Source organism: Vibrio cincinnatiensis DSM 19608, assembly GCF_900167345.1.
GTDB lineage: Bacteria > Pseudomonadota > Gammaproteobacteria > Enterobacterales > Vibrionaceae > Vibrio > Vibrio cincinnatiensis.
Map to the genome: position 1 here is coordinate 57672 of NZ_FUXB01000007.1, position 57671 is coordinate 115342.

Consider the following 57671-nt stretch of genomic DNA (forward strand, 5'->3'; position numbering starts at 1 on the left):
AACGCTTCCATCGATTCCGTACTACGGCTGGCAGAGAAGCGTTTTGTGTCAAGAATATGGAGATTAGCATAGTCTTGCCCAGTGATTTCACGTAAAGATTCATAGCTATTGATCAGCGTATTTTCAGCCAGAACTTCATCGGCTAATACACTATCATATTGTGCTTGGGCATCATGTACGTCGGTAATCGCCGATAGTCCAACTTCAAAACGTTGTTTGGTTTGTTCGAGCTGACGAGCCACGGCCGCTTTTTCAGCTCGGACAAATTCTAGGTTATCTTGTGCACTTAAGACTTCAAAGTAAGCTTGGGAGACCCGAAGAATCAAATTCTGTTGAATAACCGCATATTCTGCATCGGCTTGACGAGCTTGTTTCTCTGCGGTATCTAAAGTGACCCAACTGGAACGGTTATACAGTTCTTGTGAAAAGCTAATGCCAGCACTTAGGCGATCACTTTCTCGAGAGTCTTCGTCACTGCGGGTTAGGTTATAGCCAGCCGTTAAATTAATTTGTGGTAAAAGAGAGCTTCGGCTGGAAGTAATCGCTTCAAAGGCGGCATCACGACGAGCGGCAGCACTGAGCAGTTGAGGATCATTCTCTTTTGCTTGGTCATAAATTTGTGCAAGATCATCGGCCCATGCGCTCACGCTACCAAGGGTTGCACTTACTAATAAAGGAAGCAGTTTTTTCATCGGTCCTATTCCTGCCTATATATGAAAGGAGTTACTTTGACAGAGTGTAACTCAAATTGCTGGTATTTCATGCGAAAGTTTGCACTTTTTTACACTTAATTATCCATCTGTGCAATATAATTATTTGCTCTGGTTGGGCTTGAAATTCGGGAAAATAGTCAGATAGCGGATTCAGCCAATCTATCTCGTTCCTTGTTTTTATTCTCCCAAGCCTATAATTTAAAAATAAATACAATTTTTGTATAAAAAGTTGAGCAATGTCGTTGGCAGAGGGAAAACTTCCTGAGTAAACTATAAGATTCACCAACAAGGAGCGCTCATGCAACCGTTAGATCCATTGAAAAGTCCGTTTACGACGGATGATATTGATATCGTCTCAAAACAGACACTGTTTCAAGGTTTTTTCCGCATGGTGAAATACCGCTTTAAACACCGTCTGTTTCAAGGTGGATGGAGCGAACCGATTGAGCGAGAAATGTTTGAACGTGGACATGCTGCTGCGATGTTACCTTATGATCCTCTACGTGATGAGGTGGTGATCATCGAACAAATTCGAGTTGGGGCATTAGAGCATGCTCAACCTTGGCAGTTAGAGATTGTGGCTGGCATTATCGAACTTGGCGAATCTGCACCAGATGTCGTTCGTCGAGAAGCGCAAGAAGAGGCCGGATTAGCGGTAGGGCGTTTAGAGAAAATTACCACTTATTATCCTTCGGCTGGAGGATGCTCTGAAAAATTGGATGTTTATGTCGGAGAAGTGGATGCGACACTCGCGGGGGGCGTGCATGGTTTGGCTGTGGAAGGGGAAGACATCAAAGTTCATGTTATGAATCGTTCTGATGCTTATCAGTTGGTGAAAGAGGGCAGGATTGAAAATGGAGCCTCTATTATTGCTTTGCAGTGGTTAGAGCTAAATTATCAGCAGTTAGCCTCGCAATGGCAGAGTGGCGTTTAGTATGTCGGTGTTAATGGCGTCTAAGCCGTATCATGTTGATCTTGCTGAATTGATGCGCACTTATGAAACCAACTATGCAAAGTTGAATGCTCTGATCCCTCGCCAACCGAATATCGGTGATGTACGTTGTTATCAAGCGGCTCACTTAACCTATCAACTTCAGGTGCTAGAGGTCACAAAGTACACAACTTTGGTGGAGATTTGTCAAAGCGATGATATTTCGATATTTCCATTACCGACAATGTCTGTCAGGCTATATCACGATGCTCGGGTCGCTGAAGTTTGTGCCAGTGAACAACTTGGTCGAGTGGATGCTCGCTATGACTATCCCAACGACAAAATGGTACAAAAAGATGAGAAAGCTCAAGTGAATCGCTTTTTAGGTGATTGGCTCACCTTTTGTTTAAAAAGAGGGATAAGTCGAACTCCCATGAATATTAATCATCAACAGCATTAGGTTTATCGCTTTGAACGTGTCGCCCAGTTTAGACCCATCAGAGAATATCAAGCTTGTCCAAATTACGGATACGCATCTGTTTGCGCCTGATGATGGTTGTTTACTCAGTGTTAATACCGCAGACAGCTTTCGTGCTATTGTCCAAGCGATTAATGAACAGCAAATGCCATTTGATGCCATTCTTGCGACGGGAGATATTTCACAAGATCACAGTGCAGAATCCTATCAGCGCTTCGCTTCAGGGATCCGTGAATTGCAAAAGCCGTGCTTCTGGTTACCGGGCAACCACGATTATAAACCCAATATGGGCAGTGTAATGCCATCGGAGCAAATTCATGCGCTAGAGCATGTTTTGTTAGGGGAACACTGGCAGATGGTTTTACTCGATTCTCAGGTCGTTGGCGTTCCTCATGGCCGTTTAAGTGATTACCAACTCACCTTATTGGATGAAAAACTCACTCAATACCCTGATCGCTTTACACTGGTATTACTGCATCACCATCCTTTATTGGTTGGTAGTGCTTGGCTTGATCAGCACACCTTAAAAGATAGTGATGCGTTTTGGAATGTCGTCAGCCAACACCAAAATGTCCGAGCGGTGCTGTGCGGTCATGTGCACCAGAATATGGATCGAGAGCATCAAGGCGTAAGAGTGATGGCAACGCCATCGACTTGTGTTCAATTTAAGCCCAATTCAGATGATTTTGCGCTTGATCTCTGCTCTCCGGGGTGGCGTGAATTAGAGCTCCATCATAATGGTCAAGTGACGACGCAAGTCAAACGGCTAATGAAAGGGGCGTTTGTGCCGGATTTTACCTCTACTGGATATTAAGGCTATGTCATCACTACCTTCACTACTGCTCTACATTCATGGATTTAACAGTTCCCCACAATCACATAAAGCGCAAGTGATGCAACAATATTGTGCTGAGTATCGACCTGATATCAAAGTTGTGGTGCCTAAATTACCTCATTTTCCTAAACAAGCGGCTGATTTGTTATCGAGTATAGTCACAAGCTACCAAGATCAATATCGTATCGGGCTGGTCGGTAGTTCATTAGGTGGCTACTTAGCAACGTGGTTGAATGCTCAGTTCTCTTTTCCCGCAGTATTGGTCAACCCAGCCGTGAAACCTTATGAGCTGCTTGCTGATTTTCTTGGTGAACAACAAAATCCTTATACTGGTGAACACTATGTGCTAGATCATTCGCACATTGAAGAGTTAATGGCACTGGATATCCCTGAGATTCAAAACCCTGATCACTTTTGGTTACTACAACAAATGGGGGATGAAGTGTTAGACTATCGCCAAGCGGTAGAAAAGTATCACTACGCCCGACAAACGGTGGAACCCAATGGTGATCATAGTTTTGTCGATTTTGAGCGTTATCCTCAGCAAATTATCCAATTCTTAAATCTTTGAGGATGTCTTGAGGGAAGAGTCATAAATTTATCCCTTGCTAACGGATGTCACTTGACATCTCAAGGGCTCTTCCTGAGTATGTTTCTCTTGTTCTTTCTTCGCTTATAGCTCTATATCACGGGGTGTTGTGCATTTTTAGTGACAATTTTCTTGTAGATAGAGCATAAACGCGTAGTAAAGTAACCCCATTATTTTTCGATAAAAGCATTCCGTATTATGACAGAACAATATAATGCTGGAGCCATTGAAGTTTTAAATGGCTTAGAACCAGTACGTCGCCGACCTGGGATGTATACGGATACCACGCGCCCTAACCACTTAGGGCAAGAAGTTATCGACAACAGTGTCGATGAAGCGTTGGCCGGATATGCCACTAAGGTTCAGGTGATTCTTCATGCCGATCAATCATTAGAAGTTATTGATGATGGGCGTGGTATGCCCGTTGATATTCATCCAGAAGAGAAAGTCTCTGGTGTGGAGTTGATCTTATGTAAATTGCATGCTGGTGGTAAGTTTTCTAATAAGAACTACCAATTTTCCGGTGGCCTACATGGGGTGGGTATTTCGGTTGTTAACGCCTTATCCAAACGTATTGAAGTCACCGTTCGCCGTGATGGGCAGGTCTATGACATTGCCTTTGAACACGGTGACAAAGTTTCCGATCTTACGGTGACCGGAACTTGTGGTCGGCGTAATCGAGGAACTTCTGTACATTTTTGGCCTGAAGCGCGTTACTTTGACTCCGCCAACTTCTCCGTTTCTCGCTTAATCAATAATTTACGCGCTAAAGCGGTTTTATGCCCAGGGTTAGAAGTCACCTTTACCGATAAGGTGAACGATAAAGAGTACCGCTGGCTCTATGAAGATGGTTTAAAAGACTATTTGGCGGAGGGCGTTAAAGGCTATACCTTATTGCCCGAAGAGCCGTTTACTGGTGAATTAAAAACAGACATTGAAGCGGCCAACTGGGCCGTTATTTGGCTTCCTGAAGGGGGCGATTTAATTACCGAAAGTTATGTTAACTTGATTCCAACGCCTCAGGGGGGGACGCATGTTAACGGATTACGCCAAGGCTTGCTGGATGCGATGCGGGAATTTTGTGAGTTTCGTAATCTACTGCCGCGTGGTGTTAAATTAACCGGTGAAGATGTGTTTGATCGCTGTGCTTATGTTTTATCGATCAAAATGCAAGACCCTCAATTTGCTGGGCAAACTAAAGAGCGGCTCTCTTCTCGTCAAACAGCTTCCTTTGTTTCTAGCGTGGTAAAAGACGCGTTTAGCTTGTGGCTCAATGAAAAACCTCAACTGGCTGAATTATTGGCTGAAACTTGCATTGCGAATGCTCATCGCCGTATGCGAGCCAGTAAAAAAGTCGTGCGGAAAAAAGTCGCTTCAGGCCCAGCGTTACCGGGAAAATTAACCGACTGTTCGCAGCAAGATCTTAGCCGAACTGAACTTTTCTTAGTGGAAGGGGATTCCGCCGGCGGCAGTGCGAAACAGGCGCGTAACCGTGAGTTTCAGGCCATTATGCCCCTACGCGGTAAGATCTTAAACACGTGGGAAGTGTCCGCAGATCAAGTGTTAGCTTCACAAGAAGTACATGACATCTCGGTTGCTTTGGGCATTGATCCCGACAGTGATGATCTTGAGGCGTTGCGCTATGGCAAAGTCTGTATCTTAGCGGATGCAGACTCCGATGGATTGCATATTGCCACACTGCTGTGTGCCTTGTTTACTCGCCATTTCCGCGCCTTAGTTCGTGCAGGTCATGTCTATGTAGCCATGCCTCCACTTTATCGTATCGACTGTGGTAAAGAAGTGCATTATGCCTTGGATGACAGTGAAAAAGACGCCATTCTTGAGCGTTTAAGTCAGAAAAAAGCTAAGATCAACGTCCAGCGCTTTAAAGGTCTAGGGGAAATGAACCCGCTCCAATTACGGGAAACTACCATGGATCCAAACACACGTCGTTTGGTGCAATTAACCATTGATGATGATAAAGAAACTGACGAAATGATGGATATGTTGCTGGGTAAAAAACGCGCCGATGATCGTCGCAGTTGGCTACAACGCAACGGTGATATGGCCGATATGGCAGAGGTACAATAAATGTCGACAGAAATTAATTTTGACGGCGTCGAACAACTGCCACTGCGTAAGTTTACTGAAGACGCTTATCTGAATTACTCCATGTATGTCATCATGGACCGAGCCCTGCCTTACATTGGTGATGGGCTAAAACCGGTTCAACGACGTATTATTTATGCGATGTCTGAGCTGGGGCTTTCAGCCGCAGCGAAATACAAGAAATCGGCTCGTACGGTTGGTGATGTATTGGGTAAATACCACCCACATGGTGATTCCGCCTGTTATGAAGCCATGGTATTGATGGCCCAGCCTTTCTCCTATCGTTACCCTCTGGTTGATGGACAAGGTAACTGGGGGGCTCCGGATGATCCTAAATCTTTCGCCGCTATGCGTTATACCGAAGCAAAGTTATCGAAATTTGCTGAGATCTTACTGGGTGAATTAGGGCAAGGAACCGTTGAGTGGCAGCCTAACTTCGATGGCACGATGAAAGAGCCCAAAATGCTACCAGCACGTCTGCCACACATCCTACTCAATGGGGTAACAGGGATTGCGGTGGGAATGGCTACCGATATACCGCCACATAACGTGCGGGAAGTGGTTGATGCAACGATTCATTTAATCGAGCATCCTGATGCATCTTTACCTGACTTGATGCAATACATCAAGGGGCCTGATTTTCCAACGGAAGCGGAGATCATCACGCCTCAGGTTGAGTTAGAGAAAATGTACAAAACCGGGCGTGGTAGCGTAAAAATGCGTGCGGTATGGCATAAAGAAGGGGCTGATATCGTCATTTCCGCTTTGCCTCATCAAGTGTCAGGCGCAAAATTATTGGAACAGATTGCCAACCAGATGCGGGCGAAAAAGCTGCCGATGGTGGAAGATTTGCGCGACGAATCGGATCATGAAAACCCCACGCGTATCGTGATCGTACCTCGTTCCAATCGGGTAGATTGCGATACCTTGATGAACCACTTATTTGCTTCGACGGATCTTGAGAAAAGTTATCGAGTTAACCTGAATATGATCGGCCTTGATAACCGACCTCAAGTAAAAGGATTAACACAAATTCTTTCTGAGTGGGTTGAGTATCGTCGTGCGACCGTGCGTTCTCGCTTGCAATTCCGTCTGGATAAGGTACTGGCACGCTTACATATTTTACAAGGTTTATTAATCGCTTATCTCAACATTGATGAAGTGATTGAAATTATCCGCCGTGAAGATGAACCCAAACCGGTGTTAATGCAACGTTTTGGAATTAGCGACATTCAAGCTGATGCTATTCTTGATACCAAGTTGCGTCACTTAGCTAAACTAGAAGAAGTGAAAATCCGTGCGGAACAAGAGGAACTAGAGAAAGAGCGCAAAAAGTTAGAAGAACTGCTTGGCTCCGAGCGTCGCTTAAATACCTTACTGAAAAAAGAGCTCAAAGCGGATGCCGAGAAATATGGCGATGATCGCCGTTCTCCTATCGTGGAGCGAGCAGAGGCTAAAGCATTAACCGAACGTGACTTGATGCCAAGTGAAGCCATCACCGTTGTCTTATCTGAAAAAGGTTGGATCCGCCATGCGAAAGGTCATGACGTTGATTGTCAGAGCTTGAGTTATAAGGCGGGAGATAACTACTTAGCCCATGCTTGTGGTAAAAGTAACCTGCCTGTAGTGCTACTGGGTAGCGATGGACGTAGTTACTCCCTTGAGTCCCATAGCTTGCCATCTGCCCGAGGGCAAGGCGAACCCATCACGGGACGGTTAAACATTACCGAAGGCAGTTCCATTCGCCAAGTGATCATGGGGGAAGAAGAACAGCTATGGCTGGTTGGTTCTGATGCCGGATACGGTTTTGTCTGTAAAGGGGCAGATTTGCTTTCGAAAAACCGCAGTGGTAAAGCCTTAGTGAATTTACCTGAAAATTCAGAGATTTTAGCACCGCAAGCGGTGAACGATTTGGATCATGACGAGATCTTAGCGATCACCAACCAAGGGCGTATGCTGCTCTTCCCGATTAAAGATCTACCACAATTGAGTAAAGGCAAAGGGAATAAGATCATCAATATTCCAAGTGCCAAAGCGAAGGCTCGGGAAGAGGTGGTTTCTCACTTAATGGCGTTACCTGCGGGCGTGTCCATTACTCTCTATGCAGGAAAACGTAAGTTGGGCTTAAAACCGACAGATTTAGATAACTTCCGTGGTGAACGTGGTCGTCGGGGAAGTTTACTTCCACGAGGGCTACAAAGAGTCACGAGTATCGATATTGAAGCTGACCCAAGCCAAGAATCGAGTAAAGAATAAATCTGTATTAACGAACAATAATAAAGCCCCATTTCGGGGCTTTATTATTGTAAACAGGAATAAACTAGAGATGTTCTTCTGACCAGCCATCGCTGTCAGACATATCAGGGGCTCCGGGAATCGCATTTTCTTCATCAGCCCAAGTACCAAAATCAATCATTTGACACTGCTTGCTGCAAAACGGGCGGTAAGGGCTTTGCTCTCCCCATTCTACCGACACACCGCATTGTGGGCATTTTACCACTGTCAGCTTCTTAGACATGGGATTCTCCTCTGGGTAAAAACCGACATTTTGCAAGATTAACGGTATTTTGCAAGGTTAACTACATATCGCCAGATCGAAAGGAACCGTTTGGTTACTGGCTTGACCGGAGTGAAAATCGATAAATTTAATGGCAAAGCGGTTTTTATGCCCAGAAATCATTGGGTAGACCCCATATTCCAGAGGTATTGATAAACGAAGAATATTCGCCCCTTCAGCATCACTTTGATAAAAACCAGATTGAGCTATATGAGGTCTAAACTGACCTGTTTCTCGGGTCAGTTTGAGCCACAATTTCAGTGCATCCGCCAGTGGTTGGAGAATGGACATCCACTGTTTGGCATCTTGGATTTTCTGTTCGATGGAGAGGTGGAGCCAGTAGTGTAGGGCTGGGAGGTCAAAGCAGCAAGATCCGCCGGGTAAGTTAAATCGCTGTCGGATGGTACTCAGAAAGCGGTCTTCTTTCAGTGATTGCCCAAACCGTTCCCCCGCCAGTAAATTACGGTGCACTTCGTCAATCTCAGCTAATAAAGTCATGAGCATTTCTTGATCGACACCTTCAATGCCTTGCCATTGGCGGTAAGCTAGGCGTTGTTTTTCAATATCTTTGGCCAATTCACTTTTGAGCTGCATTTGATCGAAAATATCAAGTAGGTCAAAAAGGGCGCGAAACAGCAATTGATGCTGGAGTTTGTCCGCTAATTGGCATGCTTGCTCCATTTGATTGAGCAACGCTTCTACCCGCAAATAAATGCGAGTTTTTTCATTGAGCGGATGTTCAAACTTATGTGTAATCATGAAACTAGCCTTGGTGTATTTGAGGCTATTCTGACCGATTTGTACTACTTATGGCTAGATACTTTTTATGCAATTTCGTGATTTGTGGCAAAAGTCTCTGGTTTTGTGAACTATTTTCAATGACATCATCAGCAAAAGCGAGCCGCTCTGCTCGGCTTGCCTGAGCAGATAAGATAGCGAGTACTTGTTCTTTACTCACCTTATCTCTGGCCTGAGTTCGTTCAATCTGAGTTTGCTCATCCACATCAATCACCAAAATACGATCAACCATCGACTGTAATTGGTTTTCAATCAGTAGAGGCACGACTAATAGCGCATAAGGAGACGTTACCTTGTGTAATTCTTCACTCATTTTTTGATTAATGAGAGGGTGTAAAAGCTGGTTTAGCCAGTTTTTCTCCGTCGCATCGGTAAAAATACGCTCTCGTAACGCGGTGCGATTTAAGCTGCCATCACGATGTAAGATGTCTGGGCCGAAATGCTCCACAATCGCGGTAAGCCCTTTGGTTCCTTGGGCAACCACGTCTCGGGCGATGATGTCGGCATCGACGATATCAATCGAAAAGTGTTGTTGAAACAAGTTTGCGACAGTGGTTTTTCCGCTTGCAATGCCTCCCGTAAGGCCGACGATCAAAGGCATAAAGGTTATCCTACTAATGAGTGTAAATACCAAGTAATGAGCTTATCACCCCATAGCATGGCTAACCATCCCGCCATGGCGAGGTAAGGCCCAAAAGGAAAGGCTTTATCTATGCCTCGTTTTTGTAGGCGTAATTGAACGATACCAAAGATAAGGCCAACAAAAGAGGAGAGCAGGATAATCAGCGGGAGCAATTGCCAGCCGAACCATGCACCTAGCGCCGCCAAGAGTTTAAAATCCCCATACCCCATGCCTTCTTTGCCGGTTAAGCCTTTAAATAGCCAGTAGATAGACCAAAGACAGAGATAACCCGTGATGGCACCGATCACCGAATCTGTCAGTGATAGGGGGCTGATACCAAGTAATGCCAAGCTGATTCCCACCCACATTAAAGGTAATGTCAATTGATCGGGTAATAACATGCAATCAAAATCAATAAAGGTCGCGGCGATTAATACATAGGTAAAAAACAGTAAGGCGAGGCTATAGTCGCTAAGGCCAAAGTGAGAAGCGACCACCCAACTGCTAAGTGCGGTGAGCAGTTCTACTAAAGGGTAGCGAGCGCTGATTGGAGCTTGGCAGTGTGCGCATTGCCCTTTTAGCCATAGCCAACTGAGTAGCGGGACATTATCTCGGATCCTGAGCGGAGTTTGGCAGTGAGGACAGGTCGAGCGAGGTGTACTTAGCGTTAACTTTCCTTTGGGGGGGGAGATACCATATTCAGGAAAAGAGTCGGCACACTCTTTACGCCATTCTCGCTCCATGATTTTAGGTAAACGATAGATGACCACATTGAGAAAACTGCCAATCATTAAACCAAACAGGGTCGCTAAGGCCGGAAATAACCAAGGGTAATAATAGAAAATATCCATTTAGGCGCTCGAAATCGCAGGATCAGGGAAAGGTCGTATATTAACCTAATACACTCATTAAGTTAAAGATGGGAAGATACATCGCCACCACTAATCCTCCTACCACCACTCCTAGGAAGACGATAATCAACGGCTCTAGGATTTTTCCTAAATTATCCACGGTATTATCCACTTCAAATTCGTAAATGGTCGCAATTTTATTCAACATATCATCCAGTTTTCCCGACTCTTCTCCAATCATGACCATTTGTAGCACCATTTCGGGAAAGGCTTCTGTATTGCGCATGGCAATGTACATTGGCATTCCCGATGCGGTATCTCGGTGTACTTGATCAATCGCGGTTTCAAAATGCACATTACCCGCAGTTTTGGCGGTGGTTTTTAAACTGGCAAGAATAGGGATACCCGCCGCAAAGCTGGTCGCAAGGGTACGGCTAAACTTGGCAATGGCAGCTTTTGCTAAGACACCGCCAATAATCGGAGATTTTAAGCCTAAGCGGCTGGTTTTAAGGCGGACTTGAAAGGATTTTTTACGAGCAGTTTTCAGGGCCAGAAACAAGCTGCTGATCAGCAATATAGCCCCTAAACTATAAGCTTGCGCAGCATGGGAGAGTTTAAGAACTTGTTGGGTAAACCAAGGTAGCTCTGCGCCAAAACCTTGGAACATACTTTCAAATTCAGGAATCACCATGGTTAGCATCAAGTAGGAAACGCCCAACGCAACTAAAATAACCATACTCGGATAGATAAGCGCTTTGACGACTTTAGCGCGCAACTGTTCACTTTTTTCTCGGTAGGTAGCAAGGCGTTCAAAGACCTCGGCTAAATTTCCAGATTGCTCCCCTGTTTGAATCAAGTCGACATAAAGGGGATCAAAGTGACTACTGGCGGTACGCATTGCTTTTGATATCGGAGTGCCGGCTTCGACACTTTTAGTAATTTGAGCCAAAATCGATTTCATTTCTGCTTTACGGTGATTATCTCCGACCAATTTGAGTGCTTGAACAATGGGAACCCCCGTGGTTAACATGGTCGATAATTGGCGGGTAAGTAGGGTGATATCTTTCGCTTTGACTCGGTGAGTTAAGCGGGTGAGGAGTGAAACACCCCCTTTTTTTATTTTCTTGATCTGAATATGCTGCTCTTTGAGTTTATCGCGTACTTCCAGTTCACTGAGTGCGAGTAACTGCCCAGCCACTTTTTTCCCAGAACTATTGATGCCTTTCCAACGGTAATTTTTCAGTTCATAAACTTTAGATGAATGCATAACAGATTAATTCCAATCAGTTAGAAATAGAGTACACGCTGTAATTCTTGAATACTGGTGATGCCGATTTTGAGTTTTTCTATGCCAGATTGCTGCAAAGTTTGCATGCCATTGGTTTGAGCGATGGCTTCAATTTGAGTAATGGAAGCTTTTTGCATAATGGCTTCAGCCAGTTGAGGCTCAAAGGCCATCACTTCATAAATACCGACTCGTCCACTGTAACCATTGGTGCATTCGTTACAGCCATTCGAATGGGCTTGGTAAATGGTTTGATCGGCGTCTAACGCAAACTGTTGTTGCTCGGTTAAGCTTGGAAAATAGGCTTCTTTGCAGTGTGGACATAACCGTCTGGCTAAGCGCTGAGCAATGATTAAACTGAGTGAAGAGGCGAGGTTAAAGGGTTCTATGCCCATATTGGCTAAGCGAATGACGGTTTCTGCGGCTGAGTTGGTGTGTAACGTTGACAGAACCAAGTGTCCTGTTTGAGCGGCTTTGACTGCGATTTCTGCGGTTTCTAAATCGCGGATTTCACCAACCATGACAATATCAGGGTCTTGACGCAAAAATGAGCGTAGCGCTTGGGCAAAGCCAAAGCCAATTTTGGGTTGAACTTGGACTTGATTAATGCCAGGAAGGTTGATCTCCACCGGATCTTCTGCGGTAGAGATATTAACATCTTCAGTATTAAGAATGCTTAAGCCTGTATAAAGTGAAACCGTTTTGCCACTTCCTGTTGGCCCCGTCATCAGGATCATCCCTTGCGGCTGTTTCAACGCGTTTAGGTAAAGCTGTTTTTGTGTATCGTTATAACCTAACTTATCAATGTCTAAACTTGCGCTACTGCTATCGAGTAAGCGCAGGACAATTTTCTCTCCCCATAATGTAGGAAGGGTTGAAACTCGCATATCGATGGCGGTATCTGCATTTAAGCGCAGTTTTATTCGCCCGTCTTGTGGGAGCCGGCGTTCAGCAATATCCAGTTTAGAGAGAATTTTTATCCGTGCAGCGAGCCGTCGTCCTAAGTGGCTTGCGGGCTGCTGGATCTGCACCAGAATTCCGTCACAGCGTAGGCGAATGCGGTATTGCTGTTCGTAAGGCTCAAAGTGTATGTCGGAGGCCCCTTTACGGACGGCATCCAATAATATTTGGTTGATAAAGCGACTCACTGGAGAGTCATCTTGGCTGAGATCTTCAACGGATTGCTTTTCATCATCCGAGATCTGTACCAAATCAGCCAGTTCATCTTGACTGATCTCTTTACCTTGCGCCGTAGCATGGTTGATTGTTCGACCATACAATCTACGAATGGCCGCTTGTAAGGCTTTATAGTCCGCCAGTACTAGTTCAATTTGTAGCCCGGTGGCAAAGCGAAATTCATCTTCAATTTGTAGATGTGTGGGGTCGGATACGGCTAAGGTCAGTACCTGTCCGTTCCGCTGTAATGGTAAGGCTTGGTATTGTGTTATTAGTTCTCGCAAACCCAGCTGTTGACACAATGAAGCGTAGTCAAAGCGAGTTACATCGGTTTCGGGCAGACCAAATATTTGGCTTAGGTGTTCGGTTAAATCATGGTGGTGAAAAATATCCAGAGCCAATAAAGCTTCCGGTACACTGGCACCGGAAGTTTGGATATGGTCGACCACGGCTTGCTCTTGCGCCAAACTCATAAGTTGAGCTTGTCGCAAGATAGCAATAAGGTTGGTAAGCATGGTTATGATTTGGTGGCTGGACAACCTTTGGGTGCATTCTTGTCATCAGTTAATCCTGAAAGAGCACATGTCCAACCATTAGTTTCTTCTCTTGTATAGGTAAATTTAGCCCCTTTAGCCGCGCCATCTTTATGTTCAAAGATAATACTATTATCTGTTCCGAAACTGAGTTCACCTAATGGATTAGCTTTTTCTGCAATTCCAAGAATGTTCACTCCACCAGATAATGGACCTGTTTCTTGTATATAAAGCTCAGCGGGAGTGATAACGGATTTTATGGTAGCAAACCCAGAAGCCAACTCACTTTTCGTTACGTAGTCCTTATAGGCGGGAACAGCAATGGCGGATAAAACGCCAATGATTGCGACCACAATCATCAGTTCAATTAAGGTAAAACCTTGTTGTTTATGGTTTGGATTCTTTTTCATTACACTGTCATCCTCGTTGTGTAGTTAAGACAGACAGAGAATAAGCACAGCGTAGAGTTGAGAGAATGGCTTCAAGAATGGGTTTCGAGTCAGGCGACGTTTTTGGTCGAGGTGTAAAAAACGTTACATAAAGTTTGCGAGTCAGCTAAAAGGTTAGGCTTAGGAATGGCCCCTAAGCCTTTAAATTCTAGGTTATTTATTGTTGGAAACGCATTGATAAATCTAATGCTTTAATGTGTTTGGTGAGCGCGCCGACCGAGATGTAGTCAATGCCTGTTTCTGCATAATCACGAATCGTCTCTAGGGTGATGTTACCGGAGTTTTCTAATGCGATGCGTCCGGCATTAATTTTGACGGCTTCACGCATCATCTCAAATGAGAAGTTATCGAGCATAACAATATCCGCGCCAGCGTGAATAGCTTCAGACAATTCGGCTAAATTTTCGGTTTCTACTTCAATCGGTTTACCGGGGTTGAGCTGTTTTGCGGTATGAATCGCTTGGGTGATGCCACCGCAGGCAATGATGTGGTTTTCTTTGATTAAATACGCATCAAAAACACCAATTCGATGGTTAAAACCGCCACCACAGGCCACGGCATATTTTAAGGCACTACGTAATCCCGGAATGGTTTTACGAGTATCGAGTAGCCGACACTGTGTGCCTTGTAACGCCTTGACATACTGCGCGGTGGTGGTAGCACAACCAGACAGCGTTTGAATAAAGTTCATCGCGTTACGTTCACCCGTGAGCAAAATACGAGCTGGCCCAGTTAACGTGCAGAGTGTTTGATTGGCGGTCAGAACATCACCATCTTCAACTTGCCATTCAATGGTGACTTGACCACCTAGCTGTTTAAACACCTCTTCTGCCCACATTTTTCCGCAAAAAACACCCGCTTCTCGGGTAATGAGGGTGGCACAGCTATGGACATCAGCAGGGATCAAACTGGCGGTGATATCTGCAGTAGCATCGAGGGTTCCGCCTAAATCTTCTTTTAAGCTATCGGTCACGGAGCGCGTGATTTCTAACGGCAGTTGTTGCTTGAGATAATCTAAGCGCTGTTGACTATTGTGGGGGTGTTTCATCGCAAATCATCTTTGGTTGTGGAGGAAAGGGGGCATGATACGATGAGTCGCTTAGAAATTCAGCTGTTAATCTCCCATTCTGGCTTTATGAGGCGGTAGGAAAAAGATTATCTGATGATAAATAACCGGGAATGGGCAGTGATAAGCCTTTTTTCTCGAGTATACTGACGGGAAATAACAAGAGCAGAAGTCAGGTTATGATTGATCAACATGGTTGGTATCAAGAGGCTCGGCGTGTTAAATCGCCGTTTTACGATCAACGGCCAGATGAGCGTGATATTTCACTACTGGTGGTGCACAACATCAGTTTACCTCCTGGTCAATTTGGTGGGCCTTATATTGAACAGTTTTTTAGTGGCACGTTAGCGAGCCAAGCTCATCCTTTTTTTAAAGTGATTGAGAAGATGCAAGTCTCGGCGCACTGTTTGATCCGTCGAGATGGAGAAGTGGTGCAATTTGTTCCTTTTTCAGCCCGAGCTTGGCATGCAGGGCAATCTTCTTTTGCTGGGCGTGAGCGATGTAATGATTACTCAATCGGCATTGAACTTGAAGGCTGTGATTTTATTGCCTATACCCAAGCTCAGTATCAAGCATTGGTGAGTTTAACGGAGCAATTGATGGTGCACTATCCTGCCTTGACCCGAGAGCGCATTACTGGCCATCAATATATCGCGCCAATGCGAAAAACAGACCCAGGGTTAGTCTTTGATTGGCGCTACTTTCTTAGCCAAATTCAGCCTTAATAGAGGTTATGAAAATTGCTGATATTCGGTGAGGATCTGTTCAATCCAAGTGGCAATCCGTTCATCACTCAGCTCATATTGTGAGTCTTCATCAAGCGCTAGCCCAACAAAATGCTGACCATCTTCGGTGAGCGCTTTGGAGGCTTCAAACTGATACCCCTGAGTTGGCCAGTAGCCGATGAGTTTAGCTCCGTTCTTCTTGACTGCATCGTGCAGCATTCCCATCGCATCCAGATACCATTCGCCATAGCCTTCTTGATCGCCTAAGCCGTACAATGCGACGAACTTGTCGTTTAGCGGTACGCCATCGATGTGATCCCATATCGCGCTCCAATCTTCTTGGATTTCACCAAAATCCCAAGTGGAAATGCCCAGAATCAACAAGTCATAGTCGCGCATTCGAGAAAGTGGCGTGTCTTTGACATTGTGGATATCAAGTAATTCTTCACCAATAATAGCGCGCATTTTTTCTGCGGCCATTTCGGTGTAGCAAGTCGTTGAGCCGTAAAACAGACCGATTTTCATAGGGTTTCTATTCTTTATTTCTTTTGATGAGGGAATTCTATACCTAACTCAACAGGAGATGCCAGAGCCGACGACCTAGGAGTGGTGAAGAATTTGTGGTATTAAGTTGGGGTTATCCTAACAATATATAATGAGAATCAACGGTGTCAGAGCAATTGTCGGCCGATCAAGGGCTGATCGAGCAGTTTTTAGATGCGATGTGGATGGAGCGAGGGCTAGCAGAAAATACGTTAAGCTCGTATCGTAATGATCTTAATAAATTACTGAACTGGATGCAGCAACACCACTATCGCTTAGATTTCATAAGCTTAGCGGGCCTATTGGAATATCAAAGTTGGCTGACTGATCAAAATTATAAGCAAACCTCGCGGGCGAGAATGATCTCAGCGATGCGCCGTTTGTTCCAATATTTACATCGTGAAAAGATTCGCAGTGACGATCCCAGTGCTTTGTTGGTCAGCCCCAAACTGCCGCAACGGTTACCGAAAGATCTCAGTGAAGCGCAAGTGGAATCCCTATTAAATGCCCCCAATCCTAGTGATCCTCTAGAGCTACGTGATAAAGCCATGCTTGAGTTGTTATACGCAACAGGGTTGCGGGTGACGGAGCTGGTCTCCCTTACGATGGAAAATATGAGCTTAAGGCAGGGGGTGGTCCGGGTGATCGGTAAAGGAGGCAAAGAACGTTTAGTCCCGATGGGAGAAAATGCCATTGAATGGATTGAAACTTTTCTTGCTCAAGGGCGGTCTTACCTGCTGGGCGAGCAGACGTCTGATGTGGTTTTTCCCAGTAAACGCGCTCAACAAATGACCCGGCAAACCTTTTGGCATCGTATTAAACATTATGCGGTGATCGCTGGTATTGATGTGGAAAAACTTTCCCCTCACGTGCTGCGTCATGCTTTTGCTACCCATCTACTTAACTATGGGGCAGATTTACGCGTCGTGCAGATGTTACTTGGCCATAGTGACTTATCCACCACACAAATTTATACTCACGTCGCCACTGAACGACTTAAACAAATACACAGCGAGCACCATCCAAGGGCTTGATAGAAAGGATTTTTTATGAAGGTTTTATACCGGTTACCATTACTGCTTCTAACGATTGTTACAACGGCCTGCTACGCGCAGGGTGGGGCGACAGGTATTGATAAAAATGTGTTTGCAAAACGCTTTGCGCCATTGGGGCTGGAAGTGCTTTCCGTGGCGCCTGCGGATATTGCCGGTTTAGTGGAAGTGCAAACACCAGGTGGGGTTGTGTTTGCTTCTGAAGATGGCCAGCATTTTATTGCCGGAACCTTATATGCATTAAATGAGGATGGTAGCTATGTGGATGTGCTTGCGAAACGACAAGCTCCGATCAATGCTCAGAAAATTGAGCAGCTAAAATCCAGTATGATTGAATATAAAGCACCCAATGAGCAATATGTGGTGACGGTCTTTACCGATACCACTTGCGGTTATTGTGTGCGTCTACATAGCCAAATGAAAGAGTATAACGATTTGGGAATTACGGTGCGTTATTTGGCTTATCCTCGGCAAGGGCCTGTTGGGCAAGTGGCGGATCAAATGGCGGCTATTTGGTGTGCTGATGATCCGAATACGGCGATGCATAGTGTCAAGATTGAAAGACAAGAAGCCCAAGCAAAGGGGGATCTTAAACAGTGTCAGCAGACGATCGCGCAACATTATCAGCTAGGTCGAGAACTGGGTATTTCCGGAACACCCGCGATTTTCCTTCCCAATGGTGAAATGGTTGGGGGCTATCTACCTGCAGCCCAACTCAAAAAGCGCCTGCAACAGCAGTAAGTATTTCGCCTTATCGACTAACTTAGGAAGCGGGCTTGGTTTATCCAAGCCTGATTATTTTTATGATAGAGATTCAAAGAAGACCTGATCCTGATCTGACTCAACTGCCAGATTCCATTCCTGATTTACTCAGACGAGTTTATCTTAACCGCGGGATAACCACGGTTGAACAGCTTGAAAAAGCGGCGAAAGCGTTGCACTCCTACCGACAATTGCACGGGATTGAGAAAGCCGTTGAATTACTCTTCAACGCGATTCAGAAGCAGCTGCGCATTATTATTGTTGGAGATTTTGATGCTGATGGGGCAACCAGTTGTGCGTTATCGGTTTTAGCCTTACGTATGCTTGGTTGCCGTAATGTGGATTATCTGGTTCCTAACCGTTTTGAAGATGGATACGGATTAAGCCCTGAAGTGGTCGATCAAGCCTTAGCGCTTGGCGCAGAGATGATCATGACGGTGGATAACGGTGTTTCTTCTATTGAAGGCGTACGTTATGCCAAGCAGCATGGGTTAACCGTATTGGTGACGGATCACCACTTACCGGGACAGGTGTTGCCTGAGGTGGATGCTATGGTCAACCCTAACTTACAACAGTGTGCTTTTCCTTCCAAAGCACTGGCTGGCGTTGGGGTGGCCTTTTATCTCATGATGGCACTGTGTGTGCACATGCGCCAGTCAGGTTGGTTTCATCAGCAAGGAATGGCAGAACCTAAATTAATGGAGCTGATCGATCTGGTTGCATTGGGGACGGTTGCTGATGTAGTGCCGTTGGATGAAAATAACCGAATCTTGGTCCATCAAGGCTTACAACGTATTCGAGCGGGTAAGGCACGTCCGGGAATCCAAGCGCTGATTGAAGTGGCGAAACGCGATGCTCGTCGATTGATTGCGGCTGATTTTGGTTTTGCTTTAGGGCCTCGCATTAATGCAGCTGGGCGTTTAGATGATATGTCTTTTGGGGTCGAGCTCTTGCTGACCAACAATATTCATGCCGCTCGCCGAATGGCGAATGAATTGGATGCGCTTAATCAAACACGTAAAGAGATCGAAGAAGGAATGAAACAAGAAGCGTTGGCTTTTTGTGAGCGGCTACAATTTGGCGAGAATGGCACATTACCCGCCGGTTTAGTGCTATTTCAAAGAGACTGGCACCAAGGTGTTATTGGTATATTGGCCTCTCGTATCAAAGATAAATACCACCGTCCCGTGATCGCTTTTGCTGACGGAGGTGAGGGGCTAATGAAAGGTTCTTGTCGCTCGATCCCTGGCCTGCATATGCGTGATACATTAGACAACATTGATACGCAAAATCCGGGGGTGATTATTAAATTCGGTGGTCATGCTATGGCGGCAGGGTTAACCATTGAAGAGCGTCAATTTGAACGTTTCCGTCAGTTATTTGAACAATCGGTCAGTGAACAGTTAGACGAAGCCAACCTGAAAGGGATACTACTGAGTGATGGTGAACTCAAACCTGAAGAGTTTTCTATGCATACGGCGGAAACCCTACGTGCTGGAGGACCATGGGGCCAAGCATTTCCTGAACCTTTGTTTGATGGTGAATTTAAAGTGCTTAATCAAAAATTGGTGGGAGAAAAGCACCTCAAACTCATGTTAGAGCCATTATTTAAAGGGCATCCCACTCATGTGATGATCGATGGTATCGCCTTTAATGTGGATTTGCGCCGTTGGCCGGATACTTCAGTGAAAACCGTCCATCTGGCTTATAAGTTGGACATTAATGAATTTCGTGGCAACCAATCTTTACAGCTATTAGTTGATCATATCGAAGCCAAATAACCCTTCTGCTAATCACTTGAGTGGTGAATCTGTTGATCACTCAAGTTTTATCTTACTGTTATCTCTATATTTTTACGTTTTCAGTGATATCCGTACTCTTTGTGGCCCGCCATTCTCCCATCTGTGTGTTTTTTGTAATTGGTCTGACCAATCCTATTTCTGTTTTAGTGTGCTATTGTTATCAAAGTGTTTTCTTCAGCCCTGTTCTATGATTTACGTCAATTTTTGGCTGGACAATTACGTTTTAATTATGTTAATTTCTATCTCAACTTGAAATTGGTATTACCAATTGCCAACGGTAAAATAAAGAGTAAAAGAACAATAAATTATGGCTTATCAAAGGATTCGTCAGCCGAAACTTTCTGATGTGATAGAGCAAGAGTTAGAACGGTTGATAGTGGAAGGAACATTAACGCCTGGGCAGCAATTACCTCCCGAGCGTGAACTCGCCAAACAGTTCGATGTTTCTCGACCTTCGGTCCGTGAAGCCATACAGCGTTTAGAAGCCAAACGTCTTTTAACGCGTCGTCAAGGAGGGGGCACTTTCGTCAGTGAACATATCTGGCAAAGTTTCTCCGATCCTCTGCTAAATTTATTGTCTAGCCACTCAGAAACTCAATTGGATTTACTGGAAGCGCGCCATGCGTTAGAAGGCATTTCCGCTTATTTTGCGGCATTACGTGGTACTAATGAAGATTTTGCTCGTATTCAAGCCAGTGTGGTGCGAATTAGTGAAATGCAAACAAAAAATGATCTGGAAGCTGAAGCTGTTAGCGTTATGGAATTTCTTATTGCTATCACCGAGGCAACCCATAATGTTGTTCTATTGCATATCGTTCGGAGTCTCGCTCCATTGCTTGAGCAAAACATTCTACAAAATTTTAAATTATTACATCGCCGCCCCGAAGCGGTTGAGAAAGTAAGTAAGCACCGAGCTAATATTGTGGATGCGATCGTATCTGGCCAGCCAGAAAAGGCACGCGAGATGTCTCACTCACACTTAGCTTATATTGAAGAAACATTGTTGGATTTGACCCGGGAAGAGTCTCGACGTGAGCGTTCTCTGCGCCGTATCCAACAGGGTAATGAGCCGCAATAGCGGTCCATTGCGATTCTAAATAAATCCAACCAACAGAAGGATAGATCGCCATGTCTGACATGAAGCATGACGTAGATGCACTGGAAACTCAGGAGTGGCTTGCCGCTCTTGAATCCGTTGTACGTGAAGAAGGCGTAGAGCGTGCGCAATTCTTATTAGAAGAAGTTCTAGAGAAAGCCCGTCTCGATGGCGTTGATATGCCCACTGGTATCAACACAAACTATATCAACACGATTCCGGCCGCCCAAGAGCCCGCTTATCCCGGTGATACGACGATTGAGAAACGTATTCGTTCCATCATCCGTTGGAACGCGATCATGATCGTGTTGCGTGCTTCTAAGAAAGATTTGGATTTGGGTGGGCACATGGCCTCTTTCCAATCTTCGGCCGCATTCTATGAAACTTGCTTCAACCATTTCTTCCGTGCGCCGAATGAGAAAGATGGTGGCGATCTGGTTTATTATCAAGGCCATATTTCTCCGGGGATCTATGCGCGTGCTTTCCTTGAAGGCCGATTGACCGCAGAACAGTTAGATAACTTCCGTCAAGAAGTGGATGGTAAAGGGATTCCTTCTTACCCACACCCGAAATTGATGCCTGAATTCTGGCAATTCCCGACCGTATCTATGGGTCTGGGGCCAATCGCTTCTATTTATCAAGCTCGTTTCCTTAAGTACCTAGAGGGGCGTGGTCTTAAAGACACTTCTGAGCAACGCGTTTACGCTTTCCTGGGTGATGGTGAAATGGATGAGCCAGAATCACGCGGCGCAATCTCTTTTGCAGCTCGTGAAAAACTGGACAACCTCTGTTTCCTTATCAACTGTAACTTACAGCGTCTTGATGGCCCAGTAATGGGTAACGGCAAGATCATTCAAGAGCTAGAAGGCCTATTTAAAGGCGCTGGCTGGAATGTGGTGAAAGTGATTTGGGGCAACAACTGGGATGCGCTATTAGCGAAAGACACCTCTGGTAAGTTACTGCAATTGATGAATGAAACCATTGATGGCGATTACCAAACGTTCAAAGCGAAAGACGGTGCTTACGTTCGTGAACACTTCTTTGGCAAATACCCAGAGACAGCGGCGCTCGTTGCCGATATGACCGATGATGAGATCTTCGCTCTAAAACGTGGCGGCCACGAGCCATCCAAACTGTTTGCTGCGTTCAAAAATGCTCAACAAACGAAAGGTCGCCCAACCGTTATTCTAGCGAAAACCGTGAAAGGTTATGGCATGGGTGATGCGGCAGAAGGGAAAAACATTGCGCACCAAGTGAAGAAAATGGACATGACTCATGTTCTTGCGATGCGTAATCGTCTTGGTTTACAAGATCTTATTTCAGATGAAGCGATCAACGATTTACCTTACTTAACGCTAGAAGAAGGTTCAAAAGAGTACGAGTACTTGCACGCGCGTCGTAAAGCCTTACACGGTTATACCCCACAGCGTTTGCCTAACTTTACTCAGCCTTTAATTATTCCTGAGTTGGAAGAATTTAAACCGCTACTTGAAGAGCAAAAGCGTGATATCTCTTCTACTATGGCGTTTGTACGTACCTTGAATATTCTTCTGAAAGACAAGAATATTGCTCAAAACATCGTACCGATCATTGCCGATGAAGCACGTACTTTTGGTATGGAAGGTCTGTTCCGTCAAATCGGAATTTACAACCCACACGGGCAGAACTACACCCCACAAGACCGTGATATCGTTTCTTACTACAAAGAAGCGACGTCAGGTCAAGTATTGCAAGAAGGTATCAACGAGCTAGGCGCAATGTCGTCATGGGTAGCCGCGGCGACCTCTTACAGTACTAACGATCTGCCCATGATCCCATTCTATATCTACTACTCAATGTTTGGTTTCCAACGCGTTGGTGATATGGCATGGATGGCGGGTGACCAACAAGCGCGTGGCTTCCTATTGGGCGCAACGGCGGGTCGTACTACGCTAAATGGTGAAGGTCTACAGCACGAAGACGGTCACTCACATATCCTAGCCAGCACCGTACCAAACTGTATCTCTTATGACCCAACCTTCGCTTATGAAGTGGCGGTGATCATTCAAGACGGTATTCGTCGTATGTATGGCGAACAAGAGAATGTTTTCTACTACTTGACGCTCATGAATGAAAACTACGCAATGCCAGCCATGCCTGAAGGCGCTGAAGAAGGCATCCGTAAAGGTATCTACAAGCTAGAAACCTATACTGGTTCAAAAGCGAAAGTTCAGTTGATGAGCTCAGGTACTATCATGAATGAAGTGCGCAAAGCCGCGCAAATTCTGAGTGATGAGTATGGCGTTGCTTCGGATGTTTACGCGGTGACTTCATTTAACGAATTAGCTCGTGATGGTCAAGCGTGTGAGCGTGATGCGATGCTTCATCCTGAAGCGGAAGCGAAAGTCCCTTATATCGCGCAAGTGATGGGTACAGAGCCTGCGATTGCGGCAACCGACTACATGAAGAACTATGCGGAGCAAGTGCGAGCTTACGTTCCAGCTGCCTCTTATAAAGTATTGGGTACTGATGGCTTTGGTCGTTCAGACAGCCGTGAAAACCTTCGCCGTCACTTTGAAGTGAATGCGGGTTATGTTGTGGTTGCAGCACTAAGCGAACTGGCTAAACGTGGTGAAGTTGAGAAATCGGTCGTGGTTGAAGCGATCAAGAAATTTGATATCGACACCGAAAAAACTAACCCGCTATACGCTTAATTGAAGGTAGGAAAGAATAATGGCAATCGAAATTAATGTACCGGATATCGGTGCCGATGAGGTTGAAGTTACTGAGATTCTTGTCAGCGTTGGCGACAAGGTTGAAGAAGATCAATCGCTTCTCACTGTTGAAGGTGATAAAGCCTCAATGGAAGTTCCTGCGTCTCAAGCAGGTATTGTTAAAGAGATCAAAGTGACTGTCGGTGATAAAGTCACAACGGGTTCTTTGATCATGGTGTTTGAAGCTGAAGGTGCCGCTGCAGCGGCTCCTGTGGCTGAGGCTCCTGTTGCTGCTGCGGCCGTTGCTCCTGCCTCTGCTGAATTAAAAGAAGTTCAAGTACCGGATATTGGTGGTGATGAAGTTGAAGTCACTGAAATCATGGTTGCCATCGGCGACGTGGTAACAGAAGAGCAATCGTTGATCACCGTTGAAGGCGATAAAGCCTCGATGGAAGTGCCCGCGCCTTTCGCTGGTACAGTGAAAGAGATCAAAATTGCCTCTGGTGACAAAGTGACCACGGGTTCTTTGATCATGGTCTTTGAAGTTGCCGGTTCTGGCGCTGCGGCTCCAGCGCCTGTGGCTCAAGCTAGCGCTCCAGCCGCTCCGGCTGCCGTAGCAGCAGATAAAGACGTTCAAGTGCCAGATATCGGTGGTGATGAAGTTGAAGTGACTGAAATCATGGTTGCGGTTGGCGACATGGTTGAAGAAGAACAATCGTTGATCACCGTTGAAGGTGATAAAGCGTCAATGGAAGTCCCTGCGCCTTTTTCTGGTAAAGTGAAAGCGATTAAAGTGGCGACCGGTGATAAAGTTTCTACTGGCTCACTGATCATGGTGTTTGAAGTGGCAGGCGCAGTGCCTACCCAAGTAGTGGTTTCTGCTCCTGCGCAAACTTCTGCACCAAGCGCTGCCCCTGCTCCAGTTGCACAAGCGAGCGCTCCTGCGACCGCAGACTTCCAAGAGAATCATGAATACGCTCATGCTTCTCCAGTGGTTCGCCGTCTCGCTCGTGAGTTTGGTGTAAACCTAGCGAAAGTAAAAGGCTCTGGTCGTAAGAACCGAATCTTAAAAGAAGATGTGCAGAACTATGTGAAAGAAGCGCTAAAACGTCTTGAGTCTGGTTCTGTGGCAGCAGCTTCTGGTAAAGGCGATGGTGCGGCCCTTGGTTTGCTTCCTTGGCCTAAAGTGGACTTTAGCAAGTTTGGTGACACTGAAGTTCAACCACTTTCACGCATTAAGAAGATTTCTGGCGCGAACCTACACCGTAACTGGGTGATGATCCCACACGTAACCCAATGGGATAACGTGGATATCACGGAGCTAGAAAACTTCCGTAAAGAGCAGAACGCTATCGAAGCGAAGAAAGACACCGGAATGAAGATCACCCCACTGGTGTTCATCATGAAAGCGGTCGCTAAAGCATTAGAAGCCTTCCCTGCGTTTAACTCTTCGTTGTCTGAAGATGGCGAAAGCTTGATCCTTAAGAAGTATGTTAATGTGGGTATTGCCGTAGATACACCGAATGGCCTAGTGGTTCCCGTCTTTAAAGATGTGAATAAGAAAGGCATCTATGAACTTTCTGAAGAGCTGGCGCAAGTATCGAAAAAAGCTCGTGCGGGTAAATTAACGGCGGCAGATATGCAAGGTGGCTGCTTTACGATTTCAAGCTTAGGCGGTATTGGTGGTACGGCATTTACCCCAATCGTTAATGCGCCAGAAGTGGGTATCCTTGGGGTATCTAAATCGGAAATGAAGCCAGTGTGGAATGGCAAAGAGTTTGTGCCACGTTTACAACTTCCGCTCTCTCTTTCTTACGATCACCGTGTGATTGATGGTGCGGAAGGTGCGCGTTTTATCACGTACTTAAATGGCTGTTTGAGCGATATTCGTCGCTTAGTATTATAAGCATGACATAAACAATAAGGCGGCGTTGAGCCGCCTTGATTTAAGCATAATCTTGCAATTTGATGATAAGGAATTTTTTTGTCATTGAATTGTTGTCTAGCTCACAGGCTACATGGATTTACTTTTCACACCATTAACATCTCTGTAAACTGTTACGGTCTGAAAATAATCGTTTTAAAGCGATGCGCTTTTTAACACATAAGATAGAACCTTCCACTTAGCCTGTTAGGGATATTGACTATAAGAGGTCGAAATGAGCAAAGAAATTAAAGCCCAAGTTGTTGTACTTGGTGCCGGTCCTGCTGGTTACTCCGCAGCGTTCCGCTGTGCCGATTTAGGTCTGGATACCGTACTTATCGAACGTTACAACACGCTTGGCGGTGTGTGTCTCAATGTTGGGTGTATCCCTTCAAAAGCCCTACTTCATGTTGCGAAAGTGATAGAAGAGGCCAAAGCGCTTGCTGAACACGGCATTGTATTTGGCGAACCACAAACGGATATCGATAAAATTCGTTTATGGAAAGAGAAAGTGATTAACCAATTAACGGGCGGTCTTGGCGGTATGGCTAAGATGCGTAAAGTGAATGTGGTTAACGGTTTTGGCAAATTTACTGGCCCCAATACCATTGAAGTGGAAGGTGAAGAGGGGACAACCGTTGTTAACTTTGACAATGCCATCATTGCTGCGGGCTCTCGCCCAATTAAACTGCCTTTTATTCCACATGAAGATCCTCGTATTTGGGATTCAACCGATGCACTGGAACTGAAAGAGGTCCCAGGGAAACTGCTGATCATGGGTGGCGGTATTATCGGTCTAGAAATGGGAACGGTTTATCACGCTCTTGGCTCTCAGATTGATGTGGTTGAAATGTTTGACCAAGTCATTCCAGCGGCAGATAAAGACATTGTTAAAGTTTATACCAAGCGTATCCAAAACAAATTTAACTTGATGCTTGAAACCAAAGTGACAGCAGTAGAAGCCAAAGAAGATGGCATCTATGTGTCAATGGAAGGTAAAAAAGCACCAGCAGAAGCTGAGCGTTATGATGCTGTGCTAGTGGCGATAGGCCGTGTTCCAAATGGTAAATTGATGGATGCGGAGAAAGCGGGCTTAGAGGTGGATGAGCGTGGCTTTATCCATGTCGATAAGCAGATGCGCACCAATATTCCTCATATTTTTGCAATTGGTGATATTGTCGGTCAGCCTATGTTGGCGCACAAAGGTGTTCACGAAGGCCACGTAGCCGCTGAAGTTATTGCTGGTAAGAAACATTACTTCGATCCAAAAGTGATTCCTTCAATTGCTTATACTGAGCCAGAAGTGGCTTGGGTGGGTAAGACAGAAAAAGAAGCCAAAGCTGAAGGTATCAGCTATGAAGTGGCCACTTTCCCATGGGCAGCCTCAGGCCGTGCCATTGCTTCAGATTGTGCTGATGGTATGACTAAGCTTATCTTTGATAAAGAGACGCATCGTGTGATTGGTGGCGCGATTGTCGGTACCAATGGCGGTGAACTGCTGGGTGAAATTGGTCTTGCGATTGAAATGGGATGTGATGCCGAAGATATCGCGCTCACGATTCACGCTCACCCAACACTGCATGAGTCGGTTGGCCTTGCAGCAGAAGTGTTTGAAGGAACGATTACTGATTTACCGAACGCGAAAGCGAAAAAGAAAAAGTAATGGTTAATTTAAAGTAACATAAAAAAGCCGCTGATTGTTCAAGCGGCTTTTTTACTGAACGAGAGTGTGCACTAAGAGGCGATAGATAAATGTTCTCGGTTATAGATGCACAGCATATCTAAATAATGGTTGACTAACTGGCAGACTTTTTGTTCATCACGCACTCGGTTGGCTTGTACAAAGAGAGAATAACAAACGCCGTGAAATAGCATCGCTAAATTTTCGGCATCAAGTTGAGCACAAACTTCACCACGCTCGATAGCTTTGACAAAAATATTTCTAATCAATAACTGGTTCGTTTTATTGCTCGAGACAAATAAAGGCCAGACTTCCTCTCGAGTTGAAGCGCTCCATTCAAACCATACTTTTAGCCAATAACAATCATCAATAGCCAGATTTACCATTGCTGAAGCAATGTTGTGCATATTTTCTTTAGCATCGAGGTCAAGATCAATCTGATCGGTGAGAAAGTTAGAGAATTGACGAACAACAAAGGTTAGTACATCGTCCACCAAATCTTCCCGAGTAGGAAAGTAGTTAAAGACGGTTGCCACAGATACTTGGGCAATTTCAGCGATATCTGCATGCCCTCCACGACCAATCCCTCGTTTGGCAAACACTTCCAGTGCGATTTCCATGAGTTGTTGTTTACGTTTTTGCGGAGAAAGCCGTGTTCTGGGGCGTTTCTCAATAGATGCGTCCATAGTTGTATCCTTGCCAATTGACTGAGTTGTTGCGTGTTTGTCACGCTAATGATTTTTTATAATGTGTTTTAAACGCTATGAGTGTAATGGTGCATATGTGTCAGGTCAATATATTATGCTTAAATAATCGCCATTAAGACAAAAGTGTTTCACTTTCAAGACCTTCTATTGATGACTTAAAAATCATGGGGGTCGGGGGCTTTTTCTCTTAAGGGGCTAGATGGCACTCACCTCGCACAAAGGTTAACACTCACTCTATGCAGTGGTACTATACGCGCCGAACAATTTAGCGATATATCACTTTTTTAACGGTCAATATCGCTCTAACCAACGAGATAGGTATGAAACATACAGTTGAAGTAATGATTTCTGAACAAGAGGTTCAGGAAAGAATTCGTGAGTTAGGTCAACAAATAACGGAACATTATCAAGGCAGTGAAGACCTCGTTTTGGTCGGTCTTTTGCGCGGCTCTTTTGTTTTTATGGCAGATTTAGCCCGGGCCATTTCGTTGACTCATCAAGTGGATTTCATGACGGCCTCTAGCTATGGGAACAGTATGGAAAGTTCCCGAGATGTCAGAATATTAAAAGATCTGGATGATGATATTAAAGGTAAAGATGTCTTACTGGTAGAAGACATTATTGATACGGGTAACACACTCAGTAAAGTAAAAGACTTTTTATCTTTGCGTGAGCCTAAATCAATCCATATCTGTACTTTGCTTGATAAGCCTTCTCGACGTGAAGTCAACGTTGATGTGCAATGGATTGGCTTTGAGATCCCCGATGAATTCGTGGTGGGGGTTGGCATTGATTACGCACAAAAATATCGCCATTTACCCTTTATCGGGAAAGTGATCCCTCTGGAATGATCGGTCTTTTGAGAAAAGAATGCCCACGAAAGTGGGCACGTTGCTGGTTAACCTCTTGAATAGGAATCAACAAGCTTAACGACACAAGAGTGTATGTTCTGGATTCAGGATTTTTTCTAGTGCTTTTTGATAGCTATCATTAACTAATTCTTGCGAGTCACAGCGTAGACCGAGATATTCCAGTTTCCCATCTTCAATCCCGTAAACGACCCCATGCAGTTCCACATCTTGTCCTCGTTGCCAGGCACTTTGCATAATGGTGGAGTTACCTAGGTTATACATTTGTTCCGCAACATTAATTTCTGCCAACTTATCGGAACGATCTTTTTCTGGCATTTTTTCTAAATACGCCCGATGTTTAAAATAAAGATCTCGGATGTGTAGTAGCCAGTTATTGATAAGGCCAAGTTGAGGGTTATCAATTGCCGCCGTTACACCGCCACAGCCATAATGACCACAAATGATGATGTGTTTTACTTTAAGCACATCTACGGCGTATTGAACCACGGATAAGCAGTTTAAATCGGTATGAATTACTTGATTCGCCACATTTCGGTGAACAAATAATTCACCCGAATAAAGCCCAGTTAGGCGCTCTGCTGGAACTCGGCTATCGGAGCAGCCAATCCATAAAAAATCGGGGTTTTGTCCTTTGGCGAGTTTGGCAAAGTATTCTGGTCGTTCAGATTTGATTGATTCTGACCAACGTGAATTATTTTCAAAAAGCTGTTTAAGTTCTGGCATCTGCGTTCCCTTTAGTGATTGAGCCAACTATACACAATGTCATTACGTGATTCTCTGAAAAATGTGTTAACAGCCTACTCATCTGAGCAGTTAATGTAAGCAATTTTTTTGCAAGATATTGTTGATAAAGATGAGAACCAAAACACATTATAGGTAGACTTTTATGTAAGGTACATTTTAAACATCTATAGATAAGCTCAATTTATCGCTTTGGGTAATGTCATTTTCTTCTTCTGTGTGATAAGTGGATATATTTAAGCTAAGGGGTTGAAAATTCAGTCGCTAAGCAGCACATCTACTAGGTTGTCACTGTAAGAGTTTGCACCACTATGTATGCATTAGAAATCGATCAGTTGCGCAAAACCTACCAAGGTGGTTTTGAGGCACTGAAAGGGGTCAGTTTAACCGTTAGAAAAGGGGACTTTTACGCCTTACTTGGCCCTAATGGCGCAGGTAAGTCCACCACGATTGGTATTATTTCTTCCCTAGTGAATAAAACCTCCGGTCAGGTAAAGGTTTTTGGCCACAATATCGACACCCATCTTGAGCAAGCCAAACAACATTTAGGCTTGGTACCACAAGAGTTTAACTTTAACCCTTTTGAAACGGTTGAACAGATTGTGATGCAGCAAGCGGGCTATTACGGGGTGTCAGCGTCACTAGCGAAAGAGAGAGCTAAAACCTATCTGACACAGTTAGATCTCTGGGATAAGCGTAAAGATAGGGCTCGTAACCTTTCTGGGGGAATGAAACGTCGTTTGATGATTGCTCGTGCCTTGATGCATGAACCCCAGTTATTGATTTTGGATGAACCGACGGCAGGGGTTGATATTGAGCTACGTCGTTCAATGTGGGCGTTTTTAAAGCAGATCAATCAGCAAGGCATTACCATCATTCTAACGACCCACTACCTAGAAGAAGCAGAGATGCTATGTCGCAATATTGGCATTATTAATCGGGGGGAGCTCATTGAGAACACCTCGATGAAAGGGCTACTGGGTAAGTTAAGCGTAGAAACCTTTATTTTGGATATTGATGATGAACGTCTATTACAGCCACTGACCGATGTGATTTCTCAGCGTATTGTCGATGGGTCATTAGAGATTGAGTTAGAAAAAAGCCAAGGGCTGAATTCCGTGTTTACTCAGTTGACTCAACAGGGAGTTAAGGTGCTCTCTATGCGTAACAAAGCGAACCGTTTAGAAGAGTTGTTCGTGACCATTGTGCGTGATCAGAGTCAGGGAGATAAATAATGTACGCGATTTATTGGACCGCTTTTTGTAGCCTGCTACGTAAAGAAATTACTCGTTTTACGCGAATTTGGGTACAAACATTAGTGCCTCCCGTGATCACGATGAGCTTATACTTTGTCATTTTTGGTAACTTGATCGGTTCTCGTATCGGGCAGATGAATGGTTTTAGTTATATGGAGTACATCGTGCCCGGTTTGATCATGATGTCGGTGATCACCAACTCGTACTCTAACGTGGCGTCTTCTTTTTTCAGTGCTAAGTTTCAAAAAAATATTGAAGAACTTTTGGTCGCCCCTGTTCCCAATTACGTCATTATTGCCGGATATGTGATGGGAGGAGTGGCCCGTGGTTTGCTCGTTGGCGCTTTTGTGACTACTGTTTCACTTTTCTTTGTCGATTTAAATGTGGATCACTGGGGAATCATTTGTGCAACGGTCTTTTTAACGTCGGTGGTGTTTTCTCTGGGGGGGTTAATCAATGCCGTCTTTGCTAAAACATTTGATGATATTTCCATTATTCCGACCTTTGTCCTCACTCCGCTGACCTATTTAGGTGGTGTGTTTTATTCGATCAGTTTATTACCCGATTTCTGGCAAGGTGTTTCAAAAATTAACCCCATCGTTTATATGGTGAATGCGTTTCGGTATGGATTCTTAGGCGTGTCCGATGTGGATATTGTGACATCGTTCAGTGTGCTTGGGATCTTTGTGGTGATGCTTTATGCCGTTGCTCACTATCTGGTGACAAAAGGGAAGGGGCTACGCAGCTAAATTCTCAGGGCTGGAGGATAAGCGGCTATTTTTATTGGATTGGCGGCTTGCACTATTCAGTCATGGGCACTTATTAATAAAACGTTGTTAATAAAAAATGGTCATTCTCACTTATATGGGAATGACCATTATTTCTTTTACCGAAAAGTATCGCATTATTCTTCTTCAGAGCTCTCTTTAGTCTCACCAGAGAGATCAAGAACTTGGTTATCAATTAACCTTACTTTTCCTAAATGTGCCGCGATTAAAATGACAGCTTGTTTACTGTCGCTAGTGATGGGTTGCAATGTGTGTGCATCTCGAATAAAGATGTTATCGGGTTCGAGATCGGCAGCTCGTAGCTGATCAATCGCATCTTCAATAATAGAAGGGTAATCGTCTCGGCCACCTCGAATGGCGCTGCTCATCCAACGCATGGTTCTTGCTAATACTGGTGCTCGCTGGCGTTCATCGATGGTCAGCAAATTGTTGCGTGAACTCATTGCCAATCCATCCATTTCACGAACGGTAGGAACTCCGACAATTTCAATATCCAAACACAGATCGTTAACCATCTGGCGAATGACAGCCAATTGTTGGAAGTCTTTCTCACCAAAGCAGGCAATATTGGGCTGCACAATATTAAAGAGTTTGCTAACAATGGTGGCCACACCACGGAAATGACCAGGACGAGAGGCCCCTTCAAGCATATGTGAAAGCCCTGGCACTTCGACAAATGTTTGTTTATCTAATCCATGGGGATACATCACATCAGGAGTCGGTGTAAAGACGAGATCAACCCCTTCGCTGTTTAATTTGCTCAGATCTTCATCCAGTGTTCGTGGGTAGTTATTGAGATCGTCTGCTCGATCAAACTGCATCGGATTGACGAAAATACTGACCACAACGATGTCGGCCAGCTCGCGTGCTTTACGAACTAAGGTCAAATGACCTTCGTGTAAATTGCCCATTGTCGGAACAAAAGCCACTTGGCGACCATCACGCTTATACTGTTTTATCTGCTCACGAAGAGCTGAAATATCAGCAAAAGTTTGCATGGAGTACTCCTTTAGGCAATAGTGTGTGCATCATCAGGGAATGCGCCGCTGGTAACATCAGCCATATATTTGGCAACGGCTTGGCGCATGTCGCCGGTTTCTGCGAGAAAATCTTTTGAGAATTTTGGCATGTAGTTGGCTGAAATACCAAACATATCGTGCATAACCAGAATTTGTCCATCCGTACCATTGCCAGCACCAATACCAATGACGGGCACGTCCAGCAATTCAGTGATTCGATTTGCAAGGCCTGCTGGGACACATTCCAGTAATATGACTTGCGCTCCCGCGTCTTGGAGGGCAATCGCATCTTTAACCATGCGATCTGCTTTATCTTGTTCGCGGCCTTGGACCTTATAACCACCAAAAATATTGACGGACTGAGGGGTCAAACCCAGATGAGCACAAACAGGCACCGCTCGCTCGGTCAGCATTGTTACCGTATCAACCAGCCAATCTCCCCCCTCGATTTTTACCATATTGGCACCGGCTCTAATCAAGGTGGCGGCATTTTCACAGGCTTGTTCTGGCGTTGCATAGCTCATAAAAGGCATATCGGCCATTAGTAGGCAGTTAGGGCTACCCGCACGTACGCAGCGAGTATGGTAGGCTATCTCTTCGACCGTGACGGGGAGAGTATCGGTTTGCCCTTGGAGAACCATTCCTAATGAGTCACCCACCAATAAAACCGGCATCTCTTGGCTTTCAAACAATTGAGCGAAACTGGCATCATAGGCGGTCGAGGTGGGAAATTTTCGACCTTCCTGTTTCCACTTGATCAGATCATTAATGGTGATTTTTTTCATTCGATATCCTTACTTGCCGTTGGCGACGGCCAAATACTAAGCCCATTCCGTGCCACTTGGTTAAGTCGATCACTAAGCTTAGTTCCATCGGGAAGCTGTAAATGCGGGGCAATTTCATACAGCGGATAAAGGACAAATTCACGAACGTTCATCCCATAATGTGGTACGGTTAATCGTTCACAATCTATCACTTCTTGTCCATAGAGCACGATGTCTAAGTCGAGCGTTCTCGGCCCCCAACGCTCAGCTTTGCGCTCTCGCCCTTGTTGCTGTTCAATAGCTTGGGTGCAATCGAGCAGTTCAAGCGGGCTTAATTGTGTTGTGATGGCCACCACCGCATTGATGTAATCGGGCTGATCTTGTGGCCCCATCGGTGTACTGGAATACAACGATGATGCGACAATAAATTGGGATTGAGGCAGCTTTTTTAAAGCCTCAATCGCTTGTTTCGTTTGATTCACTGGATCGCCAAGGTTGCTACCGATAGCGATATAAGTGGTGATCATGATGCGGTTTTACCTTTTGGTTTCCGTTTACGGTTTGAAGGTTTACGTCGGCGAGGCCCAGCTTTATGACTTTCAGTACTGCTACCTAAGTCAGCGACCATCGCTTGGCGCATATTTCGTCCTGCATTTTGGAAGGTCTGCCACCAATTCGCCAGTTGTTTGACCTCTCCACCTTCAATTTCTCCCCGCATTTCCAGAAAATCGAACCCAGCTCGAAATTTATTTAATTCAAGTAGGCGGAAAGCTCGTTTACCCGTACGACGTGGCAGGCGAAGCTGCATTTGCCAAATTTCGCGGATCGTTGTGGTATGACGACGGGGAATCGCAATCGTTTTTACCACTTGATCGAGGATCTTATTGCTGGCTTCCATGACGGCATCGTAAAAATTGTATTGATGCGTTTCCATGATCTGTTCGGCCAGCTTAATCATCGGATACCAGAAGAAGGCGGCAAACATGAAGGCTGGGTTGATTCGTTTCCCCTCTTCAATACGAATATCGGTAGAATCGAGTGCTAAATCCAGCATTTGTTCCGTCAATGAGGAATCATCTTCCGTAAAATGCTCGGCTATCTGTGGAAAGAGTTGTTGGAACAAATTGTACTCTCTCATCAGGTGATAGGTTTCTAACCCATAGCCAGTTTGTAGCATTTTCAACGACTCTTCATAGAGACGAGCCGATGGAATGTCTCGTAATAGCGGCGCTAATTGTTCAATGGGAGCGGCGGTATCTTCTTCAATATCAAAATCAAGTTTAACGGCGAATCGGATCGCTCGTAACATGCGGACCGGATCTTCTCGATAACGGACTTCTGGGTCACCGATAAGGCGCACCAGTTTATCTTCAAGATCTTCCATCCCACCAGCGTAGTCATGAATACTGTAATCGGCGATGTTGTAATACATGGCGTTGATGGTGAAATCACGACGTTCCGCATCTTCATCGATAGTGCCATAGACATTATCGCGCAGTAACATCCCCGCTTCTGACTGGGCAGCGATGTGTTGATTGGTTTCTTGATGGTGCCCACGGAAGGTGGCGACTTCAACAATATCGCGTCCAAACATAATATGAGCAAGGCGGAAACGACGCCCGATCAATCGGCAGTTGCGAAAGAGCTGACGAATTTGTTCTGGTGTGGCATTGGTGGCGATATCAAAATCTTTTGGAGTGGAGCCGAGGAGTAAGTCTCTGACACCGCCTCCTACTAAATAAGCTTCAAAGCCAGCACCGTGTAACCGATACAAAACTTTGAGAGCATTTTCACTGATCGACTGCCGAGAGATATTGTGATCTTGGCGAGTGATGATATTGAGCGCTAACTCAGGATAAGCATGAGGTTCGCGTGGTTCTAATTCATTATTATTCATGTGCATCTGACAATGATTGGTGTTGGCTATTCAAGCGTTGTGGTGCACCTTTTGAGGCTTAAATGGGCCGAAATTTCGGCTAATAATAGCGTACACAGCGCCTTTTGAGAATCACGGTGTGATCTCTGTCTCTTCTGGCAATTGTTTTATCTGCCAGTTCTGGCTGCCCCAAGTGATCATTTCTTCGAGTCGAGCATCCATAAAATCTTTTGGTATATCAAAGCCTAAAAACGTCATTGCCCGAATTAATGTCGGTTTTGGCTGGTCAATATTAATGGCCGTTGCATGGTTCTGTTTAGAGAGTTTATTTCCGTTGCCATCCATCGCCAATGGTAAATGTAAGTAGCTAACTGGCTTTTGTTGCAAACTGTGATACAGACTGATTTGTCGACCTGTCGGTTCAATTAAATCTGCCCCGCGTACCACTTGTGTGACGCCTTGCTGAATATCATCAATCACCACGGCAAGGTTATAAGCAAACAGCCCATCCCGTCTTTTAATGATGAAATCTTCTTCTGCTAGGGCATCGGGAATCGTAATTTTTCCCTGTTTCAAATCGATGAAAGAGTAGACGGGGTGATCCATCCGTAAACGAATCGCACTCGACGGTGTTCTATTCAGCACTAAATGGCGACAAGTACCAAGGTAGTAGCCTCCTGCCTGTTTTACCTGTTTACGAGAGCACTGACAATAGTAAGCTTGTCCCGATTGTAACCATGCCTCGATTTGGGTTTGATAAAGCTCATGGCGCTGACTTTGATAAACCACTTCACCATCCCAGTATAAACCATAAGCCTCTAGGGCTTGTAAAATCCATTGTGCAGAACCGGGCATTTCTCTGGGAGGATCGAGATCTTCAATACGTACAATCCATTGCCCTTGTTGGCTACGTGCCTGAAAGTAACTGCCCAGTGCAGCGATCAGTGAACCAAAGTGTAATGGGCCAGAAGGCGATGGGGCAAAACGACCAAGATAATTCATAGTTGTCACAATCAAATTCAATGAAAAGATAAGGCTAACTCATCGAAAGCGTAGGGATTGTAACCTGTTATACAAGTAAAAAGGGAGCATTTTGCTCCCTTTTTATCATGGACGATTCTCGTTACAGAAGAAGTTAACCCATCATCTGTTTTTCTTTGATCTCGGCCAGTGTTTTACAGTCGATGCAAAGATCGGCCGTTGGACGAGCTTCTAAGCGGCGAATACCTATCTCTACGCCACAAGATTCACAGAAGCCAAAATCGTCTTCTTTGATTTTATCGAGCGTCTTTTCAATTTTCTTGATTAAACGGCGTTCACGATCTCGGTTACGCAGTTCCAGGCTGAATTCTTCTTCCTGAGATGCGCGATCCACGGGATCGGGAAAGTTTGCCGCTTCATCCTGCATGTGGTGGACCGTACGATCAACCTCTTCCCTAAGCTGATTACGCCAAGCTTCTAAGATTTTTGTAAAATGAGCGATCTGATCCGGTGACATATATTCTTCACCGGCTTTTGCTTGATACGGCTCAACACCTGCAATGGCTAGGATGCCTAGCGTTTTCTTTTTGGATTCTGGCATACAGCATCTCCTACTAACACCTAGTCAACTGCGAGAGCAGTTAATTTAAGGCGGGTATCTATAGCAAAAAGAAGTGGGCGTGGCAAACACTGAATCGTAAAGTTATCGTCAATGTGAAGGCGACATCATTTTTTTACTATAGATGTACAAATTCTATTGGCGAATTCAATCGAATTTCTTGTTCGGTCAGTTGTGCTTTGTAACACAGTACTTCTACGCCAGCTTCTTGAGCCATTGTTAATAATTGTGAATAGTTCGCGTCTATATGGTGAGCCGCAGAGACTTTTTCAATCCCTGAATGCAAAACAGTAAATAAAAGTACGGCTCTGCTTCCATTTTTAGCCATTTCTGTTAATTCACGTAAATGTTTTTGCCCTCGAAGGGTGACCGCATCGGGAAAATAGCCTTGGCCCATGGAGAGTGCGAGTTCATTGTCAGTGAAAGGGTGTTCATCCAGTAGGGTGACACTTTTTACTTCTATATAGCAATTTGGTCGTTGTGGTGCGGTGAGCAAGATATCAATTCGGCTATTTTCTTGACCATATTTTACTTCGGTGAGTAGCTGTTCATAGCCCTGTAACTCTTTTATGGTTCCATTATGAATGGCTTCAATGGCTAAGGTGTTGGCACGGGCCGTATTGACACAAATGTGGTGTCCAGCGGAGGTTTCTGTCAGTTCCCAGCTATGAGGATATTTACGTTTAGGGTTATCTGATGTGGAGTACCAGACGGTGCTTCCAGTATCGGCACATCCGGTCATAGCACCAGTATTGGCACAATGAATGGTGCATTGCTCTCCGTTACTCAATGTAATGTCGGCGAGAAATCGTTTATAACGCTGAATTAATGTGGCTTTCTTTAGTGGTGGAACAAACTGCATTACATTGTCCTATACCCAGAAGAGTAAGAGATATTTAAGCATAATATCGCGGATTATCCCACAATCCTTAAGGTAGACGCTGGACAAAATTCGTCACTCAGTACAAGGTGATAACGTGTAATGAACAAGCCTGATCAGGAGGGCATTATGTATCCTTTCAATCATATTCTTTATGTCTGTTCTGAGCAGGCCGATGAGCATGCACTTGCTCATGCTGTTCATTTAGCAACGAATTCACAAGCCAAATTATCGATTATTTATGTGCTGGAAAAAGATAATCATGATTTTGAAAAACTGGATGAAATTGAGCACAGTATTTTGGTTTTCCAAAAGGACAAAATTACCAGACAGTGCCAACAATTAGCGATAGATCCTCTGCCTCAAGTTCATTTGGTGATGGGAAAACTTTATCTCGAAGTGATTCGAACGGCATTAAGAGAAAAGGTGGATTTAGTCATCAAAGAAGCTGAAAACCCGCACTGGAGTGATAGTTTATTTGGTAGTAATGATGTTCATCTGCTCAGAAAATGCCCTTGCCCGCTTCTGTTGACGAAACCGAATCGTCCTTTGTCAGGGTATAAAAATATTCTTGCGACCATAGATTTTGGATTGTTTGAACAACAAAGCCACCTCAACGATAAAATTTGCCAGATGGCTTTTCAGATAGCCTTGGGAGAGTTTGCTCAATTACATATCGCTAACGCTTGGGATATTCCCTATGCGGGCTTTGCCAGTATTTGGGGGGGAGAGAATAAAGACACTGAGGCTCGGATGTGGCAAGGCGAACAGCAGCGGCGATATCGACAGATTGAACAGGTTATTCACCCCCTTGTTTTGCAAACGGAAGGTTTTACCCAACCACAGATTCACCTGCCACAAGGTAAGCCAGTCGATGTTCTTCCTCCTTTGATCGCCTCACATGAGATTGACTTGGTGGTGATGGGAACGCTTTCTCGAACGGGGATTAGTGGCATGTTAATTGGCAATACCTCAGAAGAGATCATTAGCCAGTTAGATTGCTCTGTATTGGCGTTAAAACCGGATCATTTTGAAACACCTGTGACTTTGGCTTCTTCATAATACTCTTCTGAGAGGTGACTTAAGGGCGGATAACTCGCTTGTGTCACCGCTTTCTCTTTATGAAATGATCCGTACTGAGTTATCTAACCTATTGAGTTATTTGAAAATCAATAGCGGCAATCAAAAGCATAAAGGGTTTATAACGATAAGCCGTCGATAGGCTATTTATTCTCTAAACTTCTTATGTACAATGTGGCGCTCATTTTAGAAAGGATGTCACGTTGTCAGATCTGCCTATTGATGTTGTGATCCCAGAGTTATTAACGGCGATCCAACATTCCCCCCAAGTGATTCTTAAAGCCCCTCCCGGTGCGGGTAAATCGACGCAATTTCCTCTAGCTCTTCTTCGTTCTGCGCAAGTGAAGGGGAAGGTTGTGATGCTGGAACCTCGGCGATTAGCTGTTCGTAATATTGCTCGTTATCTGGCTCAACAATTGGGTGAGAATGTGGGGGAAAGTGTCGGTTATCGAATTCGAGGTGAAAGTCAGGTCAGTGCGAAGACTCGATTAGAGATCGTTACAGAAGGGATCCTGACTCGGATGATTCAACACGATCCTGAATTGACTGGGGTTGATCTTTTGATCTTTGATGAGTTTCACGAACGGAGTCTACATGCCGATATGGCACTGGCCTTGAGCTTAGATGTGCAGATGGCTCTGCGAGAAAATCTCACCATTGTGGTGATGTCGGCTACGTTAGATCAGCAAGCTTTACAAGGGCTGTTACCGGAAGCGCGTTATATTGAATCTCAAGGTCGTCACTATCCGGTAGACATCCGTTATCAACCCATGAAAGATAACCTTTCTTTGGTGAATGGGGTTGAGCAGCAAATACGTCTCTTACTGGCTCAACAAACGGGATCATTATTGGCCTTTTTACCGGGTAGTGGGCTGATTCGTCAACTGCAAGATCGATTGAGCAATCTTCCCAGTGATATTGATGTTTGCCCCTTATATGGTCAATTGCCCTTTACTTTGCAACAACAGGCCATCGCCCCTGCACTTCATGGACGGCGTAAAGTGGTTCTTGCTACCAACATAGCTGAAACCTCATTGACGATAGAAGGCATTCGACTGGTTGTAGACAGCGGATGGGAACGTCGTGCTCGTTTTGAACCCAAAACAGGGATCACTCGGTTAGAGCAAGTGCGCATTGCGCAATCTTCTGCGCAGCAAAGAGCCGGGCGAGCTGGGCGGTTGGAAGCGGGGTTATGTGTTCGGCTTTATAGTGAAGCACAATTAAACTTGCAGCCATCGGTTCCAGAACCGGAAATTTTGCACAGTGATTTAACCGCTTTAGCCTTGGAGTTAGCTCAATGGGGAGCGCAACAAGCCAGTGAACTCAAGTGGTTAAATATACCGCCATCAGCTGCCTTAAGTCAGGCGCGTGATCGATTAACGGCATTGCAACTGATGGATGGACGAGGTCAGTTAACGCCAAGTGGGCAAGCTGCGCATCGTTTGGGCATTGATCCTCGCATTGCTGCTATGTTGCTGTGGGCGAAGGAAAAAGGTTCCCGATATTTACATTCAGCCTTAGCGTTGGCTGTTTTAGTGGAAGAGCCTGAACATCAGATTTTAGATCTTCAACACAGTTTACACCGATGGCAACAAGGGGAGCACAGTAAAGGCAAGTTGATGGCGCAACGAGCCCAAGCATTAGCCCAGCAGTTACAAGGTCCGTTTTCTCTGCATGAGGTCGATAGTGACCAAATGACCATGGCGGCTTGTTTTGCTTTTTCTGAGCGCCTAGCCCAGCAGCGGGGGCAGTATGGGCATTATTTACTGGCGAATGGCCATGGTGCGTTTGTTCATGAAACTCATCCATTAGCTAGCCAATGTTACCTGTTGGCTGTGGATTTGATGCGTGGTCAGCAGCAGTCGAGTCAGATATTCTCTGCATTAACGGTTGACATTGAACAACTGTTTGCGGAAGTCCCCACGCTCTTTTCTGAGCTAGAATGGGTTGACTGGGATGAGAAACAAGGGCGTTTAGTTGCGGAACGTCAGCGACGTATTGGACGTTTGATCATCCATCGTCAAACTCTTGCTGAACCAAGTTTAGAAAAAATGACCCAAGCTTTGCTTAATTATGTCCAACGCAAAGGGCTTTCCGTGTTGAATTGGAACTCAGAGAGTCAAGAGTGGTTAGCAAGAGTTCGCTGTGCAAGTGAATGGTTACCCGAAGAAGCGTGGCCGGATATGAGTGAAGCCGGGTTGTTAGCAGCCTTACATCAGTGGTTAGCCCCTTATTTAATTGGCCTTCGCTCGGTAAAAGAACTGCATAGCGTCTCCGTGCTTGAGGCATTGATGGCCTATGTGGCTTGGCCGTTGACCCAGCAATTGGATGATTGGCTACCGACTCACCATCAACTGCCGACGGGAAATCGTAAGAAGATTCGCTACCAAGCTGGCGGCGATCCGGTCCTTTCGGTTCGTATACAAGAGGTATTTGGGGAGCAAGCTTCCCCCGTCATAGCGAAAGGGCGAATAGCGATTGTGATGGAATTATTGTCGCCCGCTCAACGACCTTTACAGATCACGCGGGATTTAGCCAGCTTCTGGCAAGGGGCATATCGTGATGTCCAAAAAGAGATGAAAGGTCGTTATCCTAAACATGTTTGGCCCGACGATCCCGCCACTCATCGTGCAACAACAAAAACCAAACGGCACTTAAACCAATGACACAGAAAAAAACGCCGACTAAACGGTCGAGCAGCAGAAAAAACCCGAATTCAAAAACCAAGAAAACCTCATGGGGATTACGTTTATGGGGTGTGGTTTGGAAAGGAACATTTGCACTGGCAGCGGTATTGCTTGTTAGTGGGCTGTACTTAAACAGTGTGGTTAAACAACGCTTTGAGGGGCAATTATTTGATTTGCCAACCGTGGTTTACGCACGGATCTTAACCTTACAACCCGGAGATCCGATTACGTTATCAGAAGTGCGTAATGAATTGGATGTGTTGAATTATCGAAAAGTCGCGCATCCTCGCTTTCCCGGAGAGTACTCTTCATCCTCGACTAAGATCGAGTTGATTCGCCGTCCGTTTGAGTTTTCTGATGGTCCTGAACCTGATCGCCATGTCATGCTTTCTTTTGATCAACATTCATTAACACAGATCCAATCTCTTGAGCAACGTGGTCAACTCGGCTATCTGCGTCTTGATCCAAAAATGCTAGGGATGCTAGAAAAAGACACCATCGAACAGCGGCTCTTTTTACGTCGTGAACAATTTCCGGAAGTGATGGTGGATGCATTACTCGCAACGGAAGATCGTTATTTTTATCAGCATGATGGCATTTCTCCTTTCTCTATTGCTCGGGCGATGTTAGCTAATATTAAGGCTGGGCGAACGGTACAGGGGGGCAGTACCCTGACTCAGCAGTTAGCGAAGAATATCTTTTTGTCTAGCGATCGGACGTTGTGGCGTAAATTGCGAGAAGCTTATATGGCTTTGATTATTGATTACCGCTATAGCAAAGACCGCATACTAGAGGCTTACTTAAACGAAGTTTATTTGGGGCAAAATGGTAGAGAGGCAATTCATGGTTTTGGGCTTGCCTCTCGGCTTTATTTTGGTCAACCGTTGCAAGAATTACGTATTGATCAGCTTGCTCTGTTAGTCGGGATGGTGAAAGGCCCCTCTTATTATCATCCTGTGCGCTATCCTGAACGAGCCAAAGAGCGACGGGATTTAGTGCTAAAACTGATGATGGAGCAAAATATCCTCACCGCAAATCAATACGAACAGGCGGTGTCTCGTTCCCTAGATGTACAAAAACACCCCCATATTGCTAGCCGACAGCCTGCTTACTTTCAGCAATTGTCGATTGAATTAAAGGAGAAGGTTGGAGAGCGATTTCAGATGGATAAAGGGCTACGAGTTTTTAGTTCTTTAGATCCGGTATCACAGGCTAAGCTGGAACAATCCATTTCTCAGCAAGTATCTATTCTAGCAAAACAAGCGGGAAATGAATTAGAAGCCGCGGCGATAGCGGTGGATCGTTCCAGTGGTGAAATTCGTGCCATGGTGGGAGGAAAACGCACAGGGTATGATGGTTTTAACCGAGTATTGAATGCCAGTCGGCCAATAGGGTCACTCGTAAAGCCGGCGGTTTATCTCACTGCATTAGCACAGCCAGAAAAATATCACCTTGCGACGACCTTAATGGATAAGCCTATGAGTTTAAAAGGCAGTGGGGGAACGGTATGGACACCGCGTAATTTTGATCGCCAATATCGAGGTGAGGTTCCTTTATATCAGGCTTTAGCTCAATCATTAAATGTTCCGACGGTTCAGTTAGGGATGTCGTTGGGGATCGATACAGTTTCTAACACCTTGCAGAAGCTTGGTGTCAGTAAGGATGAAATTCGTCCAGTACCTTCTATGTTTTTAGGTTCTTTTTCTCTTTCTCCGTTCCAAGTGGCCCAAATGTATCAAACCATCACAAACTCGGGTAAAAAAGCCCCTTTATCTGCTTTGAGGTCGGTCTCAGATCTTCAGGGAAATGTACTTTATCAATCGATACCGAAAGCCTCTCAGGTGGTGGATCAACAAGCTGCATGGTTAACTACTTTCGCCATGAAACAAGGGGTGAGAGAAGGAACGGGGCGTTACTTAAATAACCAGTTCGCTTGGGCTGCTTTAGCAGGGAAAACGGGTACCAGTAGTGACCGTCGTGATAGTTGGTTTGTGGGCGTAGATGGGCGTGAAGTGACCACCATTTGGCTTGGCCGAGATGATAACCAAGCCACCCAGCTCACTGGTTCGAGTGGTGCTTTGCGAGTGTATGCTGACTATTTACAGCATCGAGTTCCAGAACAATTATTGCTTCCTTGGCCACAAGGAATCAGTACCTTTGGCTTTATGAAAACGCCGTCTGGAGCATTATCTCTTGATTGTGATAATCCTTTTACTTTGCCTGTTTGGGATAAGTCAGGCAATTTGAAACAACAGTGTGAGAATCGCCCCAAAGAATGGTTAAAAAATATCTTCCGATGGTAGGTGGGCGCGTTTATAGTAAATTGATTTTAAAGGATTAGAGGAAATCGATGTGAGGTGTTGGCAACTCTGTATCATAGGAATGATAGGCACTATGTTTTCTGGGCTTTCTGTGGCTCACGCTGAGCAAGCTCAGCAAAATGAGTTAAACCCTCCTCGCCCAGTGATTGCACTCGTTCTTGCTGGTGGTGGCGCTAAAGGTGCAGCTCATATGGGGGTTATCAAAGCGCTGGAAGAGATGAAAGTTCCCGTGGATATTGTATTAGGAACCAGCATGGGGGCTTATGTTGCTGGGCTTTATGCAACAGGGATGACAGCCGATGAGATCGAAGAAGTTATCTACAGTGTTAACTGGAATTCAGGTTATCGTGATCGTGTGAGTCGTAGCCAACGCAGAGTGAGAGATAAAGAATATGAAGACCGTTATCAATTAACCACAGAGCTTGGTGTCAGTTGGGACGGCATTCGAGTCCCTCGCGGAGTGGTACAAGGGCAGAGTATGCTGCGTATTTTGCGGGAAACATCAGGAAATTTACTTCCTTTTGAGTCATTTGATGAGTTAGTGATTCCTTACCGAGCCGTCGCAACGGATATCATTGAAATGCAACAGGTTGTCTTGGACAAAGGCTATTTGGTGGATGCAATGATGGCCAGCATGTCAGTACCCGGAGCACTTCCTCCCTATGAAGTCGATGGCCGCTGGTTAGTGGATGGCGGGGTAACGAACAATATGCCCGTTGACATCGCTCGAGAGATGGGAGCGGATATCGTCATCGCGGTAGACATTAGTTCTGACTATAAACAGCAAGATTCTTTCAATAGCTTTTTAAGTGCCGCCAATCAGATTTCCAATTATTTGGTTCGGCGAACGACCGAACGGCAGGCTAAAACATTAACAGAACAGGATATTTTACTACACCCCGATGTTGGGCAGATGGAAACCACGGAATTTGACAAAATGCCGGATGCTTTTGCTGAAGGTTTTCATGTGGCTATCGAAAATCAAGCACGTTTGAAAGCATTAGCCCTTACTTCTGAACAGTATCAAGCCTATCAAAATGAGAAGGCCGTCCGGCGTAGTCAGCTTCAGTATGCTGACTTATTAACGGTTGATAATGTGAAAATTCGTAATCACACTCACTATAGTGATCGCTTACTACAAAATCGGTTAAATCTATCGCCGAAAGAGGGGATCTCTACGGTGGATATTGAGTCGAGCGTACAAGATCTTTATGCTCTGGACCGTTTTAAGCTTGTTCGCTATCAGTATGAACAGCATGAGGAAGAGACCAATTTAGTGATTGATGTCCATGAAAAACCATGGGGACCAAACTATCTTAATTTTCGTTTTTTCTTAGAAGATGATTTCAATACCGATAGCCAGTATTCTCTTGGGGCATCCTTGAATTTTACGGATATTAATACCCACGGGGCTGAATTAGCTTTGAATATGGATATTGGTACAGACAAAAAGTTAGAGGCCGAGCTGTATTCCCCCTTTCTATCGAGTCAGAAAACCTTCACCACCTTAGCCGTACGTTATACCGATGACAATCGAAATGTACCTTATTCAGGGTTTGACGACACCAGCTTATCGGCTTCTCGTAATTATATTCCCACCAGTTACCGAACTTTTGTTACCGAATTAGCATTGGGTTACCAAGATACCTTGTGGCGTGAATTTAAAATGGGGGGCCGTTATACCGATGGCTCAGCGGGCTATGCAACATTACCAGATTACGCGGATGTGAAGTTTAAGCGTAAAGGGGTCTTTTTTAATTATCGTATTGATACGTTGGATGATTTCAGCCTGCCGCGTGAAGGGCTTTACTTGAATTTAGAGTACGTTATTTCCCATGATGATATTGATGCCAATGTCGATGGTTTGGTTGAACAATCCACTGATACCGTCTTTGAAATTTCCGCCAAGTTGATGGGCGCGCATAGCTTTGGTCGCCATACTTTGGTCGCAAATTTAGATTATGGTGAGGTAAGAAGTAAAAATTCCATTACTCCTATTGACCCCAAAACCATTGGTGGTTTTTTAAACCTTTCAGGGATCCCTCGTAATAGCTTGATGGGGCAGAATAAGGCGTATACGAGTTTGGTTTATCGTTACCGTTGGTTTGATAACGATTTTGGTTTATTTACCTCTCCAGTCTATCTAGGAACCTCATTAGAATATGGTGGGATTTGGTCTGATCCAGAATTAAATGTGGATACGGCTCCAATGTATCTGGCTGGGTCTATTTTTACCGGAGTCGACTCACCCATTGGTCCAGTCATGTTTGGTTATGGGCGAACTGAACAAAATTTTGACTCTATTTATTTGATCGTGGGAACCACGTTCTGATTCAGATAAGCAGGAAGAACAAGATTAAACTTTCGTCTTAACTTGCTATGTTGGTCAACATGACGAGATTTTAATTTATCGTTAATTTTGCTATTCTATTGCCCACAGTTTGGCCTCTAGGGCGCTGTTTCTCAGTCAATTTGAATGAAAACATGGGCAACGGAGAGCCAAGTTTCCAAGGATGTTCACTCACCTTTTAATAATAATTTGGGTGAACCGCAATGAGAGGAAAAAGTCGTGCTTGAAGCCTATCGTAAACACGTCGCAGAGCGTGCTGCTGAAGGGGTTGTACCTAGACCTTTAGATGCTGAACAAGTTGCCGGACTTGTTGAGTTACTGAAAAATCCACCACAAGGTGAAGAAGCGTTTCTTCTTGACCTGCTTGAAAACCGAATTCCCCCTGGTGTTGACGAAGCCGCTTATGTTAAAGCCAGTTTTTTAACAGCGATAGCGAAAGGTGAAGTTGCTTCTCCCTTAGTGAACCGTGAGAAAGCCGCGAAACTACTGGGTACGATGCAAGGTGGCTATAATATTGAACCACTGGTTTCATTGCTCGACGATAATGAACTTGCTCCTATTGTGGCTGAAGCTTTATCTCACACCTTACTGATGTTTGATGCTTTTTATGATGTTGAAGAAAAAGCTCAAAAAGGAAATGTTTTTGCTAAGCAGGTGATGCAATCGTGGGCTGAAGCCGAATGGTTTTTATCCAAACCTGCACTAGCAGAAAAAATCACTTTGACGGTATTTAAAGTGACGGGTGAAACCAATACCGATGATTTGTCTCCCGCACCGGACGCTTGGTCTCGTCCTGATATTCCTGTGCACGCATTAGCCATGCTGAAAAATGAGCGTGAAGGGATTGAGCCTGATGACGCAGGAAAAGTGGGACCCATCAAGCAAATCGAAGCGTTAAAAACACTGGGCCATCAATTGGTTTATGTAGGAGATGTGGTTGGTACGGGTTCTTCACGGAAATCAGCCACAAACTCCGTGCTTTGGTTTATGGGCGATGATATCCCATTTGTGCCTAATAAACGGGCAGGCGGGTATGTCCTAGGTGGAAAAATCGCGCCTATTTTCTTTAATACCATGGAAGATGCTGGCGCTCTGCCTATTGAGGTGGATGTATCCAAGCTCAATATGGGGGATGTGATTGATATCTACCCTTATGAAGGGAAAGTCTGCAATCACCAAACGGGTGAAGTATTAGCCACCTTTAAACTCAAAACCGATGTCTTGATGGATGAAGTCCGTGCTGGTGGACGTATTCCGCTGATCATCGGCCGTGGTTTAACCGATAAAGCGCGTGAGTCACTGGGATTAGAACCTTCTACTGTATTCCGTCGCCCATCTCCGGTTGCGGAAAGTGATAAAGGCTTTACCTTAGCGCAAAAAATGGTGGGTAAAGCGTGTGGTGTCGCGGGAATTCGTCCGGGAACCTACTGCGAACCTAAGATGACTACGGTTGGATCGCAAGATACCACTGGGCCCATGACTCGAGATGAGCTCAAAGATTTGGCTTGTTTGGGTTTCTCCGCAGACCTTGTGATGCAGTCTTTCTGTCATACCTCTGCTTATCCAAAACCTGTTGATGTTAATACGCATCATACGCTGCCGGATTTTATTATGAATCGTGGTGGGGTTTCGCTACGCCCCGGAGATGGGGTTATCCATTCTTGGTTAAACCGTATGCTGCTGCCTGATACCGTGGGGACCGGCGGGGACTCTCATACTCGTTTCCCATTGGGAATTTCATTCCCTGCTGGATCGGGTTTAGTCGCGTTTGCTGCGGCGACAGGCGTGATGCCACTGGATATGCCAGAATCGATTTTGGTTCGCTTTAAAGGCAAGATGCAGCCCGGCATTACCCTGCGTGATTTAGTTCACGCGATCCCTTATTACGGCATCAAACAAGGGTTACTAACCGTTGAAAAAGCTGGAAAAATCAATGAATTTTCTGGTCGAGTACTAGAAATTGAAGGGGTTGAACACCTAACCGTTGAGCAAGCATTTGAGTTGTCGGATGCTTCTGCTGAGCGTTCTGCGGCGGGCTGTACGGTCAAGTTATCCAAAGAATCCATTGCTGAGTACCTTAACTCCAACATTACCATGCTTAAGTGGATGATTGCAGAAGGGTATGGTGATCGTCGTACGATAGAACGCCGTATTAAAGCGATGGAAGAATGGTTGGCGAATCCACAGTTGATGGAAGCTGATAAAGACGCAGAATATGCACATGTTATTGAGATAGATTTGGCAGACATTAAAGAACCGATTCTTTGTGCGCCAAATGATCCTGATGATGCGCGTTTGTTGTCTGATTGCGCAGGAACCGAAATCGATGAAGTCTTTATCGGGTCTTGTATGACGAACATTGGTCACTTCCGTGCCGCAGGTAAGTTGCTTGAGAAATACAACGGTCAACTTGATACGCGTTTATGGGTTGCACCACCGACCAAAATGGATCGAGATCAACTGACAGAAGAAGGCTATTACGGTATTTTTGGTCGTGCAGGCGTTCGCATTGAAACACCGGGATGCTCACTCTGCATGGGTAACCAAGCGCGTGTTGCGGATAAAGCGACGGTGATGTCAACATCAACACGTAACTTCCCGAACCGACTGGGTACGGGAGCGAATGTTTACTTAGCTTCAGCGGAATTATCCGCCGTGGGTGCGATTCTTGGTCGAATTCCGACCATGGATGAATACCTCGAGTACGCAAAACAAATTGATGCGACTGCTGCTGATACCTATCGTTATTTGAACTTCCACTTGATGCCGAGTTATACCAATAAAGCTGATAGTGTCATTATTCAACAAGCGGTATAACACGCTTTAATGATCAAACCGCCTTCTTGAAGGCGGTTTTGTTCTTTCTACGGTTGATGATTCAATTGGATCAGATCTTTTCGGTATTGACGTCATCATCTTTGTTATGTCGTGATCTTCACCGGATGAAAGTCTTTATAGTGCTTGTGTTTATGTTAATAATAAATAGAATAATAACCATTCCTATTTGATTTTATTGTCTTTCACCATGCCTACAATATTGATTGCTGATGACGATCCAGTGCTGTGTCAGTTATTGGAATCGGTTTTAAAACCCGAAGGTTACCAAGTCTATTGTGCTCATGATGGAGAGCAAGCACTCTCTTTGCTTGCTAATACCCCTTTTGATTTGGTCTTACTTGATGTCATGATGCCAAAGCTTAACGGATTGCAGGCCGCTCGGCGTATTTGCCAGCGTTTTTCAACCCCCATAATAATGATTAGCGCATTTTCTGATGAAGCCGCTAAAATTGAAGGGTACGAGGCCGGAGCCGATCATTATTTGGCAAAACCTTTTAGCATTCCTAAATTACTCACGTTAATCAAAGCGAGCTTACGGCGTGTTGCTTTAGAAAAACAGCGCTACAGCCATAAGCTCAGCTTTGCGCCTTCTGTGGGGCTATCTCACCGTCTTGATACCTTACGTCGTTTGCCTTTTACCCAAACAGAACTGGACTTAGTCACTTATCTGGCTGCTCATTCTCAGAAAGTCATTTCTAAAGCTGAGCTTCAGCATCAAGTCCTTAAACGAGAATTGTGTCCTTTTGATCGCAATTTAGATATGCATATTAGTAATATCCGGCGTAAGTTGTCTCAAGCGGGATGGCCAAAATCAACCATTCGGACTGCACGTGGGGTTGGTTATCAATTCGAGTTAGGTCATGCTTAACCGAATAACAGCATTTTTTCGTCAATGCATTGCCTTACAAAAAAGATTAGTCATTCGTTTATTTGCCAGCTTAGCACTCAGTGTCTTATTGGTTTTAACTGCCTTCACGGCAGTTGAAATGCTACTTCTTGATCATTTTTTAACACTTCCCAAAGCATTACAAACAGAACTACGTTTGCTTGCTGAGCAAGCCAAACAACAGTTAGCACATGAAGACAGACAAGCGTTGGCACAATGGGAGCGTTCAGCGCCTTATCTTGTGCATGTGGTGAATGATCGTCTCCAACCATTGAGTGAGCGAAATATTCACCCCCATGTCTTACAAAAAATGCGGTATAGCCGTCAATGGGATGAGCCCATGGGGGCGAAAGTATCAAAACCCATGATTCGTCTACCTTTAACCGACCATGAGCTGCTTATGGTTCAACTACCATGGCAACAGCATCCAGCCTCTCGGGCTGGTTATTATCTTTGGTTTGCGAATTTGATTGTGACCATGCCCATATTGGCGTTGATGTCCTGGATTTTGAGCCGTCAATTACAGCGTCCATTAACTCGCTTGCAATCGGCCAGTCGAGCCCTTGCATTAGGAGAAACGGAGGCAAGGGTGGCAAACACCTTAGGTCGGACGGCACAAGAGTTCCAAGAACTGGCAACCGATTTTGATCAGATGGCAGAGCAGATTCAACAATTGGTGGATGAGCAACGTAAGTTAGTTCGTACTTTATCCCATGAATTGAAAACACCACTTACTCGGCAGTCACTTGCCTTACATTTAGCCCAACAGGCGAATAATGAAGAAGATCGACATGAATGGTTAGATCGCGCAGGGCAAGAAGCTGAGTTGATGGATTCGATGATTGAGAAAATTTTGGCATTGAGTCGGCTAGAAGGTTGTCGTTTACCCGTTACTCTTATTCCGATGGATGTTAATGCCTACTTGACTGAACAAGTTGAACAATTTCGTCCACACCTTAAGCCTCAACAACAACTCCATTTCTTTGCATCTATGGAGAGTGGGTGGATTTTGGCCGATAGAGTACTACTGGGTAGTGCTGTCAATAATGTATTAACCAATGCGGTAAAATATGCAGGAGAACGCGGTGTCATTAACATGCGTGTTGACGTACGCCCAACTCAACTCTTGATTTCGGTTGCAGATAATGGCCAAGGCGTGAGTGATGATGACCTTGAGCACTTATTTAAACCTTTTTATCAGGTTAAAAAAACACCGACCCAGTGTTCGGGTTATGGTTTAGGCTTATCGATTGTAAAACAAAGCGTTCACAAGATGAATGGTCGAGTTTGCGCCAAAAACGAGCAAGGGTTGGTTATTGATTTCACTTTCCCTCGTTATGATGGGTTGAATAAAGTTCCGTAAAGTTATGTAAATTTTGTAAAGTAAATACAATTGATAATCACTATCAGTTAGATTTCCCTCTATTGATAATTCACGCCCATGATTGGCTCTTAAAGATTTAACGGCTTTAAGTGAGTGGGCTCGATGGAATAAGAAAGGAAAACTAACCATGTTGTTAACTCGTAAAACGAGCTTAGCGCTAGCAATAGCTTCGCTTTATCATTTGCCAGTGGTCGCAGCCCAAACAGAAGCGAAAACGGATGAAGTGATGGTGGTCACGGCTTCTGGTTTTGAGAAAAAGTTAACTCACGCGCCGGCTACGATCAGTGTTATCTCTCGAGAAGATCTTGAAAGAAAGCGATTTTCAAACTTAGCTGAAGCTTTGCAAGATCAAGAAGGGATTGATGTCTTTGGCAATACTGGGAAAACCGGGGGGCTAAACATTAGTATTCGTGGTATGCCTTCAGAATACACCTTGATCTTGATTGATGGTCGCCGACAAAATGTAGCAGGAAATATCACCCCGAACGGTTTTGGTGAAATGTCGGGAGGAGTGATGCCGCCTGTTAATGCAATTGAACGGATTGAGATTGTACGTGGCCCGATGTCAACTTTATATGGTTCTGATGCCATGGGTGGGGTTGTTAACATTATTACCCGTAAAGTGGGTGATAAGTGGAGTACTTCGATTACTCAAGATTACACTTGGCAGCAAGAACGAGAGTTTGGTGATACTCATAAAACCAGCATTAATACCAGCGGTCCATTGATTGAGGATACCTTAGGGTTAGCGGTGCGTGGTAGTTTCTATAAACGTAATGAGTCGAACTTAACTGCCAAAGGAGCAGATGGACGTGAATTTGATTCTCGTGGGCAGAGTAAAGTTGATAATGAAAACTACACGCTTGGTGCTCGTTTAGACTTCATCGCTATTGAGGATCATAATCTATGGCTAGATATGGATTTATCACGACAAGAGTATGATAACGGTACTGCTGATAATCGCAAACTTAGCGCGAATGATACTTCGACATATTGGCGTGGTTATGATGATGAATTGCGCTACGAGAACCAACAAGTTGCTTTAGGCCATACTTCACAAGTGGATCTTGGCACTTGGGAGTCGAGCGTTATGTATAATCGCTCTGAAACCATCGGTCGGACGATCCCTGGTAACCCAAATCTTCCAAGTGGCATCCAAGGAAAGAACGTCAAAGATGATCGTGAGCTAGAAACCACTAATATTGTGCTTGATACCAAGTTAAATACTACGGTGGGGAGTGATCATTACCTAACCGTTGGTGCTCAATACTGGAGAGCCTCAATGACCGATGGTATGGTGAGCGATGATTTTGAACAGACAACGTGGTCGGTATTTGCAGAAGATGATTGGTTATTGACAGATCAACTCAGCCTGACTTTAGGTGGGCGATATGACCGTCATGATGCCTTCGGGGGGCACTTTAGCCCTCGAGCTTACGCTGTGTATAGCTTAACTCCTACCATGACGGTTAAAGGGGGAGTCAGTACGGGCTTTAAAGCTCCACAGGTGAATGCGTTACATGATGGAATTAACGGTATTACCGCACAAGGCACGCAAATCACGGTGGGCTCTCCGAATCTCAAAGCCGAGAAGAGTCGTACAACGGAATTGGGCTTCTACTACAATGGTGAACAAGGGATCTCGACCAATGTAACTCTGTTCCATAACCAATTTGATGATAAGATCACAACCGGTACACCTCTGTATAATTGCTTTTCTTCAACTAACCCTGATCGACCAGGATGCGTCAGTTTTGGGGACAGTTGGACTCAGGATACCTTTTCTCAGCAGACCAACGTGGATGAGGCTTATTCTCGTGGGATAGAGTTTGCTTTGTCTATGCCCATTATGGAACGCGTGAACTTTTCCATGAACTACACCTTTACCGAAAGTGAGATAAAGGAAAACGGAAAAGCGGCGGGTGAGTTAAGTGATACGCCTAAGCATAAAGCGAGTGCAAGAATCAATTGGGCTACGACAGATCAGATGGATCTCTGGTTAGCGGCTAATTACCGTGGTGAAAGCCGCCGCTTTGATGGGCTGGTGGAAGATCTTTCTCCTGCCAATAAAGCGCTTTATGATGCAGTCGGTGATATAAAAGCTTATACCTTGTTTGATCTTGGTGCAGCATACCGAGTGAATTCAAACTTTAGCCTTAACGCGGCTGTTTATAACTTATTTAATAAAGATTTTCGTCAACTTAGTGCTTATGAATATGACGGAGAGATCTATTACGCGAGCCAATACAGCCATCTTCAGCAGTCGACTAAGGGGGCTATCTTAGAAGGGCGACGTTTCTGGATATCCGCAAACTATACATTCTAAGTTTTTCACGACTGACACGTAATCTGAGATGACTCATCGCCGCTTGTGGTTGCTTTGCAATGACAAGCGGCGATGGTGTTTTTTACTCTTTAACGTCTTGGGAATAGGGAAGATGTTCGTTACACTGCGGCCTCTATCTTTTTTATCGAGTCTCTATCTGTGGAATATCAGTTCGTCCGTCACCAATTTTTGGGTCAATACACGGTCCAATGCGACATGGGATTTGAAGTGATTGCTCGTTGGCTGCAAGATGAAATCTCAATCAACTTAGAGTGCATTGAAGGATTACTTCGCTTAATCGAGTCAGCGCAGCAACAGCCTAATCAAGAGTTTCGTTTGCTAGGGAAAGAGATTTCTTTATTTATGAGTGAACATGAAGCGAGAATTCAAGAAAATGCATTGGGGTATGATTCAGAACCTTCTTGCGAAGAGGAGTGGGGCTTTTATGATAGTGAGAGCCTGGCTCAGTGTGGCTTACCTGATTTGTACGAGTTAGTGGCTCAGTGGAAAGCCTTCATCACCGCCGCTTAAATGAGTAATTGCACCTTGATGGTGAATAATTTCTCGTTTGCTTTATTTCAGTGAATGATGTGCACCTTATTGGTGCGTTTACTCTTATAGAATGCCTTTTATTTTAACAAAATCATTACTATTCAACTAGTTAATAAGTTGGCACGTACCTTGGATTAACTGAAGTGTAAATGGACTACTGCTTCAGAGAGGATACGATGAAACTGATTAACGCCATAATTAAACCCTTCAAATTAGATGATGTACGTGAAGCCTTAGCCGATGTCGGCATTGAAGGTATGACGGTGTCTGAAGTTAAAGGTTTTGGACGTCAGAAAGGACACACGGAGCTTTACCGAGGTGCTGAATACCAAGTGGACTTTCTTCCCAAAGTAAAAATCGAGATCGCTACCCAAGCGGATAATGTTGATCGAGTGTTAGAGGCGATCATTAAAGCTGCACACACTGGGAAAATTGGTGACGGAAAAATATTTGTTTATGACTTAAGCCACGCAGTTCGCATTCGTACTGGCGAAACTGATGGCGAAGCACTTTAAGATTCAAAGGATTGGAGATGATGACTATGGATTTGTCAGTGACAGTAACAGAACTGCGCTACGCACTGGATACTTTCTTTTTCTTGATTTCAGGGGCGTTAGTGATGTGGATGGCCGCCGGCTTTGCCATGTTGGAAGCGGGATTGGTGCGTTCAAAAAACACGACGGAAATTTTAACGAAAAACTTTGTATTATACGCAATCGCTTGTACAACCTATTTAATTGTAGGTTACAACATCATGTATGTTGATAACAGTGAAGGTGGTTGGTTACCTTCCATTGGTGCTTTAATTGGTAGCCAAGAGGCAGGGACCGATCACTCACTAGAATCTGATTTCTTCTTCCAAGTGGTCTTTGTGGCAACTGCTATGTCGGTTGTTTCAGGCGCCGTTGCTGAGCGGATGAAGTTATGGGCATTCTTAGTGTTTGCGGTGGTACTGACTTCATTGATTTATCCTATACATGGTTATTGGACGTGGGGTGGTGGCTTCTTAGATGAAGCGGGATTTAGTGATTTTGCAGGTTCAGGTATCGTGCATATGGCAGGCGCCGCGGCCGCGCTAGCGGGAGTATTGTTACTCGGCGCCCGTAAAGGCAAATACGGTAAAAACGGTGAAGTTTACCCTATCCCAGGATCAAACATGCCGCTTGCGACACTCGGCACCTTTATTCTGTGGTTTGGGTGGTTTGGCTTCAATGGTGGCTCTCAATTGATGTTATCTGATTTTGAAAATGCGACCGCGGTTGGACAAATTTTCCTTAATACGAATGCCGCTGCTGCCGCTGGAGCTATAGCTGCACTCTTGGTGTGTAAAACAACGTGGGGTAAGGCTGATTTAACCATGATTCTTAACGGTGCTTTAGCAGGGCTGGTAGCGATCACGGCTGACCCTCTTTCTCCATCCCCTGTTTATTCGGTGGCGATTGGCGCGGTTTCTGGTGTGTTAGTCGTGTTTAGCATTATTGCGTTGGATAAGCTAAAAATTGATGATCCTGTCGGCGCTATTTCAGTACACGGCGTGTGTGGTTTATTTGGCTTGATGGTGGTACCGCTGAGCAATGGTGAGGCGAGCTTTGGGGCTCAGTTACTAGGTGCGGCGGTCATCTTTACTTGGGTATTTGGTGCAAGTATCGTGGTATGGGCCATTCTTAAAGCGACCATGGGGATCCGAGTCTCTGAAGAGGAAGAGATGGAAGGGATGGATATGCATGATTGTGGTGTGGATGCCTATCCCGAATTTGTTACGGTTAAATAAGTTACGATTAAATAAATAGCCTTGAAAGTGATCCCCTTGCTGAGTGAATTTAGCAAGGGGATTTTTTATTTCTGTAGCGGATAAGCATACAAAATTGCATCGATAGCAACCGTTTGCCCTATGGCATATTCGTATTGTCGGCTGGTAATGACGGACAAAGTGAGATCATCAAGCTGGAGAGTATAAAAATAGTCATGACCGCGAAACTCTCGATTGATGATGATCGCTTTAGGGTGAGAATTATTCAGAGCGTTACTAAGATGGATATCTTCTGGGCGTATCGATAAGGTGACTGCTGTTTGAGTTAACCCTGGTAAGTGAATCTCACCTAAACGTGTGTTGGCATATTCCCCCTCAACCAGACCGGGTAATAAGTTAGTGTGACCTAAAAATTGTGCGACAAACGCATTGTGTGGATGTTGGTACACTTGTTGTGGGGTACCGATTTGAGTGAGTTTGCCTTGCTGCATCACTCCAATCTTATCGGCGAAGGAAAGGGCCTCGGCTTGATCATGGGTGACCAAAATAACCGTGGTTCCTGAGCGTTTAAATAAATGGCGCATCTCATTTCGAGTCGACTCACGCAGTGCAGCATCTAAATTACTAAAAGGTTCATCAAGCAAAACCAGATCTGGCTCGGCGGCTAAGGTTCGGGCTAGGGCTACCCGTTGCTGCTGCCCACCGGATAATTCGCTAGGATAACGATGACGTAAGTTTTCTAAGCGCATAAGTTCTAACCAAGGAGAGGCTTTCCCCGCCCGTTCAATTTTGGGCGTACTACGCATAGCAAACATGATATTTTGTTCCACTGTCATGTGAGGGAACAAGGCGTAATCTTGAAAAACAATACCAATATTGCGTAGTTGAGCAGGAAGATGGGTAACCTCTTTCCCATGTAGTGCAATTTTTCCTTGATCGGGTTGTTCAAACCCCGCCAGCATACGTAGCGTTGTGGTTTTTCCACAGCCACTTGGACCAAGTAGAGCGAGAATCTCTCCGGCTTGTAACTGAAAAGAGACATCCGTGACCGCAGGTAAGTCACTACCAGAGAACGTTTTCACTAACCGATGAGCTTCTATCTGGTAGTGTTTGATCGAGTCTATGGGTTGCCCTTGCTCGGTCGACTCAATGGTAAGGGGATATGAACTCATTCTATTCCTTTGATCTTTTCACGGTTTAATATCAATCCAATCGATAAGCTAGAAAATAGCACGATAGCGGTAGCAAAAGGAGCCGCCTCTGCCATCATTCCCTCAGAGGTTCGGGAAAAAACCGTCACTGCTAAGGTATGGTAACCTGTTGGAGCCAGTAAAAATGTAATGGGAAGTTCTTTCATACAAAACAGAAAAACTAAGGCTAAAGAGGCTAGAATGCCTCGTCTTAACCTTGGTAAGACGACATAAAAAAAACAGGCGACAGAGCTATAACCTAATGATTGTGCTGCCTCTTCAGTATTTTTTCGAGTTTGAATCAGAGCGCTACGAATCGGCCCCATAGCAAGAGCCAAGGTGGCTAAACTCCAAGTGAAAATCAGCAGTGTTAAGGTTTGGTAGAGGAAAAAAGCGCTGTGTAGCGCAAAAAATACCATAGCTAAAGCCAGCGTTAATGGAGGTAATGCGTAACCAATATAGGCACAGCGTTCCATTGTTCTCGTTAAAGGAGAAGGGTAGCGTGTCGCCAAATAACAGAGTGGTATTGCCATA

The 57671-nt window shown here is 44.9% G+C and carries 49 protein-coding genes (2 of these 49 cut by a window edge); 28 read left to right on the forward strand and 21 right to left on the reverse strand.

From position 1 onward, the window contains the following. On the reverse strand, positions 1-692 hold the 5' portion of the coding sequence (gene tolC / locus B5D54_RS07990; protein ID WP_078926019.1) for an outer membrane channel protein TolC. It extends 625 nt beyond the left edge of the window; the window shows 692 of its 1317 coding nt (coding positions 1-692); the start codon lies at positions 690-692; its stop codon lies off the left edge, out of view. Between the two features lie 319 nt (positions 693-1011). Between tolC and nudF the strand changes: the two genes are divergently transcribed. From nudF to parC, 6 genes are all read left to right on the forward strand, one after another. Next, the gene (nudF, locus tag B5D54_RS08000) at positions 1012-1647 is read left to right on the forward strand and encodes an ADP-ribose diphosphatase (RefSeq protein WP_078926021.1); all 636 of its coding nucleotides are present in this window, start codon (positions 1012-1014) and stop codon (positions 1645-1647) included. Position 1648: 1 nt separating this feature from the next. Next, positions 1649-2104 carry a DUF1249 family protein gene (locus tag B5D54_RS08005; RefSeq protein WP_078926022.1) on the forward strand — a complete coding sequence of 152 codons (456 nt, stop codon included), beginning with the start codon at positions 1649-1651 and terminating at the stop codon, positions 2102-2104. 10 nt (positions 2105-2114) lie between these two features. Next, positions 2115-2936 carry a 3',5'-cyclic-AMP phosphodiesterase gene (gene cpdA / locus B5D54_RS08010; RefSeq protein ID WP_078926023.1) on the forward strand — a complete coding sequence of 274 codons (822 nt, stop codon included), beginning with the start codon at positions 2115-2117 and terminating at the stop codon, positions 2934-2936. A gap of 4 nt (positions 2937-2940) precedes the next feature. After that, a complete protein-coding gene (gene yqiA / locus B5D54_RS08015) occupies positions 2941-3528 on the forward strand; it encodes an esterase YqiA (RefSeq protein WP_078926024.1) in 588 nt (195 codons plus the stop codon). Positions 3529-3744: 216 nt separating this feature from the next. After that, complete coding sequence (parE, locus tag B5D54_RS08020; protein ID WP_078926025.1) at positions 3745-5637, forward strand: DNA topoisomerase IV subunit B; 1893 nt, start codon at positions 3745-3747, stop codon at positions 5635-5637. Further along, positions 5638-7911 (forward strand): DNA topoisomerase IV subunit A, encoded by a 2274-nt coding sequence (gene parC, locus B5D54_RS08025; RefSeq protein WP_078926026.1) that lies wholly within the window; start codon positions 5638-5640, stop codon positions 7909-7911. 64 nt (positions 7912-7975) lie between these two features. Here parC and yacG read toward each other — a convergent pair whose 3' ends face one another. The 8 genes from yacG to nadC form a co-directional block, all read right to left on the reverse strand. Next, entirely contained in the window at positions 7976-8173 is a 198-nt protein-coding gene (yacG, locus tag B5D54_RS08030) for a DNA gyrase inhibitor YacG (protein ID WP_078926027.1), read from the reverse strand. A 57-nt stretch (positions 8174-8230) separates the two neighbouring features. Further along, complete coding sequence (gene zapD / locus B5D54_RS08035; protein WP_078926028.1) at positions 8231-8971, reverse strand: cell division protein ZapD; 741 nt, start codon at positions 8969-8971, stop codon at positions 8231-8233. 25 nt (positions 8972-8996) lie between these two features. Then, on the reverse strand, positions 8997-9611 hold the full coding sequence (gene coaE, locus B5D54_RS08040) for a dephospho-CoA kinase (RefSeq protein WP_078926029.1): 615 nt from the start codon (positions 9609-9611) through the stop codon (positions 8997-8999). 5 nt (positions 9612-9616) lie between these two features. After that, positions 9617-10483, reverse strand: coding sequence for a prepilin peptidase (locus B5D54_RS08045; RefSeq protein WP_078926030.1), 867 nt, complete (start codon positions 10481-10483; stop codon positions 9617-9619). Positions 10484-10523: 40 nt separating this feature from the next. Beyond that, entirely contained in the window at positions 10524-11750 is a 1227-nt protein-coding gene (locus tag B5D54_RS08050; RefSeq protein ID WP_078926031.1) for a type II secretion system F family protein, read from the reverse strand. 20 nt (positions 11751-11770) lie between these two features. Next, complete coding sequence (pilB, locus tag B5D54_RS08055; RefSeq protein ID WP_078926032.1) at positions 11771-13459, reverse strand: type IV-A pilus assembly ATPase PilB; 1689 nt, start codon at positions 13457-13459, stop codon at positions 11771-11773. A gap of 2 nt (positions 13460-13461) precedes the next feature. Further along, positions 13462-13887: a pilin gene (locus tag B5D54_RS08060; protein ID WP_078926033.1), complete on the reverse strand. Its 426-nt coding sequence runs from the start codon at positions 13885-13887 to the stop codon at positions 13462-13464. A 196-nt stretch (positions 13888-14083) separates the two neighbouring features. Next, on the reverse strand, positions 14084-14974 hold the full coding sequence (gene nadC, locus B5D54_RS08065; protein ID WP_078926034.1) for a carboxylating nicotinate-nucleotide diphosphorylase: 891 nt from the start codon (positions 14972-14974) through the stop codon (positions 14084-14086). Between the two features lie 197 nt (positions 14975-15171). On the opposite strand from nadC, the gene ampD reads away from it, so the two are divergent. Continuing rightward, positions 15172-15717 (forward strand): 1,6-anhydro-N-acetylmuramyl-L-alanine amidase AmpD, encoded by a 546-nt coding sequence (ampD, locus tag B5D54_RS08070; protein WP_078926149.1) that lies wholly within the window; start codon positions 15172-15174, stop codon positions 15715-15717. Positions 15718-15723: 6 nt separating this feature from the next. Here the strand turns inward: ampD and fldB are convergent, their stop codons facing one another. Next, positions 15724-16242 carry a flavodoxin FldB gene (fldB, locus tag B5D54_RS08075; RefSeq protein WP_078926035.1) on the reverse strand — a complete coding sequence of 173 codons (519 nt, stop codon included), beginning with the start codon at positions 16240-16242 and terminating at the stop codon, positions 15724-15726. Positions 16243-16385: 143 nt separating this feature from the next. Between fldB and xerD the strand changes: the two genes are divergently transcribed. The 7 genes from xerD to lpdA all read left to right on the forward strand — a co-directional run bounded on the left by xerD (position 16386) and on the right by lpdA (position 27252). Further along, the gene (xerD, locus tag B5D54_RS08080) at positions 16386-17294 is read left to right on the forward strand and encodes a site-specific tyrosine recombinase XerD (protein ID WP_078926036.1); all 909 of its coding nucleotides are present in this window, start codon (positions 16386-16388) and stop codon (positions 17292-17294) included. A 15-nt stretch (positions 17295-17309) separates the two neighbouring features. Beyond that, a complete protein-coding gene (gene dsbC, locus B5D54_RS08085) occupies positions 17310-18053 on the forward strand; it encodes a bifunctional protein-disulfide isomerase/oxidoreductase DsbC (protein ID WP_078926037.1) in 744 nt (247 codons plus the stop codon). Between the two features lie 62 nt (positions 18054-18115). Then, the gene (gene recJ / locus B5D54_RS08090; protein ID WP_078926150.1) at positions 18116-19855 is read left to right on the forward strand and encodes a single-stranded-DNA-specific exonuclease RecJ; all 1740 of its coding nucleotides are present in this window, start codon (positions 18116-18118) and stop codon (positions 19853-19855) included. Between the two features lie 328 nt (positions 19856-20183). After that, positions 20184-20954, forward strand: a complete 771-nt coding sequence (gene pdhR, locus B5D54_RS08100; protein WP_078926039.1) for a pyruvate dehydrogenase complex transcriptional repressor PdhR — start codon at positions 20184-20186, stop codon at positions 20952-20954. A 50-nt stretch (positions 20955-21004) separates the two neighbouring features. After that, positions 21005-23665, forward strand: coding sequence for a pyruvate dehydrogenase (acetyl-transferring), homodimeric type (gene aceE / locus B5D54_RS08105; protein ID WP_078926040.1), 2661 nt, complete (start codon positions 21005-21007; stop codon positions 23663-23665). Between the two features lie 19 nt (positions 23666-23684). Beyond that, positions 23685-25571, forward strand: a complete 1887-nt coding sequence (aceF, locus tag B5D54_RS08110; protein ID WP_078926041.1) for a pyruvate dehydrogenase complex dihydrolipoyllysine-residue acetyltransferase — start codon at positions 23685-23687, stop codon at positions 25569-25571. Between the two features lie 253 nt (positions 25572-25824). After that, on the forward strand, positions 25825-27252 hold the full coding sequence (gene lpdA / locus B5D54_RS08115; RefSeq protein ID WP_078926042.1) for a dihydrolipoyl dehydrogenase: 1428 nt from the start codon (positions 25825-25827) through the stop codon (positions 27250-27252). 71 nt (positions 27253-27323) lie between these two features. Here the strand turns inward: lpdA and B5D54_RS08120 are convergent, their stop codons facing one another. Continuing rightward, the gene (locus B5D54_RS08120) at positions 27324-27956 is read right to left on the reverse strand and encodes a LuxR/HapR/OpaR family quorum-sensing transcriptional regulator (protein WP_078926043.1); all 633 of its coding nucleotides are present in this window, start codon (positions 27954-27956) and stop codon (positions 27324-27326) included. A gap of 341 nt (positions 27957-28297) precedes the next feature. Between B5D54_RS08120 and hpt the strand changes: the two genes are divergently transcribed. Continuing rightward, positions 28298-28828 carry a hypoxanthine phosphoribosyltransferase gene (hpt, locus tag B5D54_RS08125; protein WP_078926044.1) on the forward strand — a complete coding sequence of 177 codons (531 nt, stop codon included), beginning with the start codon at positions 28298-28300 and terminating at the stop codon, positions 28826-28828. A gap of 75 nt (positions 28829-28903) precedes the next feature. Here hpt and can read toward each other — a convergent pair whose 3' ends face one another. Next, a complete protein-coding gene (can, locus tag B5D54_RS08130; protein WP_078926045.1) occupies positions 28904-29572 on the reverse strand; it encodes a carbonate dehydratase in 669 nt (222 codons plus the stop codon). Between the two features lie 329 nt (positions 29573-29901). On the opposite strand from can, the gene B5D54_RS08135 reads away from it, so the two are divergent. Both B5D54_RS08135 and B5D54_RS08140 read left to right on the forward strand, forming a co-directional pair. Beyond that, on the forward strand, positions 29902-30825 hold the full coding sequence (locus B5D54_RS08135; protein WP_078926046.1) for an ABC transporter ATP-binding protein: 924 nt from the start codon (positions 29902-29904) through the stop codon (positions 30823-30825). Next, positions 30825-31595, forward strand: coding sequence for an ABC transporter permease (locus B5D54_RS08140; protein ID WP_078926047.1), 771 nt, complete (start codon positions 30825-30827; stop codon positions 31593-31595). Before B5D54_RS08135 ends, B5D54_RS08140 begins: the two co-directional genes overlap by 1 nt. Before the next feature lie 155 nt (positions 31596-31750). On the opposite strand, the gene panC is transcribed toward B5D54_RS08140, so the two are convergent. From panC to sfsA, 7 genes are all read right to left on the reverse strand, one after another. Continuing rightward, positions 31751-32632 (reverse strand): pantoate--beta-alanine ligase, encoded by an 882-nt coding sequence (gene panC, locus B5D54_RS08145; protein WP_078926048.1) that lies wholly within the window; start codon positions 32630-32632, stop codon positions 31751-31753. A gap of 11 nt (positions 32633-32643) precedes the next feature. After that, on the reverse strand, positions 32644-33438 hold the full coding sequence (gene panB, locus B5D54_RS08150; protein ID WP_078926049.1) for a 3-methyl-2-oxobutanoate hydroxymethyltransferase: 795 nt from the start codon (positions 33436-33438) through the stop codon (positions 32644-32646). Further along, a complete protein-coding gene (folK, locus tag B5D54_RS08155; protein ID WP_078926050.1) occupies positions 33435-33944 on the reverse strand; it encodes a 2-amino-4-hydroxy-6-hydroxymethyldihydropteridine diphosphokinase in 510 nt (169 codons plus the stop codon). Before folK ends, panB begins: the two co-directional genes overlap by 4 nt. Next, positions 33941-35314 (reverse strand): polynucleotide adenylyltransferase PcnB, encoded by a 1374-nt coding sequence (gene pcnB, locus B5D54_RS08160; protein WP_115173961.1) that lies wholly within the window; start codon positions 35312-35314, stop codon positions 33941-33943. Before pcnB ends, folK begins: the two co-directional genes overlap by 4 nt. A 111-nt stretch (positions 35315-35425) precedes the next feature. Further along, entirely contained in the window at positions 35426-36295 is an 870-nt protein-coding gene (gluQRS, locus tag B5D54_RS08165) for a tRNA glutamyl-Q(34) synthetase GluQRS (protein ID WP_078926052.1), read from the reverse strand. Between the two features lie 133 nt (positions 36296-36428). Beyond that, a complete protein-coding gene (gene dksA, locus B5D54_RS08170) occupies positions 36429-36875 on the reverse strand; it encodes an RNA polymerase-binding protein DksA (RefSeq protein ID WP_078926053.1) in 447 nt (148 codons plus the stop codon). 136 nt (positions 36876-37011) lie between these two features. Beyond that, positions 37012-37755: a DNA/RNA nuclease SfsA gene (sfsA, locus tag B5D54_RS08175; RefSeq protein WP_078926054.1), complete on the reverse strand. Its 744-nt coding sequence runs from the start codon at positions 37753-37755 to the stop codon at positions 37012-37014. A 147-nt stretch (positions 37756-37902) separates the two neighbouring features. Between sfsA and B5D54_RS08180 the strand changes: the two genes are divergently transcribed. The 11 genes from B5D54_RS08180 (at position 37903) to B5D54_RS08230 (ending at position 55968) form a co-directional block, all read left to right on the forward strand. Continuing rightward, positions 37903-38835, forward strand: coding sequence for a universal stress protein (locus B5D54_RS08180; RefSeq protein ID WP_158117122.1), 933 nt, complete (start codon positions 37903-37905; stop codon positions 38833-38835). Between the two features lie 221 nt (positions 38836-39056). After that, positions 39057-41519: an ATP-dependent helicase HrpB gene (gene hrpB, locus B5D54_RS08185; protein ID WP_078926056.1), complete on the forward strand. Its 2463-nt coding sequence runs from the start codon at positions 39057-39059 to the stop codon at positions 41517-41519. Beyond that, positions 41516-43843: a penicillin-binding protein 1B gene (mrcB, locus tag B5D54_RS08190; protein WP_078926057.1), complete on the forward strand. Its 2328-nt coding sequence runs from the start codon at positions 41516-41518 to the stop codon at positions 43841-43843. Before hrpB ends, mrcB begins: the two co-directional genes overlap by 4 nt. A gap of 91 nt (positions 43844-43934) precedes the next feature. Continuing rightward, positions 43935-46193: a patatin-like phospholipase family protein gene (locus tag B5D54_RS08195; RefSeq protein WP_407834630.1), complete on the forward strand. Its 2259-nt coding sequence runs from the start codon at positions 43935-43937 to the stop codon at positions 46191-46193. 237 nt (positions 46194-46430) lie between these two features. Then, positions 46431-49028, forward strand: coding sequence for a bifunctional aconitate hydratase 2/2-methylisocitrate dehydratase (acnB, locus tag B5D54_RS08200; protein WP_078926059.1), 2598 nt, complete (start codon positions 46431-46433; stop codon positions 49026-49028). A gap of 208 nt (positions 49029-49236) precedes the next feature. After that, positions 49237-49917, forward strand: a complete 681-nt coding sequence (locus B5D54_RS08205; protein WP_078926060.1) for a response regulator transcription factor — start codon at positions 49237-49239, stop codon at positions 49915-49917. Continuing rightward, positions 49910-51298: a HAMP domain-containing sensor histidine kinase gene (locus B5D54_RS08210; RefSeq protein WP_078926061.1), complete on the forward strand. Its 1389-nt coding sequence runs from the start codon at positions 49910-49912 to the stop codon at positions 51296-51298. The genes B5D54_RS08205 and B5D54_RS08210 overlap by 8 nt, the downstream gene beginning before the upstream one ends. A 148-nt stretch (positions 51299-51446) precedes the next feature. Beyond that, positions 51447-53645, forward strand: coding sequence for a TonB-dependent receptor domain-containing protein (locus B5D54_RS08215; protein ID WP_078926062.1), 2199 nt, complete (start codon positions 51447-51449; stop codon positions 53643-53645). Between the two features lie 159 nt (positions 53646-53804). After that, positions 53805-54176, forward strand: a complete 372-nt coding sequence (locus B5D54_RS08220; protein WP_158117127.1) for a YacL family protein — start codon at positions 53805-53807, stop codon at positions 54174-54176. 197 nt (positions 54177-54373) lie between these two features. Continuing rightward, entirely contained in the window at positions 54374-54712 is a 339-nt protein-coding gene (gene glnK, locus B5D54_RS08225) for a P-II family nitrogen regulator (RefSeq protein WP_078926064.1), read from the forward strand. 26 nt (positions 54713-54738) lie between these two features. Then, positions 54739-55968, forward strand: coding sequence for an ammonium transporter (locus B5D54_RS08230; protein WP_078926151.1), 1230 nt, complete (start codon positions 54739-54741; stop codon positions 55966-55968). A 65-nt stretch (positions 55969-56033) separates the two neighbouring features. Here B5D54_RS08230 and B5D54_RS08235 read toward each other — a convergent pair whose 3' ends face one another. After that, entirely contained in the window at positions 56034-57119 is a 1086-nt protein-coding gene (locus tag B5D54_RS08235; protein WP_078926065.1) for an ABC transporter ATP-binding protein, read from the reverse strand. Next, positions 57116-57671, reverse strand: the final stretch of a protein-coding gene (locus B5D54_RS08240) for an ABC transporter permease (protein ID WP_078926066.1). 1049 nt of this gene lie beyond the right edge of the window; the window shows 556 of its 1605 coding nt (coding positions 1050-1605); the start codon falls outside the window, past its right edge — the gene reads right to left on this strand; the stop codon is at positions 57116-57118. The genes B5D54_RS08235 and B5D54_RS08240 overlap by 4 nt, the downstream gene beginning before the upstream one ends.

Coding starts and splice junctions, on each gene's coding strand:
- nudF (WP_078926021.1), top strand. CDS start 1,012: ATGCAACCGTTAGATCCATTGAAAAGTCCGTTTACGACGGATGATATT.
- B5D54_RS08005 (WP_078926022.1), top strand. CDS start 1,649: ATGTCGGTGTTAATGGCGTCTAAGCCGTATCATGTTGATCTTGCTGAA.
- yqiA (WP_078926024.1), top strand. CDS start 2,941: ATGTCATCACTACCTTCACTACTGCTCTACATTCATGGATTTAACAGT.
- parE (WP_078926025.1), top strand. CDS start 3,745: ATGACAGAACAATATAATGCTGGAGCCATTGAAGTTTTAAATGGCTTA.
- parC (WP_078926026.1), top strand. CDS start 5,638: ATGTCGACAGAAATTAATTTTGACGGCGTCGAACAACTGCCACTGCGT.
- yacG (WP_078926027.1), bottom strand. CDS start 8,173: ATGTCTAAGAAGCTGACAGTGGTAAAATGCCCACAATGCGGTGTGTCG.
- zapD (WP_078926028.1), bottom strand. CDS start 8,971: ATGATTACACATAAGTTTGAACATCCGCTCAATGAAAAAACTCGCATT.
- coaE (WP_078926029.1), bottom strand. CDS start 9,611: ATGCCTTTGATCGTCGGCCTTACGGGAGGCATTGCAAGCGGAAAAACC.
- B5D54_RS08045 (WP_078926030.1), bottom strand. CDS start 10,483: ATGGATATTTTCTATTATTACCCTTGGTTATTTCCGGCCTTAGCGACC.
- B5D54_RS08050 (WP_078926031.1), bottom strand. CDS start 11,750: ATGCATTCATCTAAAGTTTATGAACTGAAAAATTACCGTTGGAAAGGC.
- pilB (WP_078926032.1), bottom strand. CDS start 13,459: ATGCTTACCAACCTTATTGCTATCTTGCGACAAGCTCAACTTATGAGT.
- B5D54_RS08060 (WP_078926033.1), bottom strand. CDS start 13,887: ATGAAAAAGAATCCAAACCATAAACAACAAGGTTTTACCTTAATTGAA.
- nadC (WP_078926034.1), bottom strand. CDS start 14,974: ATGAAACACCCCCACAATAGTCAACAGCGCTTAGATTATCTCAAGCAA.
- ampD (WP_078926149.1), top strand. CDS start 15,172: ATGATTGATCAACATGGTTGGTATCAAGAGGCTCGGCGTGTTAAATCG.
- fldB (WP_078926035.1), bottom strand. CDS start 16,242: ATGAAAATCGGTCTGTTTTACGGCTCAACGACTTGCTACACCGAAATG.
- dsbC (WP_078926037.1), top strand. CDS start 17,310: ATGAAGGTTTTATACCGGTTACCATTACTGCTTCTAACGATTGTTACA.
- recJ (WP_078926150.1), top strand. CDS start 18,116: ATGATAGAGATTCAAAGAAGACCTGATCCTGATCTGACTCAACTGCCA.
- pdhR (WP_078926039.1), top strand. CDS start 20,184: ATGGCTTATCAAAGGATTCGTCAGCCGAAACTTTCTGATGTGATAGAG.
- aceE (WP_078926040.1), top strand. CDS start 21,005: ATGTCTGACATGAAGCATGACGTAGATGCACTGGAAACTCAGGAGTGG.
- aceF (WP_078926041.1), top strand. CDS start 23,685: ATGGCAATCGAAATTAATGTACCGGATATCGGTGCCGATGAGGTTGAA.
- lpdA (WP_078926042.1), top strand. CDS start 25,825: ATGAGCAAAGAAATTAAAGCCCAAGTTGTTGTACTTGGTGCCGGTCCT.
- B5D54_RS08120 (WP_078926043.1), bottom strand. CDS start 27,956: ATGGACGCATCTATTGAGAAACGCCCCAGAACACGGCTTTCTCCGCAA.
- hpt (WP_078926044.1), top strand. CDS start 28,298: ATGAAACATACAGTTGAAGTAATGATTTCTGAACAAGAGGTTCAGGAA.
- can (WP_078926045.1), bottom strand. CDS start 29,572: ATGCCAGAACTTAAACAGCTTTTTGAAAATAATTCACGTTGGTCAGAA.
- B5D54_RS08135 (WP_078926046.1), top strand. CDS start 29,902: ATGTATGCATTAGAAATCGATCAGTTGCGCAAAACCTACCAAGGTGGT.
- B5D54_RS08140 (WP_078926047.1), top strand. CDS start 30,825: ATGTACGCGATTTATTGGACCGCTTTTTGTAGCCTGCTACGTAAAGAA.
- panC (WP_078926048.1), bottom strand. CDS start 32,632: ATGCAAACTTTTGCTGATATTTCAGCTCTTCGTGAGCAGATAAAACAG.
- panB (WP_078926049.1), bottom strand. CDS start 33,438: ATGAAAAAAATCACCATTAATGATCTGATCAAGTGGAAACAGGAAGGT.
- folK (WP_078926050.1), bottom strand. CDS start 33,944: ATGATCACCACTTATATCGCTATCGGTAGCAACCTTGGCGATCCAGTG.
- pcnB (WP_115173961.1), bottom strand. CDS start 35,314: ATGAATAATAATGAATTAGAACCACGCGAACCTCATGCTTATCCTGAG.
- gluQRS (WP_078926052.1), bottom strand. CDS start 36,295: ATGAATTATCTTGGTCGTTTTGCCCCATCGCCTTCTGGCCCATTACAC.
- dksA (WP_078926053.1), bottom strand. CDS start 36,875: ATGCCAGAATCCAAAAAGAAAACGCTAGGCATCCTAGCCATTGCAGGT.
- sfsA (WP_078926054.1), bottom strand. CDS start 37,755: ATGCAGTTTGTTCCACCACTAAAGAAAGCCACATTAATTCAGCGTTAT.
- B5D54_RS08180 (WP_158117122.1), top strand. CDS start 37,903: ATGTATCCTTTCAATCATATTCTTTATGTCTGTTCTGAGCAGGCCGAT.
- mrcB (WP_078926057.1), top strand. CDS start 41,516: ATGACACAGAAAAAAACGCCGACTAAACGGTCGAGCAGCAGAAAAAAC.
- B5D54_RS08195 (WP_407834630.1), top strand. CDS start 43,935: ATGTTTTCTGGGCTTTCTGTGGCTCACGCTGAGCAAGCTCAGCAAAAT.
- B5D54_RS08205 (WP_078926060.1), top strand. CDS start 49,237: ATGCCTACAATATTGATTGCTGATGACGATCCAGTGCTGTGTCAGTTA.
- B5D54_RS08210 (WP_078926061.1), top strand. CDS start 49,910: ATGCTTAACCGAATAACAGCATTTTTTCGTCAATGCATTGCCTTACAA.
- B5D54_RS08215 (WP_078926062.1), top strand. CDS start 51,447: ATGTTGTTAACTCGTAAAACGAGCTTAGCGCTAGCAATAGCTTCGCTT.
- glnK (WP_078926064.1), top strand. CDS start 54,374: ATGAAACTGATTAACGCCATAATTAAACCCTTCAAATTAGATGATGTA.
- B5D54_RS08230 (WP_078926151.1), top strand. CDS start 54,739: ATGGATTTGTCAGTGACAGTAACAGAACTGCGCTACGCACTGGATACT.
- B5D54_RS08235 (WP_078926065.1), bottom strand. CDS start 57,119: ATGAGTTCATATCCCCTTACCATTGAGTCGACCGAGCAAGGGCAACCC.